General features: G+C 62.1%; 48 protein-coding genes, 1 tRNA gene and 3 pseudogenes (2 of these 52 running past the window's edge). 28 read left to right on the top strand and 24 right to left on the bottom strand.

From position 1 onward, the window contains the following. From MHI61_RS26880 to MHI61_RS26830, 11 genes are all read left to right on the top strand, one after another. A protein-coding gene (locus MHI61_RS26880; RefSeq protein WP_239791225.1) for a M3 family oligoendopeptidase crosses the window boundary here: on the top strand, positions 1-145 show its end. The gene continues 1,709 nt to the left of window position 1, outside the view; the window shows 145 of its 1,854 coding nt (coding positions 1,710-1,854); the start codon falls outside the window, past its left edge; it ends in the stop codon at positions 143-145. A gap of 309 nt (positions 146-454) precedes the next feature. Next, positions 455-1,609 carry an aminodeoxychorismate synthase component I gene (locus MHI61_RS26875; RefSeq protein WP_239791224.1) on the top strand — a complete coding sequence of 385 codons (1,155 nt, stop codon included), beginning with the start codon at positions 455-457 and terminating at the stop codon, positions 1,607-1,609. Next, positions 1,606-2,235 carry an aminotransferase class IV family protein gene (locus MHI61_RS26870; protein ID WP_239791223.1) on the top strand — a complete coding sequence of 210 codons (630 nt, stop codon included), beginning with the start codon at positions 1,606-1,608 and terminating at the stop codon, positions 2,233-2,235. Before MHI61_RS26875 ends, MHI61_RS26870 begins: the two co-directional genes overlap by 4 nt. Before the next feature lie 2 nt (positions 2,236-2,237). Then, on the top strand, positions 2,238-2,522 hold the full coding sequence (locus MHI61_RS26865) for a YciI family protein (protein WP_097664149.1): 285 nt from the start codon (positions 2,238-2,240) through the stop codon (positions 2,520-2,522). Positions 2,523-2,713: 191 nt separating this feature from the next. Continuing rightward, positions 2,714-4,165: a homospermidine synthase gene (locus MHI61_RS26860; RefSeq protein ID WP_097603960.1), complete on the top strand. Its 1,452-nt coding sequence runs from the start codon at positions 2,714-2,716 to the stop codon at positions 4,163-4,165. Between the two features lie 170 nt (positions 4,166-4,335). Beyond that, positions 4,336-4,704: an outer membrane lipoprotein Omp10 gene (gene omp10, locus MHI61_RS26855; RefSeq protein WP_239791222.1), complete on the top strand. Its 369-nt coding sequence runs from the start codon at positions 4,336-4,338 to the stop codon at positions 4,702-4,704. 26 nt (positions 4,705-4,730) lie between these two features. Continuing rightward, on the top strand, positions 4,731-5,051 hold the full coding sequence (locus MHI61_RS26850; RefSeq protein WP_239791221.1) for a hypothetical protein: 321 nt from the start codon (positions 4,731-4,733) through the stop codon (positions 5,049-5,051). 166 nt (positions 5,052-5,217) lie between these two features. Beyond that, entirely contained in the window at positions 5,218-7,194 is a 1,977-nt protein-coding gene (locus tag MHI61_RS26845) for a 5'-nucleotidase C-terminal domain-containing protein (protein WP_239791220.1), read from the top strand. A 123-nt stretch (positions 7,195-7,317) separates the two neighbouring features. Then, positions 7,318-8,352, top strand: coding sequence for a ferrochelatase (hemH, locus tag MHI61_RS26840; RefSeq protein WP_010033190.1), 1,035 nt, complete (start codon positions 7,318-7,320; stop codon positions 8,350-8,352). A gap of 162 nt (positions 8,353-8,514) precedes the next feature. Continuing rightward, on the top strand, positions 8,515-9,543 hold the full coding sequence (locus tag MHI61_RS26835; RefSeq protein ID WP_097603956.1) for an SPFH domain-containing protein: 1,029 nt from the start codon (positions 8,515-8,517) through the stop codon (positions 9,541-9,543). Positions 9,544-9,546: 3 nt separating this feature from the next. Then, positions 9,547-10,002, top strand: coding sequence for an NfeD family protein (locus MHI61_RS26830; protein ID WP_010033200.1), 456 nt, complete (start codon positions 9,547-9,549; stop codon positions 10,000-10,002). A gap of 14 nt (positions 10,003-10,016) precedes the next feature. Here the strand turns inward: MHI61_RS26830 and MHI61_RS26825 are convergent, their stop codons facing one another. Then, positions 10,017-11,012 carry a KpsF/GutQ family sugar-phosphate isomerase gene (locus MHI61_RS26825; RefSeq protein ID WP_239791219.1) on the bottom strand — a complete coding sequence of 332 codons (996 nt, stop codon included), beginning with the start codon at positions 11,010-11,012 and terminating at the stop codon, positions 10,017-10,019. A gap of 143 nt (positions 11,013-11,155) precedes the next feature. Here MHI61_RS26825 and MHI61_RS26820 point away from each other — a divergent pair, with 143 nt between their 5' ends. After that, positions 11,156-12,682 (top strand): outer membrane beta-barrel protein, encoded by a 1,527-nt coding sequence (locus tag MHI61_RS26820; RefSeq protein ID WP_239791218.1) that lies wholly within the window; start codon positions 11,156-11,158, stop codon positions 12,680-12,682. Between the two features lie 163 nt (positions 12,683-12,845). On the opposite strand, the gene galU is transcribed toward MHI61_RS26820, so the two are convergent. Further along, positions 12,846-13,733 carry a UTP--glucose-1-phosphate uridylyltransferase GalU gene (gene galU, locus MHI61_RS26815; RefSeq protein ID WP_097604079.1) on the bottom strand — a complete coding sequence of 296 codons (888 nt, stop codon included), beginning with the start codon at positions 13,731-13,733 and terminating at the stop codon, positions 12,846-12,848. Between the two features lie 203 nt (positions 13,734-13,936). Here galU and MHI61_RS26810 point away from each other — a divergent pair, with 203 nt between their 5' ends. Both MHI61_RS26810 and MHI61_RS26805 read left to right on the top strand, forming a co-directional pair. After that, positions 13,937-15,160, top strand: a complete 1,224-nt coding sequence (locus tag MHI61_RS26810; RefSeq protein ID WP_239791217.1) for a lytic murein transglycosylase — start codon at positions 13,937-13,939, stop codon at positions 15,158-15,160. 92 nt (positions 15,161-15,252) lie between these two features. Continuing rightward, positions 15,253-16,488: a DUF459 domain-containing protein gene (locus MHI61_RS26805; RefSeq protein WP_239791216.1), complete on the top strand. Its 1,236-nt coding sequence runs from the start codon at positions 15,253-15,255 to the stop codon at positions 16,486-16,488. A 157-nt stretch (positions 16,489-16,645) separates the two neighbouring features. On the opposite strand, the gene MHI61_RS26800 is transcribed toward MHI61_RS26805, so the two are convergent. Next, the gene (locus tag MHI61_RS26800) at positions 16,646-18,100 is read right to left on the bottom strand and encodes a glutamate synthase subunit beta (RefSeq protein ID WP_097580374.1); all 1,455 of its coding nucleotides are present in this window, start codon (positions 18,098-18,100) and stop codon (positions 16,646-16,648) included. A gap of 223 nt (positions 18,101-18,323) precedes the next feature. Continuing rightward, positions 18,324-23,045, bottom strand: a complete 4,722-nt coding sequence (gltB, locus tag MHI61_RS26795; protein WP_239791215.1) for a glutamate synthase large subunit — start codon at positions 23,043-23,045, stop codon at positions 18,324-18,326. Positions 23,046-23,586: 541 nt separating this feature from the next. On the opposite strand from gltB, the gene MHI61_RS26790 reads away from it, so the two are divergent. Next, the gene (locus MHI61_RS26790; protein WP_097580376.1) at positions 23,587-24,639 is read left to right on the top strand and encodes a low specificity L-threonine aldolase; all 1,053 of its coding nucleotides are present in this window, start codon (positions 23,587-23,589) and stop codon (positions 24,637-24,639) included. 46 nt (positions 24,640-24,685) lie between these two features. On the opposite strand, the gene MHI61_RS26785 is transcribed toward MHI61_RS26790, so the two are convergent. Beyond that, entirely contained in the window at positions 24,686-25,540 is an 855-nt protein-coding gene (locus MHI61_RS26785; protein WP_239791214.1) for a LysR family transcriptional regulator, read from the bottom strand. 92 nt (positions 25,541-25,632) lie between these two features. Here MHI61_RS26785 and MHI61_RS26780 point away from each other — a divergent pair, with 92 nt between their 5' ends. Beyond that, positions 25,633-26,637 carry a bile acid:sodium symporter family protein gene (locus MHI61_RS26780; RefSeq protein WP_239792918.1) on the top strand — a complete coding sequence of 335 codons (1,005 nt, stop codon included), beginning with the start codon at positions 25,633-25,635 and terminating at the stop codon, positions 26,635-26,637. Between the two features lie 75 nt (positions 26,638-26,712). Here the strand turns inward: MHI61_RS26780 and MHI61_RS26775 are convergent, their stop codons facing one another. Continuing rightward, entirely contained in the window at positions 26,713-27,183 is a 471-nt protein-coding gene (locus MHI61_RS26775) for an Hsp20 family protein (RefSeq protein WP_064683240.1), read from the bottom strand. Between the two features lie 423 nt (positions 27,184-27,606). Between MHI61_RS26775 and MHI61_RS26770 the strand changes: the two genes are divergently transcribed. Further along, entirely contained in the window at positions 27,607-28,578 is a 972-nt protein-coding gene (locus MHI61_RS26770) for an alpha/beta hydrolase (RefSeq protein ID WP_239791213.1), read from the top strand. 25 nt (positions 28,579-28,603) lie between these two features. On the opposite strand, the gene hisN is transcribed toward MHI61_RS26770, so the two are convergent. Beyond that, positions 28,604-29,377, bottom strand: coding sequence for a histidinol-phosphatase (gene hisN / locus MHI61_RS26765; protein ID WP_097580505.1), 774 nt, complete (start codon positions 29,375-29,377; stop codon positions 28,604-28,606). Positions 29,378-29,660: 283 nt separating this feature from the next. Then, the gene (locus MHI61_RS26760; protein ID WP_010033008.1) at positions 29,661-30,542 is read right to left on the bottom strand and encodes an N-formylglutamate amidohydrolase; all 882 of its coding nucleotides are present in this window, start codon (positions 30,540-30,542) and stop codon (positions 29,661-29,663) included. Positions 30,543-30,729: 187 nt separating this feature from the next. On the opposite strand from MHI61_RS26760, the gene cpdR1 reads away from it, so the two are divergent. From cpdR1 to MHI61_RS26735, 5 genes are all read left to right on the top strand, one after another. Continuing rightward, complete coding sequence (gene cpdR1, locus MHI61_RS26755; RefSeq protein ID WP_003542883.1) at positions 30,730-31,092, top strand: response regulator CpdR1; 363 nt, start codon at positions 30,730-30,732, stop codon at positions 31,090-31,092. A gap of 84 nt (positions 31,093-31,176) precedes the next feature. Continuing rightward, positions 31,177-31,251, top strand: a tRNA-Val gene (locus MHI61_RS26750). Between the two features lie 100 nt (positions 31,252-31,351). Further along, complete coding sequence (locus MHI61_RS26745; protein WP_239791212.1) at positions 31,352-31,633, top strand: hypothetical protein; 282 nt, start codon at positions 31,352-31,354, stop codon at positions 31,631-31,633. Between the two features lie 653 nt (positions 31,634-32,286). Continuing rightward, positions 32,287-33,330 (top strand): porin, encoded by a 1,044-nt coding sequence (locus MHI61_RS26740; RefSeq protein ID WP_239791211.1) that lies wholly within the window; start codon positions 32,287-32,289, stop codon positions 33,328-33,330. Positions 33,331-33,828: 498 nt separating this feature from the next. Next, positions 33,829-34,323, top strand: coding sequence for a hypothetical protein (locus tag MHI61_RS26735; protein ID WP_097580506.1), 495 nt, complete (start codon positions 33,829-33,831; stop codon positions 34,321-34,323). A gap of 6 nt (positions 34,324-34,329) precedes the next feature. Here MHI61_RS26735 and MHI61_RS26730 read toward each other — a convergent pair whose 3' ends face one another. The 3 genes from MHI61_RS26730 to MHI61_RS26720 form a co-directional block, all read right to left on the bottom strand. After that, complete coding sequence (locus MHI61_RS26730; RefSeq protein WP_239791210.1) at positions 34,330-35,037, bottom strand: hypothetical protein; 708 nt, start codon at positions 35,035-35,037, stop codon at positions 34,330-34,332. Between the two features lie 227 nt (positions 35,038-35,264). Continuing rightward, positions 35,265-35,444 (bottom strand): hypothetical protein, encoded by a 180-nt coding sequence (locus MHI61_RS26725; RefSeq protein ID WP_239792917.1) that lies wholly within the window; start codon positions 35,442-35,444, stop codon positions 35,265-35,267. 63 nt (positions 35,445-35,507) lie between these two features. Then, positions 35,508-35,738, bottom strand: coding sequence for a hypothetical protein (locus MHI61_RS26720; RefSeq protein ID WP_010032149.1), 231 nt, complete (start codon positions 35,736-35,738; stop codon positions 35,508-35,510). Between the two features lie 345 nt (positions 35,739-36,083). On the opposite strand from MHI61_RS26720, the gene MHI61_RS26715 reads away from it, so the two are divergent. Next, positions 36,084-37,175, top strand: coding sequence for a DUF475 domain-containing protein (locus MHI61_RS26715; RefSeq protein ID WP_239791209.1), 1,092 nt, complete (start codon positions 36,084-36,086; stop codon positions 37,173-37,175). A 182-nt stretch (positions 37,176-37,357) separates the two neighbouring features. Here MHI61_RS26715 and MHI61_RS26710 read toward each other — a convergent pair whose 3' ends face one another. From MHI61_RS26710 to MHI61_RS26655, 12 genes and pseudogenes are all read right to left on the bottom strand, one after another. After that, positions 37,358-37,528, bottom strand: a complete 171-nt coding sequence (locus MHI61_RS26710) for a hypothetical protein (RefSeq protein ID WP_097580385.1) — start codon at positions 37,526-37,528, stop codon at positions 37,358-37,360. 151 nt (positions 37,529-37,679) lie between these two features. Further along, positions 37,680-39,196: pseudogene (locus tag MHI61_RS26705) on the bottom strand (tripartite tricarboxylate transporter permease). Between the two features lie 85 nt (positions 39,197-39,281). After that, a complete protein-coding gene (locus MHI61_RS26700; RefSeq protein WP_010029796.1) occupies positions 39,282-39,770 on the bottom strand; it encodes a tripartite tricarboxylate transporter TctB family protein in 489 nt (162 codons plus the stop codon). After that, entirely contained in the window at positions 39,767-40,711 is a 945-nt protein-coding gene (locus MHI61_RS26695; RefSeq protein WP_097580387.1) for a tripartite tricarboxylate transporter substrate binding protein, read from the bottom strand. Before MHI61_RS26695 ends, MHI61_RS26700 begins: the two co-directional genes overlap by 4 nt. A 256-nt stretch (positions 40,712-40,967) precedes the next feature. Next, positions 40,968-42,413, bottom strand: a complete 1,446-nt coding sequence (locus MHI61_RS26690; protein WP_239791208.1) for a M20 family metallopeptidase — start codon at positions 42,411-42,413, stop codon at positions 40,968-40,970. A gap of 133 nt (positions 42,414-42,546) precedes the next feature. Continuing rightward, positions 42,547-44,087, bottom strand: a pseudogene (locus tag MHI61_RS26685) (ABC transporter substrate-binding protein). Positions 44,088-44,117: 30 nt separating this feature from the next. Next, a complete protein-coding gene (locus MHI61_RS26680) occupies positions 44,118-44,900 on the bottom strand; it encodes a class A beta-lactamase-related serine hydrolase (RefSeq protein WP_239792916.1) in 783 nt (260 codons plus the stop codon). 82 nt (positions 44,901-44,982) lie between these two features. Then, on the bottom strand, positions 44,983-46,611 hold the full coding sequence (locus MHI61_RS26675) for an ABC transporter ATP-binding protein (RefSeq protein WP_239791207.1): 1,629 nt from the start codon (positions 46,609-46,611) through the stop codon (positions 44,983-44,985). Continuing rightward, the gene (locus MHI61_RS26670) at positions 46,608-47,426 is read right to left on the bottom strand and encodes an ABC transporter permease (RefSeq protein WP_239791206.1); all 819 of its coding nucleotides are present in this window, start codon (positions 47,424-47,426) and stop codon (positions 46,608-46,610) included. The genes MHI61_RS26675 and MHI61_RS26670 overlap by 4 nt, the downstream gene beginning before the upstream one ends. Continuing rightward, positions 47,423-48,367 (bottom strand): ABC transporter permease, encoded by a 945-nt coding sequence (locus MHI61_RS26665; protein WP_064683224.1) that lies wholly within the window; start codon positions 48,365-48,367, stop codon positions 47,423-47,425. The genes MHI61_RS26670 and MHI61_RS26665 overlap by 4 nt, the downstream gene beginning before the upstream one ends. A 172-nt stretch (positions 48,368-48,539) precedes the next feature. Next, positions 48,540-49,445 (bottom strand): LysR family transcriptional regulator, encoded by a 906-nt coding sequence (locus MHI61_RS26660; RefSeq protein ID WP_239791205.1) that lies wholly within the window; start codon positions 49,443-49,445, stop codon positions 48,540-48,542. Further along, positions 49,442-50,416: a LysR family transcriptional regulator gene (locus MHI61_RS26655; protein WP_345774860.1), complete on the bottom strand. Its 975-nt coding sequence runs from the start codon at positions 50,414-50,416 to the stop codon at positions 49,442-49,444. Before MHI61_RS26655 ends, MHI61_RS26660 begins: the two co-directional genes overlap by 4 nt. A gap of 70 nt (positions 50,417-50,486) precedes the next feature. Between MHI61_RS26655 and MHI61_RS26650 the strand changes: the two are divergent. Then, positions 50,487-51,877: pseudogene (locus tag MHI61_RS26650) on the top strand (MmgE/PrpD family protein). 149 nt (positions 51,878-52,026) lie between these two features. On the opposite strand, the gene MHI61_RS26645 reads toward MHI61_RS26650, so the two are convergent. After that, positions 52,027-53,073, bottom strand: coding sequence for an ABC transporter substrate-binding protein (locus MHI61_RS26645; RefSeq protein ID WP_222139397.1), 1,047 nt, complete (start codon positions 53,071-53,073; stop codon positions 52,027-52,029). Positions 53,074-53,432: 359 nt separating this feature from the next. Here MHI61_RS26645 and MHI61_RS26640 point away from each other — a divergent pair, with 359 nt between their 5' ends. The 4 genes from MHI61_RS26640 to MHI61_RS26625 all read left to right on the top strand — a co-directional run. Further along, positions 53,433-55,301 carry an adenylate/guanylate cyclase domain-containing protein gene (locus tag MHI61_RS26640; RefSeq protein WP_097580396.1) on the top strand — a complete coding sequence of 623 codons (1,869 nt, stop codon included), beginning with the start codon at positions 53,433-53,435 and terminating at the stop codon, positions 55,299-55,301. A gap of 96 nt (positions 55,302-55,397) precedes the next feature. Beyond that, positions 55,398-56,075, top strand: a complete 678-nt coding sequence (locus MHI61_RS26635; RefSeq protein WP_097580397.1) for a response regulator transcription factor — start codon at positions 55,398-55,400, stop codon at positions 56,073-56,075. Next, on the top strand, positions 56,072-57,454 hold the full coding sequence (locus MHI61_RS26630; protein WP_239791203.1) for a sensor histidine kinase: 1,383 nt from the start codon (positions 56,072-56,074) through the stop codon (positions 57,452-57,454). The genes MHI61_RS26635 and MHI61_RS26630 overlap by 4 nt, the downstream gene beginning before the upstream one ends. A gap of 109 nt (positions 57,455-57,563) precedes the next feature. After that, positions 57,564-57,671, top strand: partial view of a transglutaminase family protein gene (locus MHI61_RS26625; protein WP_239791202.1) — the 5' end (the start) only. It continues 3,219 nt past the right edge of the window; the window shows 108 of its 3,327 coding nt (coding positions 1-108); it begins with the start codon at positions 57,564-57,566; the stop codon falls past the right edge of the window.

Below are 57,671 nucleotides of genomic sequence, written 5' to 3'. Positions count from 1 at the left end.
GCTGCTGAAGGCCGGCGGCACCAAGCATCATTCCGAATTGCTGAAGCCTTTCGGCCTCGATGCCACCGATCCGTCGTTCTGGAGCCAGGGCCTGTCGATGATCGAAGGGCTGATCGACGAATTGGAGGCTTTGGATCGGGCGTAAGGTCTGGTTAAGACAGGAAAGGGCGAGTGCCATATAGGCTCGACCGCATCTTGTAACGTCCAAGAGGAACTATGACGGCAGCCCCCTCTCCCTCATTCCTGTGCTTGTCACAGGAATCCAGCACGCCCAAGTCCTTGGGCGCGGGAGACTTCTTGTCTGCCAAAAATAGGTCATTCACGGCGCAGACGCGCCGTGGCTGGATTCCTGTGACAAGCACAGGAATGAGGGAGGCGGGTTTTGCTCCTCTCTCCGCCTGCCGCGGCGAAACCATCGCAAGCATCGGATAACCAAGCAAGATGCGGCGCAACCATGTCTGACCCCTATATTATCTTCCGCGACGACACGACCGAACAGGTGATGCTGTTCGCCGATCCGGCGGAGATCATCGTGGCCAACACGCCCGCCGAATTCTTCAGCGGCCTCGCCCGCATGGAAGAAGCAAGGGCCGAAGGCAAATGGCTTGCCGGTTACATGGCCTACGAGGCCGGATATCTCTTCGAGGAAAAACTTGCTTCCTTCGCCGGCGAAAATCGCAAAACGCCGCTCCTCTGTTTCGGCGTCTTCGACGCGCCGCAACCGGACACACATCCGCTAGCCCAGCCGAAACAGCGTCTCGAAAACGAGGAATTCCTCACCGCCCCGAAAGCCGCCTGGGATTTCCCTATATATAAAGAGCGCTTCGACCGGCTTCACGAGCATCTCAGGCTCGGCGACGCCTACCAGGCGAACCTCACCATGCCGGTCGAGGTCCGCTGGAACGGCGATCCTCGCGCCGCCTTCTGGTCGCTGATCGAACGCCAGCCGGTCAAATACGGCGCGCTGGTCGATCTCGGCGGCCCCGTCATCCTGTCGCGCTCGCCCGAACTGTTCTTCCGCACCGATGAGCAAGGCTGGATCGAGACCCATCCGATGAAAGGCACGGCCAAACGCGGCGCCACCGCCGCCGAGGATGCCGAAATCATCGAGGCCATGCGCAACGATATCAAGACGCAAGCCGAAAACCGCATGATCGTCGATCTGCTGCGCAACGATATCTCCCGCATCACCGAGGTCGGCACGCTCGATGTCCCGAAGCTCTTCGATGTCGAGACCTATCCGACCGTCCACCAGATGGTCAGCCATGTGCAGGCGAGGCTGCGCCCCGGCCTTTCGATCCGCGACATCTTCACCGCCCTTTTTCCCTGCGGCTCGATCACCGGGGCGCCGAAGATGCGGGCGATGGAAATCCTCCACGCGCTCGAAGATGCTCCCCGCGATGCCTATTGCGGCGCGATCGGCATGATCTCGCCCAGCGGCGCCATGCGTTTCTCCGTCGCGATCCGCACCATCACGCTTTTTGAGCGCGGCAGGGCCGTCTTTAATGTCGGCGGCGGCATCGTCTTCGATTCGACCGCCGAGGCCGAATACGAGGAGTGCCTGCTCAAGGCCCGCTTCGCCGTCGGCGACCAATGGATCGCGCGATGACCGACTTTTCGCTGATCGAGACGCTGCGCTGGCAGCCCGGCGACGGCTTCATCCGCCTGCGGCTGCATCTCGCCCGGCTTTCCCGCTCCGCCCGTCGCCTCGGCTTCCCGCAGCCGATCGAGGCAGCCGCCAAGCTCGAGGACGCCGTTGCAGGCTCTGCCGGTCCGCTGCGCATCCGCCTGACCTTCGACGCGCAGGGCCGCATCGAGGTAACGAGCGCGGCTTTCGTGCCGCTGGCGCCGGAGACGGCCTGGACGGTACGCATCGCCGAGACCCGCCTCGATTCCTCCGACAGGCTGCTGCGCCACAAGACCACCCGCCGCGCCGTCTACGAGACGGCGCGCGCCGAATATAAGTCCGATGAGGCCGATGAAGTCATCCTGCTGAACGAGCGCGGCGAGGTCTGCGAGGGCACCATCACTTCCGTCTTCCTGGATGACGGGACCGGCACACTGCGCACTCCGCCGATCTCCTGCGGCCTGCTTGCGGGCGTGCTGCGCACCGAGCTCATTTGCGCGCGCAAGGCGCGTGTCGGCCGCCTCACACTTGCCGATCTCGATACCGGCACGCTTTATATCGGCAACTCGCTGCGCGGCCTGATCCGCGCCAATCTTGTCAGGAGCTGACCATGTTCATTCTCTCCCTCACCTACCTCAAGCCCAATGGCGAAGCCGACAGGTACATGGAGCCGCACATGGCCTGGGTGAAAGAGGGTTATGCCAAGGGCTGGTTCCTCGCCTCCGGCCGCAAGATACCGCGCACCGGCGGCGTAGTCCTCGCCATCGGCGACCGCGCCGCTATCGAGGCCTATGTCGCCGCCGATCCCTTCACCATCCATGGCGTTGCCGCATACGACATTACCGAGCTCGCCGTGACGACGACGGCCGAAGGGTTGGAAATCCTGAAACGCTGATTTTACGGAGCGGGGCGGATGTTCCCGTCGCCCCTTGCCGGCCCGCCCGCCCGATATTTGACCTTTCCCCCTCAACGCTCTTTATTGTGACGCCGTTTTGTGGTTAGAGCCGGTCACCTCGCAATTTCTGCGGCAATTTCAAAAGAATTCTTCAGGCTGATCGCCTTCGTCCCCTTCCACAGGAGAAAAGAATGACGGAAAAGAACCATCCGGTATATGCCGAAATTACCGGTCCGATCGTGATGATCGGCTTTGGCTCCATCGGCCGCGGCACCCTGCCGCTGATCGAGCGCCACTTCAAATTCGACAAGAGCCGGATGGTCGTCATCGACCCGCGTGAAGAACCCTCCGACATGGAGATTCTGAAGAAGCACGGCGTCCGCCACATCAAGGAATTTGTCACCAAGGACAATTACAAGGAGCTGCTGAAACCGCTCCTGACGGAAGGCGAAGGCCAGGGCTTCTGCGTCAACCTCTCGGTCGACACCTCCTCGCTCGACATCATCAAGCTCTGCCGCAAGCTCGACGTTCTCTATATCGATACGGTCGTCGAGCCCTGGCTCGGCTTCTATTTCGACAAGAGCATGAGCAACGCCGACCGCACCAACTATGCGCTGCGCGAAACCGTGCGCAAGGAAAAGGCGAAGAACCCGGGCGGCGCCACCGCCGTCTCCACCTGCGGCGCCAATCCCGGCATGGTCTCCTGGTTCGTCAAGCAGGCGCTGGTCAACCTCGCCAATGACATCGGCGTCAAGTTCGAGGAGCCGGACCAGCACGATCGCGAAGGCTGGGCCAAGCTGATGAAGAAGCTCGGCGTCAAGGGCATCCACATTGCCGAGCGCGACACCCAGCGCACCAAGCATCCGAAGCCGCTCAACGTCTTCTGGAATACCTGGTCCGTCGAAGGCTTCATCTCCGAAGGCATGCAGCCGGCCGAACTCGGCTGGGGCACGCATGAAGAATGGATGCCGAAGAACGCCAAGAAGCACAAGAAGGGCAACAAGGCGGCGATCTACCTGGAGCAGCCGGGCGCCAACACCCGCGTGCGCACTTGGTGCCCGACGCCCGGTCCGCAATATGGCTTCCTCGTCACCCACAACGAGTCGATCTCGATCGCCGATTATTTCACGGTCCGCGACAAGGACGGCGAAGTGACCTTCCGCCCGACCTGCCACTACGCCTACCATCCGGCCAATGACGCCGTGCTCTCCCTGCACGAGATGTTCGGCAATGGTGGTACGTCGCAGCCGGTCCATCACGTTCTCGACGAGGACGAATTGGAGGACGGCATCGACGAACTCGGCGTCCTGCTCTACGGCCATGAGAAGAACGCCTACTGGTATGGCTCACGACTGTCGCTCGAAGAAACCCGCCGCATCGCGCCCTACCAGAACGCCACCGGCCTGCAGGTCACATCAGCCGTTCTCGCCGGCATGGTCTGGGCGCTGGAACACCCGACGGCCGGCATCGTCGAAGCCGACGAGATCGACTACAAGCGCTGCCTCGAAGTGCAGATGCCCTATCTCGGCCCGGTCGAAGGTCATTACACCGACTGGACCCCGCTCGACGGCCGTCCGGGTCTCTTCCCAGAGGACATCGACACCAAGGATCCGTGGCAGTTCCGCAACATTCTCGTTCGCTGAGAGTGCTCGCACAGGCTCGATGATGCCCGCCGCAAGGCGGGCATTTTTGTAACGCTGGCTGTATAAATGGCGCCCCCGCCGCGCCAAGCCTTGCCATCATGGCGGGCGCACGCCATGTTTTGCCCGAACTTGGCGGGTGACCGCCACGCCGAATCGCCGGGAGAAGCCTTATGAAAATCAGAACTGGTCTCGTTCTTGTCGGTGCCGCGGCCGCTCTTGCCGCCTGCGTTTCATCGGAGCCGCGCCCCATGCCGATTGCAGCCGCGCCCCCCGCCACCGGCGTCGAAGGCAATTGGAGCGATCCGAACGGCATCGTTTCCACCTTCCAGGGCGGGACTTTCACAACCCGCACCACCGACAGCAACCAGCTTCTCGCCTCGGGCACCTACATCAATACCTCGCCGACGCTGGTGGAGATCAATATGACCTCGCTGGTGCGCAAGACCCAATCCAAGGTCAATTGCGCCCTCGTCAATCCGAGCCAGCTCAATTGCACCTCGGATTCCGGCGCCCAGTTCACCCTTTCCCGCCGCGGCTGAAAGTGAGGCGATAGGCCGAAAGCACCATGCGGGCCGTCGCCGGTTACCTGATCCTGCTGCTCGCAATGCCGCTTGCCGCGTTGGCCGTCGTTTTGCCGGCCAACGGCTATCGTGCCCAGGGCATCGATGCTCCCGATTGTGACGGACCGCTGCAGGTGTTGATCTTCGCCCTGCCGGTCGTGCTGATCTATGGCGTCGGCGCGCTCCTTGTCTATCGCGCCGGGCGGCGCTTTCATCGCCTCCTTTCCCCACTCTGCCTGATCATAGCGCTCTCTGCGGTTCCGAATATTGCCGAGGCTGTGCACGAACTGCACCGAAACGACGCCGGCGGCGAATGCCGGGGGTAGCAGTCGGCTTTTTTGTCCCGCCCCTCTTGGAAAGAATGCCGTCTGGCCCAGCTTTCCCTTGCAGTCATATGCCGTGTCATGGAACATCGGCATGCCGGGTACCGCCCCGGCGGACTATGGAAGGGATCGGCGAGGGGGATCTTTCGCCTCAATCAGGAGAACAGGGATGACGAAGTCTTTCAGCTTCGGTCTTTTGACCGCGTCCATGCTGGCGCTGAGCGCGGGCGCCGCCTTTGCGGATTACGAACTTAATATTCTTCATATCAACGATTTCCATTCCCGCATCGAATCGATCAACAAGTTCGATTCCACCTGCTCGGCCGAGGAGGAGGGCAAGAAGGAATGCTTCGGCGGTGCTGCCCGCCTGAAGACTGCGATCGACCAGCGCCGCCAGGCGCTATCGGGCAAGAATGTCCTTCTGCTGAATGCCGGCGACAATTTCCAGGGCTCGCTCTTCTACACCACCTACAAGGGCGCGGCCGAAGCCGAATTCCTGAACCTGATGAAGTTCGACGCCATGACCGTCGGCAACCATGAATTCGACGACAGCGAGGATGGTCTCGCGACCTTCCTCGACAAGGTGCAATTCCCCGTCGTGACGGCGAACGTCAGGGCGACGGCTGCCTCCAAGCTCGGCGACCGCGTCAAGCCGTCGCTGGTGCTTGATGTCGGCGGCCAGAAGATCGGCATCGTCGGCGCCGTCACCAATGATACGCCCGAATTGTCCTCTCCCGGCCCGAACGTCACCATCGCCGATGACGTCCAGTCCATTACTACAGCGGTTCAGGAGCTGAAGGGCCAGGGCGTCAACAAGATCATTGCGCTCACCCATGTCGGCTATCCCCGCGACCTCGCCGTCATCGCCAAGATTCCGGATGTCGATGTCGTCGTCGGCGGTCATTCCCACAGCCTGCTGTCCAACACCGATCCGAAGGCTGAAGGCCCATATCCGACGATGGTCGACAATCCCGGCGGCTACAAGGTGCCGGTCGTCCAGGCTGCCTCCTACAGCAAATATCTCGGCGATATCGTCGTCAACTTCGACGACAGCGGCGTCGTCAAGGATGCCAAGGGCGACCCGATCTTGATCGACTCGTCCTTCACGCCTGATCCGGCCGTCGTCACCCGCGTCGCCGAACTCGCAAAGCCGATCGAGGAATTGCGCAAGAAGGTGATCGGCGCCTCCGAAGCTCCGATCGAGGGCGATCGTAAAGTCTGCCGCGTCAAGGAATGCTCGATGGGCAATCTGGTGGCCGATGCCATGCTTGATCGCACGAAGAACCAGGGCGTCACCATCGCCGTTCAGAACGGCGGCGGCCTGCGTGCTTCGATCGACGGCGGCGATGTCACCCAGGGCGAAGTCATCACCGTGCTGCCCTTCCAGAACACGCTCGCCACTTTCGAGGCCACCGGCGCAGACGTCGTCAAGGCGCTCGAAAACGGCGTCAGCCAGATCGATCAGGGCGCCGGCCGCTTTCCGCAGGTCGCCGGCCTGAAATTCTCGTTCGACCAGTCCAAGCCTGTCGGCAGCCGCGTCAGCGATGTCCAGGTGAAGGACGGCGACGGTTTCGCTCCGATCGATCAGGCCAAGACCTACAAGCTCGCCACCAACAACTTCATGCGGGCCGGCGGCGACGGCTATTCGATCTTCAAGGAAGGCAAGAATGCCTATGATTACGGCCCGGATCTCGCCGACGTAACCGCCGAGTATCTGGCTGCGCATTCGCCTTACAAGCCCTATACCGATGGCCGCGTGACGGAAATCGGCGCGACGGTGGCGCAGGCGCCGGCACCAACCACCCAACCTGCCCCCGCCCCTGCGGCTCCGGCAGCGCCGGCACCAACCGCCGAGCCCGCCCCTGCTCCTGCAGCGCCGGCAGCACCCGCTCCGGCCACCGAGCCTGCTCCGGCCGCACCGGCCGCACCCGCGCCCGCCCCGGAACCGACGCCGGCGCCGGCAGCCTCCGCGCCTGCGGCAACGACGCCCTCGACCCATGTGATCGCCGCGGGCGACACCTTCTGGGATCTCGCCGTGACCTTCTATGGCGACGGCACGCTGTGGCAGAAGCTTTCGGAAGCCAACGGCAAGCCGGACCCGCGTCACCTGATGGTCGGCAAGGAGATCCAGGTTCCCGCCAAGTAAGACGATTTGTCTCGACGCCATCGGCCGGCCCGGGGTTTCCCGGGCCGGCTTTTCTTTCTATAGGGTGAACCATGATCTCAAGGCTGCGTATGAGCCAACGAGACAACGAGTGTTGGGGCCAGAATGACAGCAGATATTTCACTCCGTCCGGCGGATCATCCGGCCGTCAAGTCAGGCAAGATCGGCGTCCTGCTGGTCAATCTCGGCACGCCCGACGGAACCGACTACATCTCGATGCGCCGCTATCTCAGGGAGTTCCTGACCGATCGCCGCGTCATCGAATGGTCGCGCTGGAAGTGGTATCCGATCCTGTTCGGCATCGTGCTCAACAGGCGCCCGCAGAAGGTCGGCAAGGCCTACGAGCTGATCTGGAACAAGGAGAGGAACGAAAGTTTTCTCCGTACCTATACGCGCAATCAGTCGGAACTGATGGCCGGGCGGCTGAAGGATCTCGATAACGTCAAGGTCGACTGGGCGATGCGCTATGGCACGCCGTCGATCGCCTCGCGCATCGACGCGCTGAAGCAGGAGGGCTGCGACCGTATCGTGCTCTTCCCGCTTTATCCGCAATATGCGGCTGCGACGACTGCCACCGTCAACGACAAGGCGTTCCAGAAACTGCTCTCGATGCGCTGGCAGCCAGCGCTGCGTACCGTGCCCGATTATCACGACGACGAGACCTATATCGAGGCGCTCGCCCAATCCGTCGAACGGCATCTTTCGACACTCGACTGGAAGCCGGAGATGCTGATCGCCTCGTTCCACGGCATTCCGATGTCCTATTTCAAGCAGGGTGATCCCTATTACTGTCAGTGCCAGAAGACCGGACGGCTGCTGCGCGAGCGCCTGGGCCTCACCCAGGAAAACTTCATGGTGACCTTCCAGTCCCGCTTCGGGCCGGAGGAATGGCTGCAGCCCTATACCGACAAGACGGTGGAGAAACTCGCCAGCGACGGCCTCAAGCGCATCGCCGTCATCAATCCCGGCTTCGTTTCCGACTGTCTGGAAACGCTCGAAGAAATCGCCGAGCAGGCCGCCCATTCCTTCCACGAGAATGGCGGCGAGAAGTTCGCGCATATTCCCTGCCTCAACGACAGTGAAGACGGCATGAAGGTGCTGGAAAAGGTCGTCCGCCGCGAATTGCAGGGCTGGGCCTGAGAAAAAGGGATAACCGGCGGCAGCCCACGGATCTTGGCGAGAGGAAAGCTGCTTTTCACGTGAAGGTGGAAGTGTGGCATCCGTGTGGCATTTCTTCCTCGCAAAGAACATGCTAACCCCACATCAGTGTGTGGGCGCATGCGCCGATGGGAGGGTTTTTTCATGCTGTTGGGCGGTTTCGATATCGTCGTGATCGTGCTGGTCATCTTCGTCATCCTGGTCCTCTTCGCCGGGATCAAGACGGTGCCGCAGGGCTACCGCTATACGATCGAGCGCTTTGGCCGTTATACCCGCACGCTGGAGCCCGGCCTCAACCTCATCACCCCCTTCATCGAGCGCGTCGGCGCTCGGTTGAACGTGATGGAGCAGGTGCTGAACGTGCCGACCCAGGAGGTGATCACCAAGGATAACGCCTCGGTTTCGGCCGATGCCGTCGCCTTTTATCAGGTGTTGAACGCCGCTCAGTCCGCCTATCAGGTTGCCAACCTCGAAAACGCCATCCTCAATCTCACCATGACCAACATCCGCTCGGTCATGGGCTCGATGGATCTCGACGAACTGCTTTCCAACCGCGATGCGATCAACGACCGGCTGCTGCGCGTCGTCGACGAGGCCGTGCAGCCCTGGGGCATCAAGGTCACCCGCGTCGAAATCAAGGATATCCAGCCGCCGCGCGACCTCGTCGACGCCATGGCCCGCCAGATGAAGGCCGAGCGCGAGAAGCGCGCCCAGGTGCTGGAAGCCGAAGGCTCGCGCAACGCGCAGATTCTGAGAGCCGAAGGCGCCAAGCAATCCGCCATCCTGCAGGCCGAGGGCCAGCGCGAAGCCGCCTTCCGCAACGCCGAAGCCCGCGAGCGCCTGGCCGAGGCCGAAGCCAAGGCGACGCGGATGGTCTCCGAGGCGATTGCCGCCGGCGACGTCCAGGCGATCAACTATTTCGTCGCGCAGAAATACACCGAGGCGCTCGCCTCGGTCGGCTCGGCGCCCAACTCCAAGATCGTGCTGATGCCGATGGAAGCCTCGTCTATCCTCAGCTCCCTCGGCGGTATCGGCGCCATTGCCCGCGAGGTCTTCGGCGACCCCGGCAATCCGCCGCCTGCGCCGCCGCGTCCGCGCCCCGCGCCGGTCCGCTCGACGCCGCCGATCAATCCGCCGACCCCCAACCCCTTCAACCCCGATTCGGAGCGCTGAGCCATGCTGGCGAAGATCATCGCCGAACTCGGTCCGTGGAGCTGGTGGGTTGTTGGCCTGGTTCTGCTCGCCGCGGAAATGATCGTGCCCGGCTTCTTCCTGGTGTGGATCGGCCTCGCCGCCTTGATCGTCGGTGCGCTGTCGCTGCTGTTCTGGGACAGCGCGTTCTGGGTCTGGGAGCTGCAGGCGATCCTTTTTGCCTTGCTCGCCGTTGCCACGACCTTTGCCGGCCGTCGGCTGATGCTGCGCAATGCCGCCACCGACGAGCCCTTCCTCAATCAGCGCGGCGCGAGCCTCGTCGGCCGTACCGCGACGCTGCACGAGCCGATCCGTGAAGGCCGCGGCCGCATCCGTCTCGATGATACGCTGTGGCAGGTGATGGGGCCTGACCTGCCCGTAGGGACGCAGGTCAAGGTCGTGGCGAGCAACGGCCGCGACCTCACGGTCGAACCCATCTAATCAAACAATCCTGATCAGGCGACGCCGATCCGCAGCAGGTCATGGAAATGCACCAGCCCGAGCGGTCGTCTATCGTCGTCGACGACGATCAGCGCGCCGATGCTGTGCTGATTGAGCAGCGCGAGGGCAGCGGTCGCCAGAATCGTCGGCTTCACCGTCTTCGGCGTCTTCGTCATGATGTCGTCGACGGCAAGCTCGGCGAGATTGCGGGTCAGGTTGCGCGCCATATCGCCTTCGGTGACGATGCCACAGAGCCGTCCCTCCTCGTCGAGCACGCCGACGCAGCCGAAATGCTTGCGCGACAGCACGGTGATCGCCTCCGGCATCGGCGTGCCCTTGGCAACGAGCGGCAACCGCTCGCCGGTATGCATGATGTCGGCGACATGTGTCAGGCTGGCGCCGAGCTTGCCGCCGGGATGGAAGACGTGGAAATCCGTGGCGGTAAAGCCGCGTGCCTCCAGAAGCGCCACTGCCAAGGCATCGCCAAGCGCAAGCTGCATCAGCGTCGAGGTCGTCGGCGCCAGCCCATTGGGGCAGGCTTCCTGTTCGTTCGGCACGAGAAGCACGATATCGGCAGCGGTCGCAAGCGAGGAGCGTTCGCCGCAGGTGAGCGCGATCAGCGGAATGGAAAAGCGCCGCGTGAAGGAAATAATGCTCTTGAGCTCGGCGCTCTCGCCGCCTTTGGAAATCGCCAGCACCACGTCGTCGCGCGCGATCATGCCGAGATCGCCGTGATTGGCTTCGGCCGCATGCACGAAGAAGGCAGGCGTCCCGGTCGACGCGAAGGTCGCCGCCAGCTTGGCGCCGATATGACCGCTCTTGCCGACGCCGGTGACGATCACCCGGCCGGAGATATCGCCAATGACTTCGATCGCGCGGGTGAACGGGCCGGCCAATCCATTGTCCAAGGCCTGTTCGAGCGCTTCGAGACCGCGTTTTTCGATTTCAATCGTGCGTTTTGCTGATTCGAGCACGCCGTTTTCGACCAGTTTTATCGCTCTTCTGTTCATGGACTTGCGTTAGACCTTTTCACTTTCCAAGTCCACCCCGGCCTCTTTCCGAATTGTGAACGGCGCCCGCCGACGACAACGATTGATTAACCACGAGGCTTTACCTTTGGGTAAGAACTGAAAGCATGTCAGGCGCGAATTGCATGGGCCAGCCAGATCAGACGAGCAGTGTGACGCCGCTCCGCGCCATGAGCCGTGCCGTCTCTTTTGCTGCGTTCGGCAGTCTGCTGCTTAGCCAGGTAGCCTTTGCACAATCCGCCTCACAGCAGCCGGCAAGCAGCGGCTCCGCGGCCTCTCAGGACAATCGCACCACCTACAACGCCGCATCCGCCGCTGACGAGAGCGACGACGGCACCATTCCCGCGGCAAACGGCACGACCGCGAACGCGGATGACGCTTCGCAGAGGCTTGCCATACCGGATGCGCAATCCGGCGACGATATCACCGGCTCCATCCTCGACGAGGACATCCGCCGGCTGAACACCCGCGAAGCACCGGTCGACGAAACGCCGCGCCGCCGGGCTGCCGAAAGTGCGTCGACGGCGGAAACGCCGGGCATTCCGCTCGGCACTTTCGTGCTCCGTCCGAGCGTCACCCAGAGCATCAACACCGAGACCACCAAGGACGGCAACACCAGGCAGCGACGCGCCTTCCTCGAAACCGATGCGGCCGCGACGCTGACCTCCGATTGGGGCCGCCACCAGCTGAGCGTCACCTCGGAAGGCGCCTGGCAGAGGAATATCAGCGGCGAAGGCGAGGAGCAGCCTTCCTTCAAGATCAACGGTGATCTCAGGCTGGATCTTCCCCAGGACACGGTCGCGCACCTCACCGCCGGGTATAATTTCTACCGCGAAGATACGGACGATCCCGACGCGATCGCCAATGCGACGCAGCAATCCGATGTGCAGGAGTTTTCGGCCGGGGCCTCCGTCCAACGCGATTTCGGCATCCTGCGCGGCACGACGGCGCTGGCGCTGACCCGTTCGATCTATTCCGACGCCACGCTGGCCAGCGGCGCGACCGTCGCGCTCAGCGACCGCAATCAGACGACGGGCACGTTGCGCGGCCGCGTCGGCTACGAGCTGTCGCCCGCACTCATCCCCTTCATCGAGGCGACGATCGGCCGGACGCTTTATGACGAGACGCGCGATTCCGCCGGCTATGAGCGTTCGGGCCATAGCTACGGCGCCAAGGCCGGCGTCGAGGTCGATCTCGGCGAAAAGCTGAAGGGGGAGGTCGGCGTTGGTTACGAGAGGGCGGATTTCGAAGATAACAGGCTCTCGTCGATCGACACGGCCACGCTCGATGCGAGCCTGCTCTGGTCGCCGATCCGCGGCACCGACGTCAATCTCGACCTGCAGACGAGCATCCAGCCGACGACCACGGCCGGCGAGAGCGGTTACGTCTCGCACGCGCTGACGACGACGGTCACGCATCAGCTGCGCGACAATCTGGTCGGCACGATTATCGGTGGAGTCGTATGGCGCGATTATCCCACCGACAGCACCGTCAACGACGAGCTCGTCTATACCGCGGCAACCGGCCTCACTTGGAACATCAATCGCTATCTCGACCTGACCAGCACGCTCGGTTACGAACTGACGACGCGCAAGGAAGGATCCGATTCGCAGCAATGGCGCGCAGGCCTCGGCCTTAAGCTGAAACGCTAAAGCGCATCGCGATCTTTCAGATTCGCTGCTTGCGCTTTAGCTCTTTGTTTTCACGCATGTCGTTGCCGCAAAACCGCGCACACTTTTGCGCGACATGCTTAAACGCCGCACATCCGGTCCGGATGCGCGGCACTCTGTCATTCATGCGCTGAAGAAGAGAACGTTACCTCAGGCCGGCCAGCAATTCCTTGAAGCCGCCTTCGACGGTCGGGCGGATATCGGCGCGTTCGAGGGCGTAGGCGACATTTGCCAGGATGAAGCCATCCTTGGCGCCGCAGTCGTAGGTCGTGCCGCGGAAGTGATACCCGGCGAAATCCTGTTCCTTCAGCAGCTTCAGCATGCCGTCGGTCAGCTGGATCTCGTTGCCGGCGCCGCGCTCCTGGGTTTCGAGGATCCGGAAAATCTCGGGCTGCAGGATGTAGCGGCCGTTGATGAAGAAGTTGGAAGGCGCCGTTCCCTTGGCGGGTTTTTCCACCATGCCGGTGATTCGGAAGCCCTCGCCGATCGCTTCGCCGACGCCGACTATGCCGTATTTATGCGCCTGGTCGGGCGCGCATTCCTCAACGGCGATGATATTGCCGCCGCTCTGGCCGTAAAGGTCGATCATTCCTTTCATGCAGCCCTTGTCGCCCTTCATGATCATGTCGGGAAGCAGCAGTGCGAAAGGTTCGTCGCCGACGATTTCGCGGGCGCACCAGACCGCATGACCGAGGCCGAGCGGCTCCTGCTGGCGGGTGAAGCTCACCGTGCCGGCCTTCGGCAATTGCTGCTGCAGGAGAGTAATTTCCGCCTTCTTGGCGCGCTCCTTGAGCGTCTGCTCAAGCTCGAAATGAATGTCGAAATAATCTTCGATGACGTGCTTGTTGCGCCCGGTGACGAAAACCAGATGTTCGATCCCGGCTTCGATCGCCTCATCGACGACATATTGAATGATTGGCTTGTCGACGACGGTCAACATTTCCTTCGGGACAGCCTTTGTCGCCGGCAGGAATCGCGTCCCCAACCCGGCAACCGGAAATACTGCTTTACGAACTTTGTTATGCTGAGCCACACCCGGCCTCCTGCTTCGCCATATCGCTTTGGAAAAAGAGCCTTTTGGCTCTACCTAGTATAGAATTGCTACTGTTTTGCAATGGTGACCGCGGCGCACCGCCATGGTAAAGAATTTGTTGACTCCGTTCCTGTAGTCTCGGGTCTGGGCGGACATGACGCCTCTGCTGCACCGAAAACTGAAGATGACGGATACGACTGTTGATGATCCAGAATCACAAAAACTCCCTTCGTGGTCTTGCTCTCGCCCTCGTTGTCGCCGCCCAGGTAGGCCTGGTCCCCGACAGCGCGAAAGCCGATTCCCGGTTCCAGAAATGGATCGCGGATTTTTACCAAACAGCCGCACAGAGTGGCATCAGTAAGGCAACCTACCAAAAGGCCTTTTCAGGGGTGAGCGAGCCCGACCCGACGGTGCTCGAAAAAGCCGCCTATCAGCCGGAATTCACCTCGAAGATCTGGGATTACATCGATTCGCGCGTCAATCCCTACACGGTCAAGATCGGCCGCGAGATGGCCGCCAAGCATGCCCGCACGCTCAACGCGATCGAGCAGCGCTTCGGCGTCGACAAGGCCATTCTGCTCGCCATATGGTCGATGGAATCCAATTACGGAGCGATCCTCGACAAGGACGACCGGCTGCACTACGTGCCGCGCGCGCTGGCGACGCTTGCCTATGCCGATCCGAGCCGCGCCAAATTCGCCAAGAAGCAGCTGGTCGCCGCGCTGAAGATCCTGCAGAACGGCGACGTGCCGGCACGCGAGATGACCGGCTCCTGGGCGGGCGCCATGGGCCACACGCAGTTCATCCCGACAAGCTACCTGCTTTACGCCGTCGACGCCGACGGCAACGGCCATCGCGACATCTGGAATTCGGTGCCGGATGCGCTGGCGACCTCGGCCAATCTCCTGATGAAGAACGGCTGGGATACCGGCAAGACCTGGGGCTACGAGGTCGTCGTTCCCGCGGCCGCCGCCAAGCAGGCCGGCAAGACCCATACGATCGACCAATGGGCGGAACTCGGCCTGAAACGCCCGAGCGGCAAGGCCTTCCGCGAGGGCGGCACCAAGGCCGTGCTGAAGATGCCGGCCGGACCGAACGGCCCGGGCTTCCTGATGACCGCCAACTTTTTCACCATCAAGAACTACAACGCCTCGGACAGCTACGCGCTTGCCGTCGGCCTGCTGGCCGATCAGATTGCCGGATACGGCGGCATGCAGCAGCGCTGGCCGCGCCCGGACGGCGCCCTTGATATCACCGAGAAATTCGAGCTGCAGACCCGCCTCAAGACCCTCGGCTATTACAATGGCGAGGTCGATGGCAATTTCGGCTCCGGTTCGAAAGCGGCGATATCGGCGGTGCAGGAGCGCATCGGCATGCAGCCGGACGGCGAGCCCTCGCTGCCGCTTCTGAACGCACTTCGCCGCTAGCACCATGCCGAAACGTAAGCCCTGATTGGAAGCGGCAGAACCGTGACCTACATGAATGGCGGGAGTGGACGCTGACCTTTCCTGCGTGCAAGATGCCGGCAGATGCGGAACTGCCCATGATGAAGAAATTTGATCGACCCCGAATCCGTTGGCTGGTGCTCGCCTTGACGGCGGCTTCGCTATGCGTCGGCGCGCTTGCACCAGTGCATGTCGCCGAGGCGCAGGAGCAGCGCTACGAGCGCCGGTCGATCCTCGATTTCTTCCTTGGCCGGCGCTATCTCGATGACGGTCCGCAGGCCCCTGATGCCCAGCAGCCGCGACGCCAGCAGCGCAAGCGCCCACCGGCGCAGAAGGCGGTGATAAATACCCGCACCGCGCCGCCGGTGCGGCCGCCGGTGCCGGAAGAGCCGGTCGTGCAGAAGCTTGGCGACGCCAAGAAGGTCCTGATCGTCGGCGATTTCCTCGCCAGCGGCCTCGGCGACGGCCTCACCGCCGCCTTCGAGACTTCGCCCGGCGTCGTCGTCGAAGCCCGCGGCAACGTCTCCTCAGGCCTTGTCCGCGACGATTATTATGACTGGCCGGAACAGCTGCCGAAGATGATCGACGAGTTGAAGCCGGCCATGGTCGTCGTCATGATCGGCGCCAACGACCGCCAGCAGATGGTGACCGACACCGCCAAGGAAAAATTCCGCACCGACGGCTGGTTTGCCGAATACCGCCGCCGCGTTCTTTCCTTCGGTAAAGAAGTCACCGACCGCAAGATCCCGCTGCTTTGGGTCGGACTTCCCGCCTTCGAATCCGATCAGATGACGGCTGACGCCGTCCAGATGAACCAGCTCTATCGCAACCAGGTGGAAAGCATCGGCGGCGAATTCGTCGATATCTGGGATGGCTTCGTCGACGAGAACAGCAACTTCATCGTCACCGGTTCGGATGTGAACGGCCAGCAGGTGCGCCTGCGCACCTCCGACGGCATCAATCTCACGCAGGCAGGCCGCCGCAAACTTGCCTTCTATGTGGAAAAGCCGGCCCGCCGCATTCTCGGCACCCAGGCAAGCCCGGATCTGGTGCGGCTGGACGAAAGTGCCCTGCCCGGCCTCGGCCTTCCCACCAATCCGGTCGAACACACCGTGCCGATCAGTCTCTCCGATCCCAATCTCGACGGCGGCACCGAGCTTCTCGGCGCAAGGCCGCCGCCTGTGACGCTGACGAAATCGCCGCGCGATCTGCTTGTCGAGCAGGGCGAGATGACGCCGGCCCCGGTCGGGCGCGTCGACGACTACCGCATGCCGGCGGCCAAGACGCCGGCCGAAGTCTCGGTGAAATGAGAAAGGCCGCGCGAGCATGATGCCGAAACGTGTTGGCGGTTTCGGACCACATCAAAAAAATCCGCCTGTGAACGGACCCCCGAAAGTTGGACAACAACCTTCGGGGGTCCGTTCACAGGCGGAGTTCGTCTCGTCCAGACCCTGCGTGAGCCGACAGTCAGTTCGGCAGCACGCTTGAGCCCATCAAGGCCTCGTCGATGGCGCGGGCAGCCTGGCGGCCTTCGCGGATCGCCCAGACCACCAGCGACTGGCCGCGGCGCACGTCGCCCGCCGTCCAGAACTTGTCGATCGAGGTCTTGTAGTCCCGGTCGTTGGCGACGACGTTGGTCGAGCCGCGCTTATCGGTATTGAGCGTCAGCTTGCCCTCGAGCTCCTTCAGCACGCTTGTCGTAAACGGGCCGCGGAAACCGATGGCGATGAAGGCGAGATCGGCTCGGATGACGAATTCCGTGCCCGCAACCGGCCGCCGGCGCTCATCGACCTCACAGCATTTGACGCCTGTCAGCACACCGTCTTCGCCGATGAATTCGAGCGTCGCCACCTGGAACTCGCGCACGGCGCCCTCGGCCTGCGAGGAGGAGGTGCGCATCTTCGTCGCCCAGAAAGGCCAGACAGCGAGCTTGTCTTCCTTCTCCGGCGGCTGCGGCCGGATGTCGAGCTGGGTGACCTTGACGGCGCCCTGGCGGAACGCCGTGCCGACACAGTCCGACGCCGTATCACCGCCACCGACGACGACGACATGCTTGGCGCCGGCAAGGATCGGATCCGACGGCCAGCCGACGCTGTCGATGTTCTCGCGCCCGACACGGCGGTTCTGCTGCACCAGATAAGGCATGGCATCATGGACGCCAGCAAGGTCAATGCCCGGAATGCCCGCCTCGCGCGGCGTCTCGGAGCCGCCGCAGTAGAGCACGGCGTCATGATCGGCCAGCAGTTGCTCGACCTTGACGTCGACGCCAACATTGACGCCGCAATGGAAGGTGACGCCCTCGCCCTTCATCTGCTCGACGCGGCGGTCGATGAAGTTCTTCTCCATCTTGAAATCGGGAATACCGTAGCGCAGCAGGCCGCCCGGCTTGGTCTCGCGCTCATAGACATGCACCTCGTGGCCGGCGCGGCCGAGCTGCTGGGCAGCCGCCATGCCGGCGGGGCCGGAGCCGATAACGGCGACCTTCTTTCCGGTATGAACGGTGGCCGGCTGCGGCCGGATGAAGCCGAGCTCATAGGCCTTGTCGGCGATCGCCTGTTCGACCGTCTTGATGGCAACAGGCGCATCTTCGAGATTCAAAGTGCAGGCTTCCTCGCAGGGCGCCGGGCAGACGCGGCCGGTGAACTCCGGGAAGTTGTTGGTCGAATGCAGGTTCTGGATCGCCGCTTCCCAGTTGTTGTTGTAGACGAGGTCGTTCCAGTCAGGAATCTGGTTGTGCACCGGGCAGCCGGTGGGGCCGTGGCAATAGGGGATGCCACAGTCCATGCAGCGCGCCGCCTGTTTCTGCACTTCCGGATCCGACATCGGGATCGTGAATTCGCGGAAATGGCGGATACGATCCGACGCCGGCTGGTACTTCGCCACCTGCCGGTCGATTTCCAGAAACCCTGTTACCTTACCCATCTCTTCGTCCCTTACCCTCATGACCGCCTCATCCGCGGCCAATTGTCTGTCGTCAGTCCCGGCATTCCGGGTGGGTTGCTTCTCTTGACCGTCATTGGAACATATCCCCTGAAACTTCCGGGCGATCTGGACGGCCTTTCGCCGTCATGATCGTCACGGATCATCGAGACGTTTCCGATATCCGCCACCCGCAATCAGCACGTGGCGAATATCCCGGTGCAAATCACTCCGCGGCGATGCCCATCCGGCTGCGTTCCATTTCCTCGAGCGCACGGCGGTATTCGACCGGCATGACCTTGCGGAACTTCGGACGGTAGTCGGCCCAGTGATCGAGGATCTGCTTGGCGCGGGCCGAGCCCGTATAGTGCAGATGGTTGGAGATCAGCTGGTAGAGGCGCTCCTCGTCATGACGAGTCATGTCGCCCGAGACGTCGACACGTCCCTTGTGCATGAGATCGCCGCCGTGATGATGCAGCTTCTCCAGCATGTCGTCTTCTTCGGGCACCGGCTCGAGTTCGACCATCGCCATGTTGCAGCGGCTGGCGAAATCGCCGGTTTCGTCGAGCACATAGGCGACACCGCCGGACATGCCGGCCGCGAAATTGCGGCCCGTAGCGCCGAGCACGACGACGACACCGCCGGTCATATATTCGCAGCCATGGTCGCCGACACCCTCGACGATGGCGATCGCACCCGAGTTGCGCACGGCGAAACGTTCACCCGCCACGCCGCGGAAATAGCATTCGCCCTCGGTCGCGCCGTAAAGCACGGTGTTGCCGACGATGATCGAGTTTTCGGCGATTATCCTGGAATTCTCCGGCGGCCGGATGATGATCTTGCCGCCCGAAAGGCCCTTGCCGACATAGTCGTTGCCATCGCCGATCAGGTTGAAGGTGACGCCGCGCGCCAGGAAGGCGCCGAAGCTCTGGCCTGCCGTGCCGCGAAGCGTCACATTGATCGTGTCTTCCTTCAGCCCGCGATGGCGGAAGCGCTTGGCGACCTCGCCGGACAGCATCGCGCCGGCCGAACGGTCGACGTTCTTGATGCCGACCTCGAACGCGACTGGCGTCTTGTCGGTCAGCGCCGGCTGTGCTTGCTCGATCAGCACGCGGTCGAGAATGTCATCGATCGGGTGCTGCTGCCGGCTCGTCCAGAAAGTCTCCTCCTTGGCGGCATCGACCTTATGGAAGATGCGGCTGAAGTCGAGACCCTTGGCCTTCCAGTGCGCCAGCATCTCGTCCTTCTCCAGCAACTCCGAAGCGCCGATTATGTCGTCGAGTCGGGTAAAGCCGAGCGAGGCGAGGATTTCGCGCACTTCGTTGGCGACGAAGAAGAAGTAGTTGATGACGTGCTCCGGCGTGCCCTTGAAGCGCTTGCGCAGCACCGGATCCTGTGTCGCCACGCCGACCGGACAGGTGTTGAGATGGCACTTGCGCATCATGATGCAGCCGGCCGCGATCAGCGGCGCGGTGGCGAAGCCGAATTCGTCGGCGCCGAGCAGCGCCCCGATGATGACGTCCCGGCCGGTCTTCAGACCGCCGTCCACCTGCAATGCAACACGCGAACGCAGGCCGTTCAGCACCAGCGTCTGCTGGGTTTCGGCAAGACCGATTTCCCAAGGGCTGCCGGCATGCTTGAGCGAGGTCAGCGGCGACGCACCCGTGCCGCCGTCGAAGCCGGCGACCGTGATATGGTCGGCGCGCGCCTTGGCGACACCGGCGGCAACCGTGCCGACGCCGACTTCGGAGACGAGCTTGACCGAGACATCAGAGGTCGGGTTGACGTTCTTCAGATCGTAGATCAGCTGCGCCAGATCCTCGATCGAATAGATGTCGTGGTGCGGCGGCGGCGAGATCAGGCCGACACCCGGCGTCGAGTGACGGGTCTTGGCGACCGTCGCATCGACCTTGTGACCGGGCAGCTGGCCGCCTTCGCCGGGCTTGGCGCCCTGCGCCACCTTAATCTGCAGCACGTCGGCGTTGACCAGATATTCGGTCGTGACGCCGAAGCGACCCGAGGCGATCTGCTTGATCGCCGAACGTTCCGGATTGCTCGACCCATCGGAGAGCGGCATGTAGCGGTCGGATTCCTCTCCACCCTCACCGGTGTTCGACTTGCCGCCGATCCGGTTCATGGCGATCGCCAGCGTCGTATGCGCCTCGCGGGAAATCGAGCCGAAAGACATCGCTCCCGTCGAGAACCGCTTGACGATATCGGCGGCCGGTTCGACCTCGTCGATCGATACCGGCTTGCGGCCGAGCGCCTCGGCGCTCTTGATGTTGAAGAGCCCGCGGATCGTGTTCATGCGCAGCGCCGAATTGTTCACCATCTCGGAGAATTCGCGGTAGCGATCCTCGGCATTGCCGCGCACGGCATGCTGAAGGGCGGCAACCGCATCCGGCGTCCAGGCATGGCTTTCGCCGCGCATGCGATAGGCATATTCGCCGCCGATATCGAGCGTCGTCGCAAGCAGCGGATCCTTGCCGAAGGCGGCGTTGTGGCGAGCGACAGTCTCTTCGGCGATCGCTTCGAGGCCGATACCTTCGATCATCGTTGCGGTACCGAAGAAATACTTGTCCACCAGTTCCGACGACAGGCCGATCGCATCGAAAATCTGCGCGCCGCAATAGGACTGATAGGTCGAGATGCCCATCTTCGACATGACCTTGAGGATGCCTTTGCCGACCGCCTTGATGTAGCGGTAGACGATTTCCGAGGCATCGACTTCCTTGGGGAACTCGCCCTTGGCATGCATGTCGAGCAGCGTGTCGAAAGCGAGATAAGGGTTGATCGCCTCGGCGCCATAGCCGGCGAGCAGGCAGAAATGATGCACTTCGCGCGGCTCCCCGGTCTCGACGACGAGACCGACCGAGGTGCGAAGCCCCTTGCGGATCAGGTGATGGTGCACGGCGGCCGTCGCCAGCAGCGCCGGGATGGCGATTCGATCAGGACCGATCTGACGGTCGGAGAGCACGATGATGTTGTAGCCGCCCTTGACGGCCGCTTCCGCGCGCTCGCAAAGCCGGTCGAGCATGTCGGGCATGCCGGCGGCGCCGCGCTCGATGTCATAGGTGAAATCGAGGGTCTTGGTGTCGAACCGGTCTTCCGTATGACCGATCGAGCGGATCTTTTCGAGGTCACCATTGGTCAGGATCGGCTGGCGCACTTCGAGACGCTTGGCGTTCGCCATGCCTTCATGGTCGAGAATGTTCGGACGCGGGCCGATGAAGGAGACGAGGCTCATGACAAGCTCTTCGCGGATCGGGTCGATCGGCGGGTTCGTGACCTGCGCGAAGTTTTGCTTGAAGTAGGTATAGAGCAGCTTCGGCTTTTCCGACATCGCCGAGATCGGCGTATCCGTGCCCATCGAGCCGATCGCCTCCTGACCGGTCGTCGCCATCGGCGACATCAGGATGCGAGTATCCTCGGTCGTGTAGCCGAAGGCCTGCTGACGGTCGAGCAGCGACACGTCGCGACGCAGCGCCCGCGGCTCCACCGGCTTCAGCTCTTCGAGGATCAGCTGGGTGCGGTCGAGCCAGCTGCGATAGGGATGCGCGGTGGCAAGCTGCGACTTCACCTCGTCGTCGGAGATGATCCGGCCTTCTTCCATGTCGATCAGCAGCATCTTGCCCGGCTGCAGGCGCCACTTCTGAATGATCTTCTCCTCCGGAACCGGCAGAACGCCGGCTTCGGAGGCCATGATGACGCGGTCGTCGTCGGTGACGAGATAACGCGCCGGCCGCAGGCCGTTGCGGTCGAGCGTCGCGCCGATCTGCTTGCCGTCGGTGAAGGCAACGGCAGCCGGCCCGTCCCAGGGCTCCATCAGCGCGGCATGATATTCGTAGAAGGCCTTGCGTTCGGCCGCCATCGACTGGTTGCCGGCCCAGGCTTCCGGAATCAGCATCATCACCGCATGCGCCAGCGAATAGCCGCCGCGCACCAGGAATTCGAGCGCATTGTCGAAGCAGGCCGTGTCCGACTGTCCCTCGTAGGAAATCGGCCAGAGCTTGGAAATATCTTCGCCGAACAGCGGCGAGGAAACCGACGCCTGGCGCGCCGCCATCCAGTTGACGTTGCCGCGCAGCGTGTTGATCTCGCCGTTATGGGCGACCATGCGATAGGGATGCGCGAGCTTCCACGACGGGAAGGTGTTGGTCGAGAAGCGCTGGTGCACCAGGGCGACCGCGCTTTCGAAACGCGGGTCCGACAGGTCCTTGTAATAGACGCCGACTTGATAGGCCAGGAACATGCCCTTGTAGACCACGGTCGCCGACGACAGCGAGACCGGATAGAAATTGCTCTCCTCGCCGTCGAACTCGTCATAGATGCGGTTGGAGATCACCTTGCGCAGCGTGAACAGCCGGCGCTCGAATTCGTCATTGTTCTCGGCATCCTCACCGGCACCGATGAAGACCTGCACGTGATGCGGCTCGGTCGCGGCAATCGCCGGCGCCTTGGAGAGCGAGGAATTATCGACCGGCACGTCGCGAAAGCCGATCAGGACCTGGCCTTCCTCTTCAATGACGTCCTTGATCACCTTCTTGAAGTGCTCGATCTGCTTTTCATCGCGCGGCATGAAGATATGGCCGACGCCATATTCGCCGGCCGGCGGCAGGGCGATCCCCTGCCCGGCCATCTCCTCACGGAAGAAGCGGTCGGGAATCTGCACCAGAATGCCGGCGCCGTCGCCCATCAGAGGATCGGCGCCGACGGCGCCGCGGTGCGTCAGGTTCTCAAGAATGAACAAGCCGTCCTTGACGATCTGGTGCGACTTCTCACCCTTCATATGCGCGACAAAGCCGACGCCGCAGGCATCATGCTCGTTGCGGGGATCGTAGAGGCCCTGTTTCTTCGGCAGGCCGGAGGCGGATTTGGACGTATCGGCCGTCGCGCGCATCTCAGCAGCGGCAAACCGGTCAAATTCCATGGATGGCGTCTTCGTCATCGTCTTTCCTCCTGTCGAAACCCGCGGGCCGCGGGCGGCTTTTCGTCCCGCACCGCAACCCGAAGATAGGTTCGGCGCATGACAGCGCTGTTGCATTGTGAAGATCGCCGCAGACATCTGCTTCTAGGGAAAGCAAACCGTCGCGTTCCGCGCCTGCCATTCGCCTCCGCGCGCCGCCCGTCCTGGGGCTTGACGCTCGGAAGAACTATAGCGTGAAAGCCCGCCTGTTCCAGGGCTTTCGGCGCCTCTTCGGCCGCAAAGGCCAAAATAGGACAGCAACACTGTCCTAATTCATCTGTTCTATGCCAGAAAGCATTTGGCTTCGCAAGAGCGCCGGGTCAAAAATCGTCATTTTGCGACGGAAGATTACCAAATCGGTCGCAACCACGAAATAAAATTGCGTTAAGTCGAGACATTTTATTTATTGATTGCGCCGTTCAATTTTCGTGATGGATTATCGGTAATGGCCTTGATCCCGTGAAGGATTGCCGTAATGTCCGCAGCGACCCTCCCAACCCGTTTCACTCCCACGGTCTTCGCTATGTTCTTTGCATCCGACAATTGGGCCGGCGCCCACAGATCCATTGCCGAACGCCTGCTGGCGGAATCGGCTGGTTTTGCCCCTGCCTATGGCGCCGGCGATCTCGACAAACAAGTCGAGGCCCGCTTCTGCGAGATCTTCGAACGTGAGGTTTCCGTCTTCTTCGTCGCCACCGGCACGGCCGCCAATTCCCTGTCGCTGGCAAGCGTCCAGCGGCCCGGCGGCATCACCTTCTGCCATTCCGAGGCGCATGTGATCGAGGATGAATGCGGCGCGCCGGAATTCTTCTCCGGCTCCGCCCGCCTCGTTGCCGTCGACGGCGAAGCCGGCAAGATCGATCCGGCGAAACTTTCGGCAAAAATCGCCAACTTTCCCGAGGACGCCCTCCGTCACGGCCGTGCCAGCGCCGTCACCATCACCCAGGCGACCGAGATCGGCACCGTCTATTCCCTGCCGGAGATCGGCGAGATCGCCGCCCTATCACGAAAGCGCAACCTGCCGCTCCACATGGACGGCGCCCGCTTCGCCAATGCGTTGATTGCGCTCGGCGCCACCCCGGCCGAAATGACCTGGAAACGCGGCGTCGACATGCTCTCCTTCGGCGGCACCAAGAACGGCTGCTGGTGCGCCGAGGCGATCGTCTTCTTCGATCCGGAACGGGCGCGCGAAATGCCCTTCATCCGCAAGCGCGCCGCCCAGCTCTTTTCCAAATCGCGTTTCATCGCCGCCCAGTTCGATGCCTATTTCGAAAACGGCCTCTGGCTCGATCTCGCCCGCCATTCCAACGGCATGGCCGATCGGCTGCGCGCCGGCATCGGCGCCAGCAATGCCGCGCGGCTCGCCTGGCCGACCGCGTCAAACGAAGTCTTTGCCGTCATCAGCAAGAGCGCGGCAAAAACCGCCGAGGAAAAGGGCGCCAAATTTTACGCGTGGCCGGCGCCCGCGGCAACGCCCGAACTCGTCTCCGAAGGCGAAACCCTGATCCGCCTCGTCACCAGCTTTGCGACCACGCAAGCCGATGTGGATGGTTTCCTGAAGTGCCTGACCGCTTGATCGGCCGAACCCGTCTGCCGGGCAGGCTCACGGTGCCGACGATGGCTCATGCCGACCTCAGCCCCCTCACCTTTTGCAGAATATCGTCCGAAAGTGCGGCGACCAGCGCCTGATCGGCGCCCTTGCGCGGCACGAGGACGAATTCCACGTCCTCCAGCGCCGGCAGTCTTCTAGCAGCGATCTCTTTCAGCCCCGAGGGCGCCATGCTGCGCGGCTGCACCAGCACGCCCATCCCGGCCCGCGCCGCCGCCGTCAGCCCGCTGAGACTGCCGCAAGTGCAGACGATCCGCCACGGCACGCCGTTGCGCCCGAGCGCTTCCAGGGCGATCGCCCGTGTCACGCTCGGTGGCGGGAAAGCAATCAGCGGCAGTGGCCCGGTGGCCAGCAGCCGCTCAGGATCGCGCGCCAGCCAGACGAGCGGCTCGCGATAGACGAGCTTCCCGCGTGCGTCACCGAGCCGGCGCTTGGCAAGCACCAGATCGATGTCGCCATTGTCCTGCATCTCGTAGAGGACGCCGGAGAGCGCCACGGTCAGTTCCAGGTCGACGGACGGATGCGACCGAACGAAATCCTCCAGCGCCGCCGGCAGCTGGCTGGTGACGAAATCCTCCGAGACGCCGAGCCGCAGGCTGCCGCGCAGACTGTTGCTCTTAAACAGCGACTGCACCTGCCCCTCGATCGAAAGCATGGCGCGCGCATGCGTCAGCAGCGCTTCGCCATCGCCGGTCAGCATGACCTTGTGCGTGTCGCGCGCCAGAAGCTTGCGACCGAGCGTCGCCTCCAGCCGCTGAATATGCTGACTGACCGTCGATTGCCCGAGACCCAGCCTTTCTGCGGCGAGCGTGAAACTGCCCATCTGTTCGACAGCGACGAAACTGCGCAATTGCGAAAGGTCCAGCATGACATCCGGTTTCTTGATAACTGTTATTTCTTGCATCCTGGATCATAATGGAGGACAGAACAATGACCAATCTTGTTTGCCGTGAGACCGCCATGCGCCGCTTTCTGCCCGATAGCTTCACCAGCCTGCTTGTCTGCACCGTCATCCTTGCCTCGCTGTTTCCGGCAAGCGGCACCTTCGCGGATTATTTCGGCATCGCCACCGATCTCGCCATCGCCGCCCTGTTCTTCCTGCATGGCGCCCGCCTCTCGCGTGATGTCGTCATCTCGGGCCTGCTGCACTGGCGCCTGCATCTCGTCATCCTGCTGACGACCTTCGGCATCTTCCCGCTGCTGGGCCTGGCGCTCGGCTTCATTCCGGACGCGATCCTGCCGCAGCCGCTCTATCTCGGCATCCTCTTCCTCTGCGTGCTGCCGTCGACGGTGCAGTCATCCATCGCCTTCACCTCGATGGCCGGCGGCAACGTGCCTGCCGCGATCTGCTCGGCCTCCGCCTCGAATATTTTCGGCATGTTTCTGACGCCGCTGCTCGTCGGCCTGCTCTTTTCCGTCGGCGGCCATGGCGGCTTCTCCCTCGACGCGCTTCAGCAGATCCTGCTGCAACTGCTTGCCCCCTTCATCGTCGGCCAGATCCTGCAGCCCTGGATCGGCGACTGGATTCGCGCCAGGAGGAAGATTCTGATGCCCGTCGATCGCGGCTCGATCCTGATGGTCGTCTATCTCGCCTTCTCGACGGCGGTCGTCGAAGGCCTCTGGCATACCTTCTCGATCGCCGATATCGCCGTCGTCATCGTCGCCGACATCGTCCTTCTGGGGTTAGTGCTGGTGCTGACGATGTTCGGCAGCCGCCGGCTCGGCTTCGGCAAGACCGACGAGATCACCATCACCTTCTGCGGTTCCAAGAAAAGTCTCGCAAGCGGCGTGCCGATGGCAAATGTCATTTTTGCCGGCCAGTCGATCGGCGCGATCGTGCTTCCGCTGATGCTCTTCCACCAGATCCAGCTGATGGTCTGCGCCGTCATCGCCCAGAAATACGCCGCCGCCGCGGCCCGCCGCGCAACCGAACAGCAGATCAAGGATGCCGCCAGCCCCGCCTGAACAGCAGTACAGCGAGCGCAATAAAAAACGGCGCCCCAAGCGGAGCGCCGTCCATTTATCCGCACGGGAGAACGATCAGCTGTTGACGACCTGCGCCTCGATGGCCTTCGGAGCCTCGACCGGCTCTGCGGCAATCGCGATCTTGCGGGGCTTCATGGCCTCAGGAATATTGCGCAGAAGGTCGATGTGCAGCAGGCCGTTCTTCAGCGAAGCGGCGGTCACCTCGACATGGTCGGCGAGCTGGAAGCGGCGCTCGAAGGCGCGCTTGGCAATGCCGCGATAGAGGAATTCGCCGCCTTCGGCGGTTTCCTCGTTCTTTTCACCCTTCACGGACAGCACATGGGCATGGGCCTCGATCGAAAGTTCGGTCTCGTCGAAACCGGCGACCGCCATGGTGATGCGATAGGTGTTTTCACCGGTGCGCTCGATATTATAGGGCGGATAGGTCTGTGCCTGCTCCGGCTGAGCAAGGCTGTCGAGCATGGTGAACAGCCGGTCGAAACCGACCGTCGAACGATAAAGGGGAGAGAAGTCTACGTGACGCATGATGTCCTCCTGTGGAAGCGACGTGTTGCGATAAAATGTCCCTGTAACCCCATGTTTGGCGGCCCCGGAACGGTTGCGCGGGCCCTTCTTGGCACCCGCAGCAAGGAGATGGTGATGGGATTTACGGAGTTCAAGACCTTTTCGGAATCGCCTTGAACGGCCCGTGAACCCCGCATGAACGGCCGGTTCGGAACGCATTCAGACGCAAGCGCCTAGAGATAGCAGCGTCGGGTAAATCTGGTCCCGGCGGCTGAAGTGCATCGTCCCTTCTTCTTCAGCCTCAACCTAGGCCGGCTGCGGGCACCCTCATGCTCCTGCCGGCCCTTTTCTCCCGCCGCTTTGCGGGCGCCGGCGCTTTCCAAGCCGGGAGCCATGCGCTATCCCTGATAGCGAAGCAGGCAGCAGCGGCGCATTGGCAAAGTCATGGATCAGGTTCTCTATTCGACGCCCGACAATCCCGCCCCGGAAAACCGCACGGAAGGCTATTTTGAAACCCATGACGGCCACCGGCTGCGTTACGCCGTCTTTCGCTCCGCCCAGGTCGCCAGGGGCACGGTGGTCATTCTCCATGGCCGCAACGAATATATCGAAAAGTACTTCGAGACCATCCGCGACCTGACGGCGAAAGGCCTCTGGGTCGCGACCTTCGATCTGCGCGGCCAGGGCGGTTCTCAGCGGCTGATGAAACGCCGCAATCACGGTCACATCCGCCGCTTTGTCGATTACGAGCACGATCTCGACACTTTCCTCGAAAAGGTGGTGCTGCCGGATACGCGCCTGCCTTTCTACCTGCTCGCCCATTCCACCGGTGGGCTGATCGCGCTGTCGGCTGCCCCTTATCTCACCACCCGCATCGACCGCATGGTGCTGTCCGCTCCCTTCATCGGCCTGACCGGCCAGACGGCCTCGCCCCGTGTCATCCGTGCCGTTGCAGGCACGCTGACCGCTCTCGGCCTTGGTTTCCTGCCGTTGACCTCGAAATTGAAGGAGCCGGACTTCAGCCACAACCCGCTGACCTCGGACGAACAGCGCTTCGACCGTAATGTCGCGATGATGACGGCTCATCCGGAGCTGACGCTTGGTCCGCCGACAGCCCGTTGGCTCACCGAGGCGTTCCGGACCATAGATCGGGTCACCTCACCCAACCATCTCTTTTCGATCACCATCCCGACCATCGTCATCGCCCCGACGCGTGACGGCGTCGTTCCCTATACGGCGCAGGAGCGGCTCTCGCGTTATTTCCGCGCCGGTCAGCTGGTGCCGATCAACGGCGCCCGCCACGAGATTTTCCAGGAACGGGATATCTACCGCGCCGCCGCGCTCGCCGCCTTCCATGCCTTCATTCCTGGCAGCGATGCCGAGGAAAACCAAGATGTCGCGGCCCTCGGCACGTGAGCCGGATCAGGAGCTGACCGGGGGATCAGCGCTGCAGCACGGCGATCGCCTGCTCGTAGACCGCCCGGCTGCCGGCGGCGATGATCGAGCCGCCATTTTCCGGCCGGCCGCCGTCCCAGGTGGTGATGATGCCGCCCGCCCCCTCGATGACGGGAATGATGCCGCCGACATCATAGGGCTTCAGCCCGTTTTCGATGACGAGATCGATATGGCCGGCAGCAAGCAGCGCATAGGCATAGCAGTCGCAGCCGTAGCGGAAGAGCCGCACCTGGCTCTCGATCTCCCGATATTTCTCCATCTCCTCGCCGCCGAAGAGATGCGGCGATGTGGTAAAAAGAATGGCATTGGAGAGCCGGTCGCACTGGCGCGTCACCAGCCGCCGCTCGCCCTCCGGCCCGCTATAGATCGAGCCGTTTTCGTCGGCGAAATAACGCTCGCCGGTAAAGGGTTGTTCGATCATGCCCATGATCGCCCGACCCTCCTTCTGCAGGCCGATCAGCGTTCCCCACACCGGCACGCCCGATATGAAGGCGCGGGTTCCGTCGATCGGATCAATCACCCAGACATAGTCACGGTCGAGCCCGACATTGCCGTGCTCCTCGCCGAGAATGCCGTGATCGGGGAAATTCTCCTCGATCAGCGCCCGGATGGCGAGTTCGGCGGCACGATCGCCTTCCGTCACCGGATCGAACCCCGAGGATAGCTTGTTGGTGACATCGAGGCCGGAGCGGAAGCGCGGCAGCGTCTCGGCGCGGGCGGCCTCCGCCAGACGATTGAAGAACGAACGGTCAGGAAGCATGGTGGCACCATTTGGCTGGCGGGAACGGGTTTCATAACGAAACGTGACGGGAATGCAAACGCCGCGGGCAATTTCGGATGAATTGCCCAAAGATATCGCAGCGCAATATATTGCTTGACATTTGTGCAATGCAATAGTAGCGTCGTCATACAGTCTTCTGACTGTAAATACCCTCCTTGGGTGTTTCCTCCCTGAGACTTAGCCGCGCTGACCAGCGCGGTTCTTTTTTGGCCCTTGCGAAAGACGACGGCCACACGAATATCGCCAAAATTGATAAAGAAGCCTATTCGGCGGCCAGCGCCCGGTCGCCGGCGAACTTTTCGACGTAATCGGCCATCTGCTGCATGAAGGCCGTCACGGCCTCGGCCACCGCGGCAAAATCCTCGCGCTTCTCCAGCGTCACCTCGTCGACATAGATCGCCCGGTTCACCTCGATCTGCAATGCATGCAGGCCGCGCGAGGGGCGGCCGTAATGTTCGGTGATGAAACCGCCGGCATAGGGCTTGTTGCGGATCGCCGCGAAGCCCATTTCCTCGAGGATGGCGATGGCGGCGCGCGAAAGTTCGGCCGAAGCGCTGGTGCCGTAGCGATCGCCGATGATAAAATCGGGCCGTCCGGTGCAGCCGGCGACGCGCACATTACCGGGCATCGAGTGGCAATCGATCAGCACGCCGAAGCCGAACTGCACATGGGTACGGGCGATCAGCCGACGCAGCGCCGCATGGTACGGCTTGTAGACCGCTTCGACCCGATCCAGCCCCTCCTGCACCGGCAGGCGCCGCGCATAGATCTCCATGTTCTCGGCGACGATGCGCGGAATGGTGCCGAGCCCGCCGGCGACCCTCAGCGAGTTGACATTGGCATAGGGCGGCAGCAGCCCGTCGAACATCCTGGGATCAAGCTCGTAGGGCTCGCGGTTGACGTCGAGATAGGCGCGCGGAAAGTTGGCGGCGAGAAGCGGCGCGCCGAGGGTGACGGCCGAACCGAAGAGCTCATCGACATAGTGATCCTCGGAACGGCGGATGGCGATGCCTTCGAGCCTCGACTGGGCGATGAATTCCGGTGGATAAATGCGGCCGCTATGGGGGGAGTTGTAGACGAAGGGAATGGTCTGCGACACGGGCTCATGGACTTCAAAAAGCTCGTATTCGCGGATTTCCGGCACTTTCTGCCCTCTTTACCATGTCATGAACTGACTGCTTCGGCCATGTTGCCAGTTGCCCGGCCGCAAGTCCATACTATGTAGAAGGGACGGCAATCACGCACAGGCAATTCACCGGTTGTTTACCGGGCAAAGACTAGTGTAAACGGCTGGCACCCACCCAAAACCTATTGATCAGCGGTCTGGATTGATGACTCAGAAGATACTTCTCGCCGAAGACGACAACGACATGCGCCGCTTCTTGGTGAAAGCGCTGGAAAAGGCCGGTTACAAGGTCCTTTCCTATGATAACGGCGCTAGCGCCTACGACCGGCTGCGCGAGGAGCCGTTTTCCCTGCTGTTGACCGATATCGTCATGCCCGAGATGGACGGCATCGAACTGGCGCGCCGCGCCACCGAACTCGATCCCGACCTGAAGGTCATGTTCATCACCGGTTTTGCCGCCGTGGCGCTGAACCCTGATTCGAAGGCGCCGAAGGATGCCAAGGTCCTTTCCAAGCCCTTCCACCTGCGCGACCTCGTCGACGAGGTCAACAAAATGCTTGCCGCATAAGGCTTGCCGGGCGGCGCGTCACAAAACTGCAAAAAGCCTATTGACGGCTCCAAAGGTTTTGTGATCTATGCGCCGCCATCGGATGGGCGTGTAGCTCAGCGGGAGAGCACTACGTTGACATCGTAGGGGTCACAGGTTCAATCCCTGTCACGCCCACCATCCAGATTGCTTGACCTAGAAGGCCTTTCGAGAAATCGAGAGGCCTTTTTACATCGCGGCTTGCGGGTGTGATACACCTGCCCCAGTAGGAGTTTCAGACTTGGCCCAGGTCATCAAACGACGCAAAACTCTTGTGGTTTCCACCGACAAGATTTCACTCGCAAAAGGTATCAGCCTTCCTGAGGGACGCTACCCCGTCACTGCCGAGTACGTCGTCTCCCATATGCGCGGCAGACCGGTCGAGCAGGCCGGCCGGATCATGCTTCACCTGACGCGTCAGAACCTGTTGGACTACGGTGTCGATCTGACCGGCAGCGCGATGTTGGGCAGTGATATCGATGTGAGTGGCAATGTCGCCCGCAAGGAAGCCACCCTGGAGTGAATTCTCGGGCACAGGTGTTCGTCACCGCGTCAAGGAAGCAATTCAGGCCGAGAAACACCGCCCCAATCACGTCGCTGAACAATGCGAGTACCTGACCTTCCAGCGCACGGCCGGTTCGCCGGCGCAGACGGAGGGGGGATCTTTCGCACCGGCTGCCGCCGCCCCTTGTTTCCGCCGTCCCCGCCTTGCCGGCCTTTGCCGCGCCTGAGACACTTCCTGGCACCGCCGGCGTCATTACGCTTTCCGGCAAGTACGCCGAACTGGTCGTTGCCACTTCTCTCCCCGGCAGCTTATTGGCCGTCCCCGGTTCGCACAGATCGCGGTTATGGCGTGCGCGCATATGAGGACATGCTTACGCGAGCACGAATTGCATATTGTTTTCGCGGCTCAGCCCACCGTTGTTCACGGCAAGATTTGCAACAGATACGTGACAGATTCGTGACAAAATACGTGTTATTTCAGCAACATAGCTGCGCAAGCCTGCTGTCATGATCGATATCGTTATTGCGGCGCAATATCCCCTATGTAACTACCGCGGCGAGGCAGGCACCTGGTCAAAAAGGTGCCGCTTCGCTCACACGGGGTGAAGATCCGTAGGGACTGCCGATGGCAACGGTCTTCATCCTCTCGCATCTGAACTGGAGGTTATTTCCATGAACATCAAGAGCCTTCTTCTCGGCTCCGCTGCTGCTCTCGCAGCAGTATCCGGCGCTCAGGCGGCTGACGCTATCGTTGCCGCCGAGCCGGAACCGGTTGAATACGTCCGCGTCTGCGACGCTTACGGCACCGGCTATTTCTACATCCCCGGCACCGAAACCTGCCTCAAGATCAACGGCTACGTCCGCTTCCAGGTTGACGTTGCTCCGAACGCCAGCTCGATCGGCGCCGGCGGCGGCGGTTCCGTTGCCAACGACTCGGACTGGGATGCCCGTACGCGCGGCCAGGTTCAGTTCACCGCCAAGAGCGACACCGAATATGGTCCGCTGACCGGCGTCATCGTCATGCAGTTCAATGCTGACAACGCTTCGGCCCAGAAGGCCCAGCTCGACTCCGCTTACATCGACATCGCCGGCTTCCGCGCCGGTCTGTTCTACAGCTGGTGGGACGACGGCCTCTCGGGCGAAACCGACGATATCGGTTCTCCGGTCACGCTGCATAACTCCATCCGTTATCAGTACGAAACCGACGCTTTCTACGCCGGCATCAGCGTCGACGAGCTCGAAGACAGCCCGTTCTACAACGGCGAAACCGCCAACAACGTCGGCGTAGCCGTTGGTCTCGGCGGCAAGGCTGGTATCTTCAGCTACCAGATCACGGCTGGTTACGACACGGACAACGAAGAAGGCGCCGTCCGCGCTATGGGTACGGTTGCCGTCGGTCCGGGCACGCTCGGCCTCGCAGTCGTCTACGCATCCAACCCGAACGCCTACTACAACAAGGCTGAATGGGCGATCGCTGCTGAATACGCCATCAAGGCAACTGACAAGCTGAAGATCACCCCGGCTGTTCAGTACTACGACAACTACGGCATCACTGCCGGCGAGTTCAACGATGACGTCAACGCCTGGAAGGCCGGCGTGACGATCGACTACCAGATCGTCGAAAACTTCTCGGCCAAGGTTTCGGTTCAGTACCTCGATCCGGACAATGCCAGCGACGTGACCTCGGGCTACTTCCGCCTGCAGCGCGCGTTCTAATGAAAAAGGGCTGCCGGCTGAGACCAGGATGATTTTGGGCCCGTTCGGCCAAAATCTGAATCCTGTTCTAAATTCAAGAGTTAGAGCATGATGTCGTCCGAAAACCGCCTACACTTTTCGGCATCATGCTCTAGACCGGCAGCCGCAAATTCCTGATCTGACTGACCTCCGATCGGGAAAGAATGGGTCTGGACTTCCCTGCCTGGACCCATTCCCCCTGATCAGACAGTGCATTCAAGACGGCAGGCGCTCGACGAGTGCCTTGCCACCGTCAAATCATGCCGGCTTGTTGTCGATACCTGACAGCTACGCCCTTGCCGACCTTCCGGCCAGCAAGCCCGGCTCGCACCCATTGCCGTCGATCGCTGATCACCCACAGCCGGTGATAATCTTATCCCGCGGGAATGGCGGAACCAAATTCGGACACAGAACCATGCCATGGCGAATCGAGGATGAGGCAGTGATTCGCCTCGCCAGCACATGGGGTTTGAAATCGAAATGAACTTATCCGCGCTTGCCGCCGCCGCATTTTTGTCCGCCGCCCTTGCCTTGCCGGCCACCGCCGCGCCGGCCTCTCCCGCCGAAACTTTTCCCGGCGCAGCCGGCGTCATTACCCTGTCCGGCAAATGCGCCAAGCTTGTCGTCGCCAAATTCGACGCCACCAAGGGCTGCAAGAACGAGCTTGCCAGCGTTACGCTGGCCAACGGCTCGGTGACGTTCATCTTCACGTCGGATGGCAAGGCGCTCGGCTTCCAGGGCGACGGCGCCGGGATCAAGCCCGCGTCCAATGGCAATGCCCGCCTGCCCCTCAGCCTCGTCACGACAGGCGTCGGCAACAAGATGACCGGCCAGGTCAAGGTCGCCGGCTTCTGCACCTTCGGCAATCCCTATGCCGGCAAGCCGATCGCGATCGAATGCACGGCCGAAAGCAAGGATTCCTCCTTCGCCGGCAGCTTCCGCACCGGCGGCAAGCTGGTGAAAAAGGGCAAGTAACGAATTTCAGGCGCACCAGGCGCCGCCCGCGCCTGGCTTGCGCGCCAGCCCCTCGTTGATCAGCTGCGCTCCGAAAGAGCGGCCATCGCGCGAAACGACGCGCGGGGCGCCTGATGACTCGGTCTTGCCCGCCGCATTCATGGTGAAGGGCCCGGCGTTCAGAAGCGCCAGCAGGCGCGACTTGGCGGCAAAGGCGATCCTGCGCTCGTCATCGCAGCGCGCTCGGTCGACGATCGGACTTGCCATATCGGCGATGACGATCTTCTCGCCCTTGTACCAGAAGATCCCGCCGTCGCCGACGCAGTTGATATGAGCGCCCTGCCCGCAATAACCGAAGGCGGCCGTTCCCGTTTCCGCAGCCCCGGGAGAGGCCGGAACCGCCTTGACCGGCTGGATGGCCGGCTTCGGTATTGCGGCCGGCGGTAGCGGCTGCGCGGTGACCGGTGCCGTTGGCGTCGGCGCGGCAAGCGCCACCTGCTTCGGCGGTACGTCCCTCCTGGCAACAGGCCTCGGCTCCGCCGTTTCCCGCGTGGCCGGCGCCGATTGGCGGGCAAGCAACGGCTGAATGCTCTTCCAATGGTCGTGAGCAAGAATGCCGCCGATCGCGGCAATACCGATCACCGCCCAGGGCAGCAATCTGCCGCCGCCGCTGCGCGCCCTGCTCTTTCCTCTCGCCGGCGCCTTGCGGCGGCCGCGTGTCGCTGTCTTGGCCATCTGTCCGATTCCCGTGAGGCCGCAATTATCGCCGGCCAATCCTTTCCGAAAGGTTGGCGCGGCGACAGGATGATGCTTGCGCAGCTGATCTTTTCCTGAAACGCATCGACGCCCCGAGCACACTTCGGCTGCAACTCCGCGCGGCGCGCCGCTCGAGACGAGCATCGATAGACAGCAAAACGCCCGACATCATGCCGGGCGCCGGTCTTGCTACAATGGCCCGCCGCTCATTCGGAGCGTGCGGCCGAAGGATCGTTTCTCCCAACCGATGCTGAGCCTTGAATGGACGAAGCAAGCGGCGTTTGACGTTTGCCGATATCGATGCGCTCATCCGCCGCCTCGCGTATGGCCTGCCATTCATTTTCATGCCGGATGGCGATATCGCGGGGCACAAAGTTGATCGTCATATGTTTGTCATCCTGTTTCGAAAAATCAGCTGCCATGCGCCGAAGAAGCCGTTGGAATGGGCGCTATTTCTTGGTTTCCGCGTGGCCCTTGAGGTCGGGACCGCCTTTGGAAAGATCTGCGCCGGTCACATGCGCCGGCACGTGGATGTCATGAATGACGCCAGGCGTCAGCGTCAGGTCGACATGATGCGGCGGCAGCACCTGCGCCTTCTGCATGCGGTTCGGCTTCGCCCGCTTCATGCGGTCGGATGCCTCCGTGCGTTTGTCGGGAACATGGGTCGAAGTGTGCATCATCGGCCTCCTTTTCAGCTCAACCAGGGTCTAACGGGCGGGCGTCGGGATGGTTCCCAAAAAAACTGACAATCTCCCGGCAATGACCGGCTTGACTGAGCCGGGAAGTTGATTACCTAGAGCCTGTCCGCAGCCTTCCAGACATCGGCTGCTGACAATGTTTGGTGCCGGGCCCCTCTGGCGAGAGTTTTTACGGCGCTCTCGTGATGTCGGTACCGCCTGCAGCTTAGCCGGCGGATTTTCATCGATGAAAAAACTCACCATGCCTTGCCAGCATGCCCGTTGCGGCATGCCGCGTTTTTCGCTCTCCAGCCTCTCCAAAAAGATTTGCGGCTGTGAGGTGCGGCCATGAATCAACCTGCAACCCATGAATCCTCGCTCGGCTATTTCCGCTGGGCTTTTATCGTCACTGCTCTCGGCCTTATTCTCGGTGCCGTGCTCGGCTGGCAGACGACCGGCACCATCGGCGGCATGGCGAGCGTCTTCTTCATCTGCACCGTGCTTGCGGTACTCGAGATCTCGCTCTCCTTCGACAATGCCATCGTCAATGCCAACAAGCTGAAGGAGATGACGCCGCTCTGGCAGAAACGCTTCCTCACCTGGGGCATCATCATTGCCGTCTTCGGCATGCGCATCGTCTTTCCGCTGGCGATCGTCGCGATCGCGGCACGGATCGGCCCCTGGGACGCGCTGGTGCTGGCTGCCCGCGAGCCCGCAGAATATGCCCGCATCATGAACGATGCGCATCTGCCGATCGCAGCCTTCGGCGGCACCTTCCTGATGATGGTCGGCCTCAGCTATTTCTTCGACCACGAGAAGAAAATCCATTGGCTTCGCGGCCTGGAAAAAGTGATGGCGCGCTCAGCGACCATCAGGGGCATCGAGATCGCCTTCGTGCTGGCGCTGATGCTTGTGTTCTCCTGGCTGATCGGCGGCGAGGAAGCCAGCGTCTTCGTCCATTGCGCCATCTACGGCCTGCTCACCTTCCTGGCGGTCGAGGTCGTCGGCGAGCTGCTCGATGCCTCGCAGCAGACGATGAGCGCTGCCGCCAAGGGCGGCCTCGGCGCTTTCATCTATCTGGAGGTGCTGGATGCCAGCTTTTCCTTCGACGGCGTCATCGGCGCCTTCGCTCTGACGCAGAACCTCTTCGTCATCGCGATCGGCCTCGGCATCGGCGCCATGTATGTGCGCTCGATGACGATCATGCTGGTGGAGAAGGGAACGCTTGCCGAATACCGCTATCTCGAGCATGGCGCCTTCTATGCCATCCTGATCCTCTCGGTGATCATGTATGCGCAGACCCTGGTGCACATCCCCGAGGTGATCACCGGCCTCGGCGGCGCGGCCCTGATCGGCCTGTCGCTCTGGTCATCCATCCGCCACAACAGGCGCGCGCGGGTGGAGGATCACGCCCCCCGGCAGGAAGAACTTCACGCCTGACGATAGAGCATGCCGCGCAAAGCGTGCGCGGTTTTGCGATGACGACATGCGTGAAAACAAACGCTTGAAGCGCGACGCGCTTCAAGAGGCCGCAGCGTTTGGCGTAGCGGCACCCGTTGAACAAAATAAAGCCCGCGACCATCCGGTTGCGGGCTGTTTCATTCATGCATGCCTTGAAGATCTTAGCGAGTAACCTCACCGAAGGAGGCCGGGTCGATGCCGAGTTCCCTGAGGTCGCGGGCGCGCGGCCGGCGGCCGGCTTCGACAGCGGCGCTGACCGCGTTTGCGGCGCCGAGCACGGCAAATGCACGGCCAAGGAAACCGGTGCGGATTGAACTGCGGATAGCGGACATTGTGTTTTGCTCTCGTTCTATGATTGACCACCTGCAAATGGGGCCGCCCGTCCTCCAGGACAATGCACGTAAACTCATCTCAGCCATGCAAAAAGAAGAGGCCGGCGCATGTCTCCATGGCCGGCCTTGAGGCAGGGGTAAGTTTGTCTTTTTAGTCTTCGTTTGCCGCCAGCTGCGCAAGCACCTGTCCCCGGCCGCGCAGCCGCAGGATCAGCGGGATGAGGAAGGCGGCCGCTGCAACAATGAGAAGGCCCGCCGCGATCGGTGACATCACAAGCGTCGTGACGTCGCCCTGGCTGATCGCCAGTGCCCGGCGCAACTGCTGTTCGGCAAGCGGCCCGAGGATCAGGCCGACGACCGTCGGCGCAATCGGATAGCCGAAGAGCCGCATCACGTAGCCGAGCAGGCCGAAAGCCAGCAGCATGCCGAGTTCGAACACCGACGGATTGGCGCCGATCGTCCCGAGCGTCGCAAACAGCAGGATGCCCGCATAAAGCCACGGCTTCGGAATGGTCAGCAACCGCACCCAGAGGCCGATCAGCGGCAGGTTCAAGACCAGGAGCATGGCATTGGCGATGAGCAGGCTGGCGATCAGGCCCCAGACGAGCTGCGGGTTGGTGGCAAACAACAGTGGTCCGGGCTGCAGCCCGTATTGCTGGAAGCCGGCCAGCATGATCGCCGCCGTCGCCGTCGTCGGCAGGCCGAGCGTCAGCAGCGGCACCAGCGTGCCGGCCGCAGATGCGTTGTTCGCCGCCTCCGGGCCGGCCACGCCTTCAATGGCGCCATGGCCGAACTCCTCGGGGTTCTTCGCCAGCCGCTTTTCGGTCGCATAGGAGAGGAAGGTGCCGATTTCGGCGCCGCCCGCCGGCATCGCGCCGATCGGAAAGCCGATCAGCGTGCCGCGCAGCCAGGCCTTCCACGAACGCGCCCAGTCCTGCGCGTTCATCCAGAGCGAGCCCTTGACGGCTTCGACCTTATCCTCCATCCGGTTGCGCTGCGCGGCGATATAAAGCGTCTCGCCGATCGCGAACATCGCCACCGCGAGCGTCGTCACCTCGATGCCGTCAAGCAGGTCTGGTATGCCGAAGGAAAGCCGCGCCTGCCCCGTCTGCTGGTCGATGCCGACCATGGCAAGGGCAAAGCCGATGAACAGCGAGGTCAGCCCGCGCAGCGCCGAATCGCCGAAAGCCGAGGAGACGGTGACGAAGGCGAGCACCATCAGCGCGAAATATTCGCGCGGCCCGAAGACCAGCGCCAGCTTGACAATATAAGGAGCGATGAAGGCGAGCCCGAGCGTGGCGAGCAAGCCGGCGACGAAGGAACCGATCGCCGCTGTCGCCAGCGCCGGCCCGCCGCGCCCGGCGCGCGCCATCTTGTTGCCCTCGAGCGCGGTGACGATCGAGGCGCTTTCCCCGGCGTGTTCAAGAGGATCGAGGTGGTCGAACCGCCATACATGCCGCCGTAATAGATGCCGGCGAACATGATCAGCGAACCGCCGGGGTCGAGCTTGTAGGTGGCGGGCAGCAGCAGCGCCACGGTGAGGGCGGGTCCGATGCCGGGCAGCACGCCGACGGCAGTGCCGAGCGTCACGCCGACCAGCGCATAAACCAGGTTCATCGGCTGCATCGCAACCAGGATCCCCTGCCATAGGAATTCGAATGTGCTCATCTTGATATCCCAAGCGCGTTCCCGGCCGTGCGTTACGCGATCCGGCACTGCGCAAAAATAAAAAGTGCTGACAGCGCGCGCGCCGTCAGAAGAACAGGCGTTCGAGCGGGCCGGCCGGCAGCGTCAGCTGCAGCAGCTGCGAGAAGATCGCCCAGACGACGAAGCTGAAGACGATGCCGAACGGCAGCGAAATCCAGAGCTTCCGTTTGCCGAAGCCGCGTGCCGTGAATGCAAACAGCAGACCGGTGGCGATCGAGAAGCCGGCAAGGCGCAGAAGCAGCATCTGTCCGACAAGACCGGCAATGATCCAGATAACGGGCGCCACTTCCTGCCGATCGCGTTCCGGAAACTCGCCGCGCCAAGCTTCGGCGACGGTCCAGATCCCAAGACAGAAGAGGCCGAAGGCCACCACTTGGGGCATCGTTGCCGGGCCGATGCGGTCATACTGCGCGATTGTTTTCAGATGCGATGCATCCCAGAACATCACGCCGGCGACAACAAAGAGGAAAGCGGCAATGATGAACGCCGCCCAATCAGGGCGGCGCGTGGTTGCCGAGGAGTTATCCCCGCTCATTGAACAAGTCCGATCTCTTTGAGAATGCCTTCGGTGGCAGCGACATCCTTTTCAAGCTGCGCTTTGAACGCGTCGCCGGACAGATAGGTGTCGGCCCAGCCCTTGGTCTTCAGAATTTCCTGCCAGGTGGCGGAGCCGTGCAGTTTCTCGAAATCGGAGGTGATGGCGGCGACCTGCTCTGCCGACAGACCGGGAGCAGCGGCTACCATACGCCAGTTCTGAATGCTGACATCGGTGCCGCTTTCCTTCAGCGTCGGAGCATCAACGCCGTCGATGCGCTTGTCGCTCGACACGGCAAGAAGACGCAGCGTGCCCGCTTTCACCTGCGATTCGAACTCGCTATAGCTCGAGACTCCGGCAGTGACCTGGCTGCCGAGAATGGCGGCAAGCGCCTCGCCGCCGCCGGAAAAGGCGACATAGTTGATTTTGGTCGGGTCGACTCCGGAGGCCTTGGCGATCAGACCGACGGTGATGTGGTCGGTGCCCCCGGCCGAACCGCCGCCCCAGGAAACGGCGCCCGGATCCTTCTTCAGCGCCGCGACCAGATCGGCCATGGTCTTGATATCGGACGCGGCGGGAACGACGACGGCTTCGTATTCGCCGGTAAGCCGGGCGATCGGCGTAACGTCCTTGAGTGTCACCGGCGACTTGTTGGTCAGGATGGCGCCGACCATGACATAGCCGCCGACGATCAGCGAGTTGGGGTTACCGGCAGCCTGGCTGCTGAACTGCGCCAGCCCGATGGTGCCGCCGGCGCCGGGAACGTTCTGGACCTGCACGTTGCCGGAGATCTTCTCCTGCTGCAGCGCGGTCTGCAGCGAGCGGGCGGTCTGGTCCCAGCCGCCGCCGGGCGCGGCCGGCGCGATGATGGTATAGTCGGCAGCATAGGCCGGCAGCGCGATGGCGGCTGCGAGAATGGTTGCGATGAACGTATGCTTCACGATTTGTCCTCCGTCGGCGGCTGAGCGCACCGCCTGTTATTCTCCAGGGAATCGGGAGGGGTAGCCGGCCGGCGGACACAGTTGTCCGAATGACGAGCGGAATGCCTCCCAAGGCTTCAGTTCTCCGCCTCCACGGAGAAGAAGTAGCCAAAGCCACCACAACAAGCTGTCATCTAGCTGACATCGGCAAGATATCCAGGAGGAACGGACACTTTTTTGCCGTAATTGCCCGCGCAGCGGATCCGCCGTGTTGCTTTCAGCTGCTCACCGCTCCCGGCACCACATCCGTCGGGATCGGGCAGATGTAAGGCTTTCCGCCGGTCTTCTCCATCCATTCGGCCTTCGCCGCCTTCATCAGCTCCGGCGATTTCACCAGGGAAAGACCGGTCAGTGCGAGAGCCTTGGCTGCATGTGCCATGGCCTTATGCGCAGCCGGCGCCTTTCCTTGCGCAACGACCTGCCATGTATGCGGGTTGGTGCCGATGGCCCAGGCAGGAGCCCAGCATTGGGCCGTAGGGGTCACCCAGCTCACATCGCCGACATCGGTCGAGCCCGCCCGAAAGTGCGAATGGCCCTCGAAATGCCGCAGCCCGAGATGGAGCGGCATCGCGCCATCTATCTTGGCGGCGGAGAAGACGTCGCGCTCGATCTGATACAGCCTGATGCTGCTGGCGACGGCTTCGTCGGTAAACGTCTTCTGGATCCGACGCGCAAAGGCGATATCGGCTTCGTCGAAGGCGACGGGGCCGAGTGCCATCATGTTTTCATGCATCGCCGTTTCCAGGGTAATATTCGGGAGAAGGTTCGTGGAAGCAGTATCGAAGACGATCTCCACGTCGGTCTCCGTCATCATCGCGGCGCCGCGCGCGACTTTTTCCACCCGCGCTGCGAGATTGAGAGCCTGTGGCATGTCCGGCGCCCTGATGAGGTAGAGCACCTCGGCCTGCGCCTGCACGACATTGGCAGCCCGTCCGCCGGCATCGGTGATGGCATAATGCACGCGACAGTCCTGTGGCATATGTTCGCGCAGGAAATTGACGCCGACATTCATAAGCTCCACGGCATCGAGTGCGGATCGGCCGAGATGCGCAGCATTGGAAGCGTGAGCCGCAACGCCCCTGAACCGGTAATAATATTCCAGCACCGCGAGATTGTTTGTGGAGCGGACGCCGTTGAACGGTGCGGGATGCCAGGTGAGAGCCGTGTCCACATCGTCGAACGCCCCCGCACGCACCATGAAGGTCTTGCCCGAGCCGCCCTCTTCGCCGGGGCAGCCATAGTAACGCACCGTCCCAGAAATGCCGTTATCCTTCAAATGGTTGGCTAGCGCGACGGCCGCCATCAACGACCCGACACCCAGAAGATTGTGGCCGCAGCCATGTCCGGTCGCGCCTGCCGCAAGCGAACGCTGCTCGGCGATGCCCGCAATCTGGCTCATGCCCGCCAGCGCGTCGAATTCGCCGAGAAATGCAATGACCGGCTTGCCCGCGCCGGCTTCTGCGATGAAGGCGGTCTCCATGTCGGCAACGCCGCGACGGACGGAAAAGCCCTCGTCCTCAAGGGCCTTTGCCAGCAGAGCGGAAGAACTCTTCTCCTCGAATTTCAGTTCGGCAAGATCCCAAATCCTGTCGCTCAGCACCGCGCAGGCCGGCCGCATACGCTCGATCACCGAAACGATCGCATCCACTGCTTCCTTGCTCATCCCTGATCCTTGCTTCTCCCGGCGGTCAGCAGGCCCCAGGCATGACATATCGGTCCGGCAGGCGAGCCTGCCGGTCCTGTTATTTACCAATCCGAAGTGCCGCGGCGTCTGCGCCTCGGCGCCGTAAGATTCTTCAGTCGACCGAGACTTCCCAGAGGCGGGCGTTCGACTGCCAGACCGGCTGGCCCTTCAACGTCTTCGTCGCACCCCACACGTCGACCATGTCGTAGAGGAAAATGCCCGGCGCCTCCTTCAGCATCAGCTCATGGAACGCGTCGAAGATCTTCTGCCGCTTGGCCGGATCGGCTTCGACATAAGCCGCTTTCATCAGTTCGACGGCCTTGGGATCGTCCCACATCAGTGAAGCATTCTTGTCTTTGTTGCCGACATAAAAACTGTACATCAGCGCAGGGTCGAGCCGCGGGGCGACCGATTGCGAAATCACCTGATAGTTGCCGGACCGGCGGCGGTCGACTTGCGTTGCGTAATCGAGAACTTCGATCTGCACATTCAATCCGGCCTGCTGCATCATCGCCTGCGCCATAACCGCGGCGGGAAAGCTTGGAACATTGCCGCGCTTGTTGGCAATGATGGTGATCGGCTCGCCCTTGTAGCCGGCATCGGCCAATTCCTTCTTCGCCGCCTCGATGTCGTAGGGCAGCCTCTGCTTCTGGGTATCGTCAAAATAAACGGAATCCTGCGACACCATCGAGCCGTTCGCCTCGCCGGTTCCATTTGAGGCAGCGGTGACAAGCTCGCCAAGGTCGAGCGACATTGCCATCGCCCGCCGCACGCCGGGCTTGCTCAGCACCTTGTCGCGCGTCTGGATGTAGAACAGGTTCTTGCCGTTGTTGCGGGCGACGATCAGCTGCAGCTTATCGCTCGCCTTGATCTCCGGAATAAGGTCGGGCGATATCTCGGCGGTGTCGAGGGCGCCGGACTCCAGTCCTGCCTTGACGGTGGATGCATCGGGAATGACCATGAACTTGATGCCGTCGGCCAAAGGTCGTTTCGAGCCGACCATCCCGTCCGGCTTGCCGTCATTTTGGGGAGAGACGTAGTCGGTGAACTTGGCGAGACGGATATACTCGCCTTTTTTCCATTCGTCCCACATGAACGGACCGGTCCCGACCGGTTTGACGAAACTGCCATCCGCAGCGAGGGAATCGGGAGAAATGATGGCGGTGTAACCGCATTCCGGACGCGACATCAGACCCAGAAAGACGGCCGAGGGCTTTTCGAGCGTGATCTGGACGGTCGATCCGTCAAGCGCCTTCACACCGGTCACGGGGCGCCGCCGCCGGGCGCAAAATCGGAAAGGCACGTCCATTTTGTCTCGGGCTTCAGATAGCGGTTCCAGTTCCACACGACGTCGTCGGCGGTCAGCGGCTTGCCACTGTGGAATTTCACGTCGCCGCGAAGGCGGAATGTATAGGTAAGGCCATCGCCGGAAACGTCGACGCTCTTGGCGAGCAGCGGCTTGACCTCACCGCTATTGTTATAGCCGACCAGGCCCTCGACGATGTGCAGGATAACCCCGTCGGTATTACCGTCACGATTGACCCCGGGATTGCTGCTGCGCAGATCCGAACTCTGAGCCACGACGATGTCGCGCGCATGCCCGAGACCTGCCATGCCGAGCAGCATCGTGCCGGCGAGAAGAATTTTCTTCATTGTTCTACCCTCTTTTTGTTTTGTCGATGATCAAGATTGAAAATTGTCCCAGCAGGCCCGTGAGAGCCGGCCGATGGTTTCGAGCGCGATCGTGTAGCCCGGCGTGCCGTCCGCCATGGCCTGAGGCACGTCATCGGTGAATACGGCAATGGCATAGAAGGGCTCTTCGCCCAGATAAACGATGCCGGCATTCATGCGGCCGCGCTTGCCCGTGCCGCCCTTGTGCGCAACCACGGTGGCGAACGGCAATCTCGACGGGATCGCATAACGCAAGATCTGGTTCTTCAGGGTTTGAAGCGCGTAGCGGCAGAGCGCCTGCGAGCAGCGCAATCTCTCCGCCGCCTCCTCCGAAGTCTGTGCATCGAGGATCGCCTGCAGGAGAAAAATCTGGTCGCGTGCCGTGGTGGTGGTAACCGACCGCAGCGAGTGATCAGGTGATAAGGCCAGCGGTGGAATTAAAAAACGATGATGCGTGGCCTCCATGCCGATCGACTTGCAATAGCCGTCCACTTCCTCGAGCGTCAGCCGCTCGAAGACCATCTTGGTGCAGACATTGTCGCTCAACACCATCATCCCGGTGATCGCATCGCGCAACGAAATGACGATGCCCGGCGTCAGATAGCGAAACATGCCGCTTGCCACTTCCTCGGCGAAGCGAGCCTCGTAGGTGATGGGCTCGTCGAGATCGAGCCGGCCCTCATGAACGGCCTTGAGCGCCGCCATCATGATCGATGTCTTCCGGGTACTGGCCGAAGGCGTTTCTTCGTCAGCGCCGCGCTCTATCGTTTCGCCGGTGCGCAGATTGCGCACCATGAATCGAGTGACGAATGGCTGCGCATCGCAGATTGCATGAAGTTTTGCGGCCGTATCGGCCGATGTCGTCACGATAGCCACGTTAATTCTCCAAACGCCATTTGAGTGTCACACCACCGCTTGCATTGTGGTCGAGCGCGGGAATGGCCGAGAGGAGGCGACGCGTGTAGGGCTCCCTCGGATTGTCGAAGATCGTGCCGCGGTCGCCTTGCTCGACGATGCGGCCCTCCTGCATCACCACCACCCGGTCAGCCACCTGCTCGACCACGCCAAGATCGTGGCTGATGAAAAGGCAGGAAAAGCCGTAGCGTTTCTGCAGATCCGAGAAGAGGTCGAGCACCTGCGCACGGACGGTAACGTCGAGCGCCGACACCGGCTCGTCGGCGATCAGGAATTTCGGCCGGCGCGCAACGGCACGGGCAATGGCGACGCGCTGCCGCTGGCCGCCTGACAATTCGTGTGGATAGCGGCTGGCATAGTCCTTCCCGAGGCCGACTTCCTCGAGCGTTTCGAAAGCCCGTCGCCGCTTGGCCTCGCCGCTCAGGTTCGGCACCAGACGCAGCGCCTCCTCGACAAGCGCGAGAATGGTCATGCGCGGATCGAGCGAGGAGTAGGGGTCTTGGAACACCATCTGGCAATCCAACCGGTAGTTCTTCCAATCCTCGTTGCGGGAGCGCCCCCGGAACTCGATCGTCCCGTCGCTTTCCCTGACAAGGCCGGCGATGGTGCGGCCAAGCGTCGTCTTTCCCGAACCGGAACCGCCGACGAGGGCGACCACTTCGCCCTCATAGACATCGATGCTGACCCCATGCAGGGCCCGCTTCCCCCGCGCCTTTTTCAGGAACGACCGACGACCGGGATAGTCGACGACGATGTTCTGCGCCGACACCATCGGGGTCTTGGTCTTATCGATGGCGCGCGGTTCACCGCGATAGGGGAGCGAGGAGAGTAGCTTGCATGTGTAGGGATGCTGTGGCGCCGCGAGAAGCTTGTCGGCTCTCCCCTGCTCGACAATTGCGCCCTTCTCCATGACGATGATACCGCTGGCGTATCGGGCAACCATCGGCAGATCGTGGCTGATCAGGAGGACGGCTGTGCCTTCCGCGGTCGTCAGATCGACCATCAGCTCCATCACGTCGCGCTGAATGACGGCATCCAGCGCCGTGGTCGGCTCGTCGGCGATCAGCAATGCCGGTTTCAGCAGCATGACGGAGGCCAGCATGATGCGCTGGCGCATGCCGCCGGAAAACTCATGCGGGTAGGAAGTGAGGGCGCCTTCAGGGTTGAGAATGCCGACGCGCCTCAGCATGTCGAGGATACGCGCACGCCGCTCCTGCGGCGCCAGCTTCGTGTGCAGGACAAGCCCCTCCTCCAGCTGACGGTCGATGGTCATGGATGGATTGAGGGATGTCATCGGTTCCTGGAACACGACGCCGATCTCCCGGCCCCGCATCGCCCGAAGATCGCTGTTGCTCATCGAAAGCACGTCGCGGCCCTTGTAGCGCACGGTTCCGCCCGTCACGCGAACCGCTGCCGGCAGCAGCGATATCAGCGCCCGGGTCGCCAGCGTCTTGCCTGAGCCGCTCTCGCCGACAATGCCGACAATCTCGCCTGGTGCTATGTCGAAGCCGACGTCCTTGACGACCTGCAGGCCGGTGCCTGCAACCTCAAGCGAGAGACCGCAAACGTTCAAAAGCGTGTCGCCGGTCATTTCAGCCCCCTCATACGCGGATCCAGCTTGTCACGAAGGGCGTCGCCCAGAAGATTGATGCCGAGCAGCGTCAGCGCGATGCAGAGGCCGGGAAAAAGGCCGAGCCACACGGCCTGCTGGATGAACGGACGGCCGGCGGCAAGCATGTTGCCCCAGGTCGGCGCCGGCGGAGGCACACCTAGACCCAGGAAGCTCAGGGCGCTTTCCGAGAGGATGGCCCAACCGAACATCGACGTGGCAAGCACCGTGATCGGGGCAAGGCAATTCGGCAGGATGTGACGGACCATCGTGAAAAGCTCGCTGTTGCCCATTATTCTCGACGCTTCGATGAATTCCCGCTCCCGCAACGACAGAACCGCGCCGCGCACGACGCGCGCCATCGACGGGGTGTAGGCAATGCCGAGCGCGAAGATGATGCCGTACTGATTGGCGCCGAATACGGCCAGCAGACCGAGCGCCAGCAGAATGCCGGGGAATGCCAGCAGCGCATTGTTGATCGCCATGATGACGCCGTCTGCCCAGCCGCGGACATAACCGCTGACAACACCGATCAACGTGCCGAAGACGGTCGCGAAACCGACGGTCAGCGTGCCGATCCAGACGCTGGCCCGGGCGCCGACCATCAAGCGGCTGAGAACATCGCGTCCGAACTCGTCGGTCCCGAGCAGATGACCGCCGCCGGGGGCAGCAAGCCTTACGGCAAAACCAAGTTTCATCGGGTCATATGGGGTCCAGAAAAGACCGACTGCGGCGGTGATCAGCAGGATGGCAATCAGAATGCTGCCGATGAGGCCGTTGAAAGTGAACTTTTTCATTCGGCGACCACCCGCGGATCGAAGAAGGGATAGAGGAGATCGACCACCAGATTGACCAGAACATAGGATAGCGCCACGAACAGCAGGCAACCCTGGATCACGGGGTAATCCCGGGCAAAGATGCTATCGACCATCAAACGGCCGAGGCCCGGAATGGTGAAGACGGTTTCGATCACCGCGATGCCCCCGAGCAGGTTGCCGAGGATCAGGCCGATAACTGTCCATGTCGGGCCAAAAGCGTTCTTGAAGGCATGGCGCCACAGGACCGCGCTTTCCGAAAGGCCCTTGGCGCGCGCATGCGTGATGTAGTCGAGACGCAGGACTTCCAACGTCGAAGCGCGCGCCATGCGGATCAGAACGCCCATTTCGTGGATGACCAGCGTCATAATCGGCAGGACGAGATACAGGATCCCGCTGGCGATATTGTCGCCGACCGAGACATAACCGAGAACCGGCAACCAGCCGAGCTTCAGGCCGAAAAGCAGCAGCAGCAGGAGGCCGAGCCAAAAAGTCGGAATGGAAAGCAGCACCGTCGCCGTGCCCACCAGGGCCAGGTCGGTCAGGCTGTTCTGTCGCCAGGCCGCGATCACGCCGGCGGGCACTGCGATAACGCTCGCCAGCAACACCGCAATGACGACAATTTCGGCGCTGACCAAGAAGCGGGATGCGACGAGCGGCAGCACCGCCTCGCCGTTGACGATGGAGCGCCCGAAATCACCCTGCAGAACGTTCCCTGCCCAGATGACGAATTGCTGGATCATCGATTTGTCGAGCCCGAGCTCGATGCGCATCGCCGCCACCTGGTCAGGCTGCGCCATGTCGCCGAGCATCAAAGCGGCGGGATCGCCGGGGATGAGCCGGATGAGTGCGAAAACAGTGACGGCCACGAGGGCGATCGTCGGCAATGCCATCAACAGGCGGTTAAGAATAAAGCGTATCATGTGTTCCCCACGATTGGCGGCCGAGCCTTGGCCGCCATCGGTTTCGTTAAGGAAGACTATGACGGAATGAAAAAATCTCCGCAATATTATGCGTATTCGTCATATGTTTATGCAGAATGATAGGATGCACGAAACGCTGTTCTTCTCTTGCTCATGAGAAGTAAGTTACTGATTAAGTGTCTTTTTGTGAAAGCTGGATCTGCCGTTTCAATGCATCGCTCAGGGATTGCGCTGCAATCGACAGGGGAACGCCTGCAGCACGTGCAAGTCCGAACTGCTGACGTGCATGCGGAATGAACGGACGATGCACGACGGGAAGATGGCGATAGAGATTTGCATAGAAGCTGCTGATGATCGTGACACCGAGGCCGTGGGCGACATAGGAACAAGCAGAACTGTTCGTATGCGTTTCGATCTTGACGATCTGCTTCACGCCCGCCTGTTTGAAGCTCTGATCGAGCGCCATGCGATTGGGCCTTTGACGGCCGATGAGGATCAGCGGTACATCGCGCAGGTCCTTGGCCGAGATCTCCTCCAGTTCTGCCAGCCGGTGATCCCTCGGGATGACGCAGACGCTTTCCCCGCTCGCCACCTGCTCGACTTCGATGCCGGGACCGATTTCCCCTTCCATACGCAGGAAGCCGATATCGAGCACACGCTCCTCGACCAGCTTATTGATGGCAATGGTCGTGTCGAAAAACGTCTCGATGCGGACGCTGGGGAAATCCCGCACGTAATCCACCAGCATGGCCGGCGCGAAGTTCTCCCACATGCTGCTTGGCAGACCGATCCGCACGATTTCCGGCCCTGCGGCGCCGCTTCTCAGATCTTGGGCGTGCCCGGACATCCGATCCACGGCCAAGAGAATATTCTCTGCATCCCGGGCGAGGATGGCCGCCTCCGGCGTCGGGATCAGCCGCCCCTTGTCGCGTACAAAAAGGGTGATGGACAAGTCCGCCTCGAGCTGCTGCAGGAGCCGGCTCACCCCCGACTGGCTGAGGCCCATGGCCTTGGCCGTCGCAATGGTCGATCCGGTGGACATCAGCGTCCGCAAGACCTCGAGCTGTCTGATGTTCATCGTGAAGCGTCCTCTGCACCGGCGGCCCAGCGCCAGTCGGCAATGCTTTGCAGAAAAAGGCCCGCGGATTTGGCCAAGGGATATTTCTCGCCGCTGACGAGGCAATAGGTCACCGGCAGTTCGGGCACCAATGGCACGAAACGCAGCGGCAGGGCTGCGTATTCGCGCGCGATGATGTCGCCCACCAGCGCGATCCCCAAACCATTCGCAGCCAGCGCACATGCACTGGCCACCGAATGTGCCTCGAGCAGCGGGCGCTGGCGTAGGCCGCCCTGGTAGAAAAGCGCCTCCAATTCGTGACGAACAGGCCGCTCCCGGTTGAGGACGATGAGATCCTGCCCCTTGAGGTCCGATATCGTCAGAGCGCTCTGTTTTGCCAATGGATGATCGGCATGAAGAGCGCAGACGATGCGGGAGAAAAGCTGTTTCTCCTGCCGCAGTCCGGGCGTCGCCAGCGGCAGGCGAGCGAAACCGATATCGGCCTCTCCGTCCGCCACCATCCTCTCGATCGCCAGATAGCTGCCGGAAGCGAGCTCCACGCGCACCGGACCATGGGCGCCGAAGAAGGCCTTGATCATGCGGGGAAGCACGGTGGATGAGAGGCTGGCCGGGAAGGCAAGGCGCAGCAGCATGTCGCGTGAACGACCGCTTTCCAATTCCACCGCCGCCGTTTTCAGCTCCCGCAACCGATCCGAAATAGCGCGGATATCCGGCCCGAGCTGCCGGCCTTCGCGGGTCTGAGACAGCCGGTTCTTGTCACGTTCGAACAGACGGACGCCGAGATAGTCTTCAAGCTGCTGCAGCAGTCGGCTGGCATTGGATTGTGAAATGCCGAGTTCCAGCGCGGCGGCGATCGTCGATCCCGTTGCCGCGATCGCGTCATAGGCCTCGATATGCTTGAGGCTGATGCCTGCGCTGACTGCCCTGACCATGTGATGACTTTCCTCGGTAGCCTTATTCGAGAACTGCATAAGATTGCGGCGCTGTCAAAAGCAGAACAATTTCCGGTCTCGACCGAAGACCATGGAAAGAGTTTCGTCAATGACCACCGTTCTGCAGCGCATCGCAGCCCAGCTTTCATCCCGAAAGCATTTCTCTGAAACCGCCATCGAACGGGCAATCGATGCCGTCGCCGATACTTTTGGCTGCATGATCGCCGGCGCCGGAGACCCGGCCGTCACCGGCGTGACCGCGGCTTTTGCAAGCGAAATCGCAGGCGGAGGAAGCGCCTGGCTTGTAGCCGGCGGCGGCGCCCCTCCTCCATTGCCGCGCTCGTCAATGGAACTGCAGCGCATGCACTGGATTTCGACGACAATTTCCATCCGGCCCGCGCCCATGCATCCGCGGTCCTCGTCCCTGCATTGCTGGCCACGGTTGCAGCAGGTCGTCCGGTGAGCGGCGGCGCTTTTCTGGGCGCCTATCTTGCAGGCCTGGACGCGCAGGCCGCCGTGGGTTTCGGCGTCAATCCCTCGCATTACAACAGGGGCTGGCATGGGACGGCGACGGTGGGCGCAATCGGCGCTGCGGCGGGTGTGGCTCAGTTGCTGGGCGCAAGCGAGGAGGAGACGGCGCAGGCGATGAGCCTTGCAGCGTCGCTCGCCTGCGGCCCCAAAGGTCAGTTCGGTACTCTGGCCAAGCCGCTTCATGCAGGCATTGCAGCCCGAAACGCGGTTGAGGCGGCGCGGCTCGCCATTGCAGGCATCAGAGGCCGGCTCGACATCCTGGAAAGGCCGCAGGGATTTCTGGATCTTTTTGGCGGAGACGACCCGCGGGCATGGACGGATCTGCGACCGGAGCCGGCCCATATCATCGAAAGACGCGGCTTGGTCACCAAGCGACATCCATGCTGCGCATCGACCCACCGGGCAATCGATGCGCTGCTCGAGCTTAAACGAGACTGTGGACTGACGGCGGACGACATCGTGTCGATCGACACCAAGGTCGGCGTCTCCGCCTTTCGCAACCTCGCCTATGCGGAACCCGCAGACGAGATGCAGGCCCGCTTCTCGATGCAATACTGTCTGGCGACGGCCTTTCTGAATGGACCCGTCAGCCTTGGCGATTTCACGCGCTCTGCCGTTTCGCGCCCGGATGTGAGGATGCTGGCAAAACGCATAACGATGGAATCCTATTCAGCGGACGAGGAAAGAGGAAATGAACGGTTGCCGCATATTGTCACCGTGCGGCTGTCGGACGGGACGACGCTACGCCGACAACGTCTCCATGCAAAGGGTTCCGTGGAAGACCCGCTGAGCACGCAGGAGCGTCGCGAAAAATTTGAGGACTGCCTGAAATGGGGAAATCGTCAACCGAGCTGCGATCTCTACGCGCGCCTCAGAAGACTGAATGAGGCCGCAGACCTGTGGACCGAGCTTGGTATGACGAACCACAGCCGGAAAGCTGAATTGCTTGCGGGACCGAAGGCCGTATAACCTCTGTCAATCCGGGTTTTTCGTGACTTCGCGTTCCGCAGATTGCTTCAGCCGCGCCGACCTGCTTCGGCGAGGCTGAGACTGGCAGCACGGATCCGGCAACCTCTTCCGGATATGGCTGTCCGGCGCTCGCAAGAACACGCCTTCGTTCACTGCGCCCGCAAAACCTCGTTCCAGTGCGCGATCAGCCGCGCTCTCTTCACCTGGTCGAGATAGACCATCAGCCCGGGGCTGACAGGCACTGGGCGAAGTTGCGCGCCGAGTAGCTCCTGTAGCGTATTGGCCGTGTTCTCGCCGGCGACCTCGGGGCTGACCGCGGGGATCTGCAGCTCGCGCGCCATGATCGTCTGGCCCTCCTTCGACATGAAAAAAGTAAGGTAACGGCGCCCGAGCTCCGGCTCGGCGGCCGCCTGCGGCACCAGTCCGATCCGCGACATCACCACCGTATAATCCTTCGGCAGGACGATCCCGACGTCAGGATGCCGCGAAGCCCAGTCGGCAGCGTAGGAGCCGAGGATATTGTAGCCGAGCACGAAGCGCCCGTCGGCGACGCGTTCGAGGATCGCCGAGCTCGTCGAGTAAAGCTTGACGCCGGCCGCGCCCATCGCGCCGATCACCGACCAGATGTCGCCGAATTGCTCCTGGTCGCGCGCCATGAACAGAAAGCCGACACCGGACCGCTCGATATCGTAGGTGCTGATCCGGCCATAGACCGCATTGCCCTTGCGCTTCAGATAGTCGACGAGTTCCGCCCGCGAGCTTGGCACCGGCTCATGCGCGAAGCTCGGCTTGTGATAGACGAAGACCGCCGGCTCGAAGGTCAGCGCATAGGCGGTGTTGCGCCAGTTCGCCCATTTCGGCCAGGCGGCGCTCATCGGCAGGTTGCTGACCTGCGCATAACCGTCATTGGAAAGCTTCACCTGCAGGTCCATCGCCGACGAGAAGGCAAAATCCGCCGTCTTCTTGCCGGCATCCGTCTCCCCGACGATCCGGTCATAGATTTCGCCGGTCAGCATATCCTCATATCTGACCGCAACATCGGGATTGGCCTCCTGAAAACCCCGGATCATCGGCTGCGCCAGCGGCTCGTCGAGCGAGGAATAAACGGTCAGCACCGGCGCCGCGGCCTTGCCCGATTTCGCCGGAAAAAAGACCTGATCAGCCAGGGCAAAACCCGGCCAGAACGCCAGCAGCAAGACGAAAATTCTCCTCATACCGCAACAATGCCCGAGCACGGCTGGAGGAGCAAGGGCGCGCCGGAGCGAGGCCCTCGGTGAGGCCGGCTCAACTCGATCACCGGTCGTTTTCGGTGCCGACCGGCAAGCTTTGGCCAAGCCGTATATTTCATTTCCGCCAACTTTCACCACAAAGGACTAGGAATCAAAGGCCGTCCTTCACCCTTTTAGAGTATTGATGAAGACCGGCGACGATATATGGTCGCGCTGCCGCGTCAAAACGTCGACGCCGCCCGAATTTCTTTTTCGGGGGACGAACTCTGCGCGACAAAAACTCTAAAAATAGCTAGGTTATTCCGGGAAGATCCATGGGAGGGGTCATGGAACGACGACTGAGCGCTATTCTCGCTGCGGATGTCGTCGGCTACAGCCGACTGATGGGCATCGATGAGTCAGGCACGCTGCAGGCGCTGAACCGCCATCGCTGCGAGCTGGTCGATATCAGGATTTCGGACTACAAGGGCCGGATCGTCAAACTCACCGGCGACGGCATCCTGGCCGAATTCCAGAGTGTGGTGAATGCGGTCGCCTGCGCCGCCGAAATCCAGCGGAGCATGTCGACCCGCAACGAGAACGTTCCGAAGGATGAGCGCGTCGAATTCCGCATCGGCATCAATCTCGGCGACGTCGTCGTCGAAAATGGCGACATCTTCGGCGACGGCGTCAATCTCGCCGCGAGACTCGAGCGTATCGCCGCGCCCGGCGGCATCGCCGTGTCGGCTTCGGTCCGCGATCAGGTCGGCTCGCGCCTCAATCTCGGCTTCGAATTTATCGGCGAACACATGCTGAAGAACATCCGGCAGCCCGTGCAGGTCTACACCGTCTCCCTCGCGCCGCCCTCTTCCGCCAGGCTCATCGCGCAGAACCGCAATACCTGCTTCATCGCGGTGTTGCCTTTCACCAATATGAGCGGCGACGCCGACCAGGATTATTTCTCCGACGGCATAACCGAAGACATCATCACCGATCTTTCCAAGATCTCCAGCCTGCACGTCGTGCCGCGCAATACGATCTTTACCTACAAGGGCATCTCGGTGAAGTTGAAGCGGCTCGCCCAGGAACTCGGCGTGCGCTATGTGCTCGAAGGCAGTGTGCGCATCTTCGACAAGCGCGTGCGTATCTCCGGCCAGCTGATCGACACCGCCAATGGCGATCATCTCTGGGCCGAGCGCTACGACCGTGACCTCACCGACATCTTCGCCATCCAGGACGAGATCACCCATGCGATCGTCGGCCAGCTGAAGGTGCGCCTGCTGCCGGAGGAGAAGAAGGCGATCGCCAACGAGCCGACCGCCAATGTCGAGGCCTATACCTATTATCTCCGGGGCCGCCAGCTTTCCCACACCTGGACGAAATCCTACCTGCAGCTCGCCAGGCGCATGTTCTGCAAAGCAGTCGAGCTCGATCCGGACTATGCCCGCGCTTATGCCGGCATCGCCGATTGCGACGCCGCGATCCGCGACTGGGCGCCCGACGATGTGCCGCTGAGACGCATCCTCGAGATGAGCGCCCGCGCGCTCGCGCTCGATCCCGATCTTCCGGAGGCCCATGCCTCGCATGGCTTGGCCCTGCATCAGAGCGGCTATGATGATCGGGCGGCGGCGGCCTTCGAGCGTGCCCTGACGCTCGACCCGAACCTCTTCGAGGCGAATTTCCATTATGCCAGGTTCTTCTTCATGCACGGAAACTTTGCCGAATCCGTTCAATATTTCACCCGCGCCGCCGAAATCCGCCCTGACGACTACGTCTCGCCGATCCATCTGATGGCCGCCTACCATTCACTCGGCCGTGGGGTGGACAGGGAAAACTGGGCCCGCCTCGGCTTGCTGCGCGCCGAACGCGCGCTGAATCTCAATCCGGAAAATTCCGGTCCCGCCCATCGCGGTGCGCTGGCGCTTGCCCATCTCGGCGATGTCAAACGCGCACGTGACTGGGCGGCGCGGGCGATCGCCATCGATCCCGACGACATTGTCGCCCAGTATAATCTCGCCTGTGTCTATTCCGTCCTCGGCGATGTCGACCAGGCGATCGACCTCTTGGAGAAGCTGCTGCCGCACAGCTCCGTCTACCATATCAAATGGTTCAACAATGATTCCGACCTCGACAATATCCGCGACGACCCGCGCTTCCAGAAGCTGCTTGCCGCCGCGATGACACAGCGCGAAGAGATGGAAAGGACGGGCAGCTGAGATCGATCTTTATGCGGCCCGTTCACCAATCTTCAAAATCGCTGTGACAACCCGTCTTCACCCCTGTAACGTCGCTTGAAAAACAGGGGAACATCCGTGCGCATCCTGCTCACCGAGGACAATATCGCGCTGGCCGACGGGCTCTCGGCGATCTTGCGCGGCACGGGCCATGCCGTCGATGTCGTTCATGACGGGGCGTCCGCCAATGCCGTCATCGCGGCGGAAAATTTCGACCTTGTCATCCTCGACCTCAACCTGCCCGAGATGGACGGGCTCGACGTGCTGCGCGCCATGCGCGCCCGGCAGAATCAGGCGGCCGTCCTCATCCTGACGGCGCGTGGATCGCCGGAGGAACGGGTAAAAGGCCTTGATCTCGGCGCCGACGATTATCTGATCAAGCCTTTCGACATCGCCGAATTCGAGGCCCGTGTGCGCGTGCTGCTGCGCCGCCAGGCCGGGCTGCGGTCGGCGACGGTCGGCTTCGGCGGCATTTCTTTCGACCTCAATTCCCGCACCTTCTCCGCCGGTTCCACCCCTCTTGACATTCCCGCCCGAGAACTTGGCCTGCTCGAAATCCTCTTCATGCGGGCCGGCAAGGTCGTCGCCAAGGAGGCGATCATACAGTCGCTGACCGCCTTCGACGACGACATTTCCGCAAACGCCATCGAGCAATATGTCAGCAGGCTGAGAAAGCGCCTTTCGCCGCATGGCCTGACGGTCAAGACTGCCCGCGGTATCGGCTATTATCTCGACAAGCTGCCCGAGGCTTCATGAAGGCCGCCTATTCTCTCCGGCGCCGGCTGCTCTTCTGGCTGCTCGTCTCTACGGCCGTCATCGGCATGCTGGCACTTGCCGACACCTATCGCGAGGCTGTGCAAACCTCGAACATCGTCTCCGACCGTGTTCTCGCCGGCTCGGCGCTCGCGATCGCCGAACGCGTCGTCGTCGCCGAAGACGGCACGCTGCAGGTCGATATCCCCTATGTCGCGCTCGAAATGCTGACCTCGGCCGCGCAGGACCGCGTCTTCTACCGCGTCGACGGCCCGCCGGGCCAATTCATCACCGGCTACCAGGCTCTGCCGGTCCTGCAGAAGACGCCGAGCGGTGCGGCCGCCTTCGCCGACGACACCTTTCGCGGCGAGCCGATCCGCATCGCCACGCTCGAACGGTCCGCCTCGACCGGCATCCGCTCGGTGCCCTTCGTCGTGACCGTCGCCGAAACCACAATCGCCCGCCGGCAGTTGACTCAGGCGATCCTCGTGCGTTCGGCACTGCGCCTCGCCGTCATGATCGCCGGAGCGGCGGTCATCGTCTGGATCTCGGTCACGGTGGCGCTCCGCCCGCTCTACAAGCTCGGCGACGCCATCGGCGAACGCAGTCCTGACGATCTGCATCCGATCGAACAAACCGTGCCGAGCGAGGTCGAGCCGCTGGTCGATACGGTGAACTCGTTCATGGTCCGCCTGCAGTCGGCGCTCGATGCGCTGCGCAATTTCACCGGCAATGCCAGCCACCAGCTGCGCACGCCGCTGGCGATTATCCGCACCCAGCTTGCGCTTTCGGCCCGCGCCGGCTCGCTCGGTGAAGCCCAGGCGGCAGCGCTGAAGGGAGACCAGGCCGTCGCGCATGCCGAGCGCATTCTTGCCCAGCTTCTGCTGATGGCGAAGATCGACGCCGCCACGGCCAAGGAGGCGCTGACCGCCTCCGCCATCGATCTCGCCGCCATCGCCCAGGAAATCACCGGCGAACAGATCCCGGCCGCTGCCGTCGCCGGCATCGATCTCGGCTTCGAGGGTGAGAGCCCGGCGATGATCCGCGCCGAGCCGCTGCTCATCGGCGAAATGCTGCGCAATCTTGCCGGCAATGCCATCGCCTATGCCGGCAAGGGGGCTGAAGTCACCGTCCGCGTCATCGCCGCCGCCGAGACGATCCGCCTCGAAGTCGAGGACAACGGCCCCGGTATTGCGCGCGAGAAGCTGGAGGCGGTGCGCCGCCGTTTTTCGCGCGGCAATGATTCCGCCGCGCCCGGCGCCGGCCTCGGCCTCCCCATCGTCGAGGAAATCGCCAATCTTTTCAATGCTGTCATGACGTTGGAACCTGGAACCGACGGCCGCGGGCTGAAGGTGGCCGTCACCTTTGCCAGGGCGTCGTAAAAGCCGTCGCCACCCCGGCCTTTGCACCTTGCTTTCTTTCGCTGCATTGCACAGACTGGCTTTGGGAACAGCAAGCCGCACGACGATGCGCGCCGGATAAAAGAGAAATATGTCGATCAAAGCCAGTATCTACCACCTGACCCATTATATCTATGACAGGCCGGTTCGCCTCGGCCCCCAGATTATCCGGTTGAAACCGGCCTCGCATTCGAAGACG

It is taken from the genome of Rhizobium sp. K102 (assembly GCF_022385315.1).
Lineage (GTDB): Bacteria > Pseudomonadota > Alphaproteobacteria > Rhizobiales > Rhizobiaceae > Rhizobium > Rhizobium croatiense.
The sequence above is the reverse complement of the archived record's forward strand: the minus strand, read 5'-3'. Positions and strand labels throughout refer to the sequence as shown.

What these genes read in the sequence shown, in the direction of transcription:
- MHI61_RS26875 (WP_239791224.1), top strand. Translation starts at nt 455, where the DNA reads ATGTCTGACCCCTATATTATCTTCCGCGACGACACGACCGAACAGGTG.
- MHI61_RS26870 (WP_239791223.1), top strand. Translation starts at nt 1,606, where the DNA reads ATGACCGACTTTTCGCTGATCGAGACGCTGCGCTGGCAGCCCGGCGAC.
- MHI61_RS26865 (WP_097664149.1), top strand. Translation starts at nt 2,238, where the DNA reads ATGTTCATTCTCTCCCTCACCTACCTCAAGCCCAATGGCGAAGCCGAC.
- MHI61_RS26860 (WP_097603960.1), top strand. Translation starts at nt 2,714, where the DNA reads ATGACGGAAAAGAACCATCCGGTATATGCCGAAATTACCGGTCCGATC.
- omp10 (WP_239791222.1), top strand. Translation starts at nt 4,336, where the DNA reads ATGAAAATCAGAACTGGTCTCGTTCTTGTCGGTGCCGCGGCCGCTCTT.
- MHI61_RS26850 (WP_239791221.1), top strand. Translation starts at nt 4,731, where the DNA reads ATGCGGGCCGTCGCCGGTTACCTGATCCTGCTGCTCGCAATGCCGCTT.
- MHI61_RS26845 (WP_239791220.1), top strand. Translation starts at nt 5,218, where the DNA reads ATGACGAAGTCTTTCAGCTTCGGTCTTTTGACCGCGTCCATGCTGGCG.
- hemH (WP_010033190.1), top strand. Translation starts at nt 7,318, where the DNA reads ATGACAGCAGATATTTCACTCCGTCCGGCGGATCATCCGGCCGTCAAG.
- MHI61_RS26835 (WP_097603956.1), top strand. Translation starts at nt 8,515, where the DNA reads ATGCTGTTGGGCGGTTTCGATATCGTCGTGATCGTGCTGGTCATCTTC.
- MHI61_RS26830 (WP_010033200.1), top strand. Translation starts at nt 9,547, where the DNA reads ATGCTGGCGAAGATCATCGCCGAACTCGGTCCGTGGAGCTGGTGGGTT.
- MHI61_RS26825 (WP_239791219.1), bottom strand. Translation starts at nt 11,012, where the DNA reads ATGAACAGAAGAGCGATAAAACTGGTCGAAAACGGCGTGCTCGAATCA.
- MHI61_RS26820 (WP_239791218.1), top strand. Translation starts at nt 11,156, where the DNA reads ATGGGCCAGCCAGATCAGACGAGCAGTGTGACGCCGCTCCGCGCCATG.
- MHI61_RS26810 (WP_239791217.1), top strand. Translation starts at nt 13,937, where the DNA reads ATGATCCAGAATCACAAAAACTCCCTTCGTGGTCTTGCTCTCGCCCTC.
- MHI61_RS26805 (WP_239791216.1), top strand. Translation starts at nt 15,253, where the DNA reads ATGCCGGCAGATGCGGAACTGCCCATGATGAAGAAATTTGATCGACCC.
- MHI61_RS26800 (WP_097580374.1), bottom strand. Translation starts at nt 18,100, where the DNA reads ATGGGTAAGGTAACAGGGTTTCTGGAAATCGACCGGCAGGTGGCGAAG.
- gltB (WP_239791215.1), bottom strand. Translation starts at nt 23,045, where the DNA reads ATGACGAAGACGCCATCCATGGAATTTGACCGGTTTGCCGCTGCTGAG.
- MHI61_RS26790 (WP_097580376.1), top strand. Translation starts at nt 23,587, where the DNA reads ATGTTCTTTGCATCCGACAATTGGGCCGGCGCCCACAGATCCATTGCC.
- MHI61_RS26785 (WP_239791214.1), bottom strand. Translation starts at nt 25,540, where the DNA reads ATGCTGGACCTTTCGCAATTGCGCAGTTTCGTCGCTGTCGAACAGATG.
- MHI61_RS26780 (WP_239792918.1), top strand. Translation starts at nt 25,633, where the DNA reads ATGCGCCGCTTTCTGCCCGATAGCTTCACCAGCCTGCTTGTCTGCACC.
- MHI61_RS26775 (WP_064683240.1), bottom strand. Translation starts at nt 27,183, where the DNA reads ATGCGTCACGTAGACTTCTCTCCCCTTTATCGTTCGACGGTCGGTTTC.
- MHI61_RS26770 (WP_239791213.1), top strand. Translation starts at nt 27,607, where the DNA reads ATGGATCAGGTTCTCTATTCGACGCCCGACAATCCCGCCCCGGAAAAC.
- hisN (WP_097580505.1), bottom strand. Translation starts at nt 29,377, where the DNA reads ATGCTTCCTGACCGTTCGTTCTTCAATCGTCTGGCGGAGGCCGCCCGC.
- cpdR1 (WP_003542883.1), top strand. Translation starts at nt 30,730, where the DNA reads ATGACTCAGAAGATACTTCTCGCCGAAGACGACAACGACATGCGCCGC.
- MHI61_RS26740 (WP_239791211.1), top strand. Translation starts at nt 32,287, where the DNA reads ATGAACATCAAGAGCCTTCTTCTCGGCTCCGCTGCTGCTCTCGCAGCA.
- MHI61_RS26735 (WP_097580506.1), top strand. Translation starts at nt 33,829, where the DNA reads ATGAACTTATCCGCGCTTGCCGCCGCCGCATTTTTGTCCGCCGCCCTT.
- MHI61_RS26730 (WP_239791210.1), bottom strand. Translation starts at nt 35,037, where the DNA reads ATGGCCAAGACAGCGACACGCGGCCGCCGCAAGGCGCCGGCGAGAGGA.
- MHI61_RS26725 (WP_239792917.1), bottom strand. Translation starts at nt 35,444, where the DNA reads ATGACGATCAACTTTGTGCCCCGCGATATCGCCATCCGGCATGAAAAT.
- MHI61_RS26720 (WP_010032149.1), bottom strand. Translation starts at nt 35,738, where the DNA reads ATGATGCACACTTCGACCCATGTTCCCGACAAACGCACGGAGGCATCC.
- MHI61_RS26715 (WP_239791209.1), top strand. Translation starts at nt 36,084, where the DNA reads ATGAATCAACCTGCAACCCATGAATCCTCGCTCGGCTATTTCCGCTGG.
- MHI61_RS26710 (WP_097580385.1), bottom strand. Translation starts at nt 37,528, where the DNA reads ATGTCCGCTATCCGCAGTTCAATCCGCACCGGTTTCCTTGGCCGTGCA.
- MHI61_RS26700 (WP_010029796.1), bottom strand. Translation starts at nt 39,770, where the DNA reads ATGAGCGGGGATAACTCCTCGGCAACCACGCGCCGCCCTGATTGGGCG.
- MHI61_RS26690 (WP_239791208.1), bottom strand. Translation starts at nt 42,413, where the DNA reads ATGAGCAAGGAAGCAGTGGATGCGATCGTTTCGGTGATCGAGCGTATG.
- MHI61_RS26680 (WP_239792916.1), bottom strand. Translation starts at nt 44,900, where the DNA reads ATGGTGCGCAATCTGCGCACCGGCGAAACGATAGAGCGCGGCGCTGAC.
- MHI61_RS26675 (WP_239791207.1), bottom strand. Translation starts at nt 46,611, where the DNA reads ATGACCGGCGACACGCTTTTGAACGTTTGCGGTCTCTCGCTTGAGGTT.
- MHI61_RS26670 (WP_239791206.1), bottom strand. Translation starts at nt 47,426, where the DNA reads ATGAAAAAGTTCACTTTCAACGGCCTCATCGGCAGCATTCTGATTGCC.
- MHI61_RS26665 (WP_064683224.1), bottom strand. Translation starts at nt 48,367, where the DNA reads ATGATACGCTTTATTCTTAACCGCCTGTTGATGGCATTGCCGACGATC.
- MHI61_RS26660 (WP_239791205.1), bottom strand. Translation starts at nt 49,445, where the DNA reads ATGAACATCAGACAGCTCGAGGTCTTGCGGACGCTGATGTCCACCGGA.
- MHI61_RS26655 (WP_345774860.1), bottom strand. Translation starts at nt 50,416, where the DNA reads ATGCAGTTCTCGAATAAGGCTACCGAGGAAAGTCATCACATGGTCAGG.
- MHI61_RS26640 (WP_097580396.1), top strand. Translation starts at nt 53,433, where the DNA reads ATGGAACGACGACTGAGCGCTATTCTCGCTGCGGATGTCGTCGGCTAC.
- MHI61_RS26630 (WP_239791203.1), top strand. Translation starts at nt 56,072, where the DNA reads ATGAAGGCCGCCTATTCTCTCCGGCGCCGGCTGCTCTTCTGGCTGCTC.